Annotated in this window: 49 protein-coding genes and 2 pseudogenes (1 of these 51 running past the window's edge); 19 read left to right on the plus strand and 32 right to left on the minus strand. The window is 67.6% G+C overall.

The genetic code is table 11. The annotated features are described in order from the left end of the window. Positions 1-496: 496 nt before the first annotated feature. From U4Z64_RS29735 to phnS, 7 genes are read right to left on the minus strand one after another with little or no spacing between them, the layout of a single operon-like run. The gene (locus U4Z64_RS29735) at positions 497-1048 is read right to left on the minus strand and encodes a phosphonate degradation HD-domain oxygenase (protein WP_044845720.1); all 552 of its coding nucleotides are present in this window, start codon (positions 1046-1048) and stop codon (positions 497-499) included. A gap of 4 nt (positions 1049-1052) precedes the next feature. Further along, positions 1053-2507, minus strand: a complete 1455-nt coding sequence (gene phnY, locus U4Z64_RS29740; protein WP_321821836.1) for a phosphonoacetaldehyde dehydrogenase — start codon at positions 2505-2507, stop codon at positions 1053-1055. Next, a complete protein-coding gene (gene phnA, locus U4Z64_RS29745; RefSeq protein ID WP_321821837.1) occupies positions 2504-3814 on the minus strand; it encodes a phosphonoacetate hydrolase in 1311 nt (436 codons plus the stop codon). The genes phnY and phnA overlap by 4 nt, the downstream gene beginning before the upstream one ends. Further along, entirely contained in the window at positions 3811-4671 is an 861-nt protein-coding gene (phnV, locus tag U4Z64_RS29750; RefSeq protein ID WP_044845723.1) for a 2-aminoethylphosphonate ABC transport system, membrane component PhnV, read from the minus strand. Before phnV ends, phnA begins: the two co-directional genes overlap by 4 nt. Further along, entirely contained in the window at positions 4661-5581 is a 921-nt protein-coding gene (locus U4Z64_RS29755) for a 2-aminoethylphosphonate ABC transporter permease subunit (RefSeq protein WP_321821838.1), read from the minus strand. The genes phnV and U4Z64_RS29755 overlap by 11 nt, the downstream gene beginning before the upstream one ends. After that, the gene (phnT, locus tag U4Z64_RS29760; protein ID WP_044845725.1) at positions 5559-6662 is read right to left on the minus strand and encodes a 2-aminoethylphosphonate ABC transport system ATP-binding subunit PhnT; all 1104 of its coding nucleotides are present in this window, start codon (positions 6660-6662) and stop codon (positions 5559-5561) included. The genes U4Z64_RS29755 and phnT overlap by 23 nt, the downstream gene beginning before the upstream one ends. 34 nt (positions 6663-6696) lie before the next feature. Next, the gene (gene phnS / locus U4Z64_RS29765) at positions 6697-7788 is read right to left on the minus strand and encodes a 2-aminoethylphosphonate ABC transporter substrate-binding protein (RefSeq protein WP_321821839.1); all 1092 of its coding nucleotides are present in this window, start codon (positions 7786-7788) and stop codon (positions 6697-6699) included. A gap of 256 nt (positions 7789-8044) precedes the next feature. Between phnS and U4Z64_RS29770 the strand changes: the two genes are divergently transcribed. Then, entirely contained in the window at positions 8045-9154 is a 1110-nt protein-coding gene (locus tag U4Z64_RS29770; protein ID WP_321821840.1) for a 2-aminoethylphosphonate--pyruvate transaminase, read from the plus strand. 102 nt (positions 9155-9256) lie between these two features. Here the strand turns inward: U4Z64_RS29770 and U4Z64_RS29775 are convergent, their stop codons facing one another. From U4Z64_RS29775 to aroQ, 3 genes are read right to left on the minus strand one after another with little or no spacing between them, the layout of a single operon-like run. Beyond that, on the minus strand, positions 9257-10597 hold the full coding sequence (locus U4Z64_RS29775; protein ID WP_321821841.1) for an MFS transporter: 1341 nt from the start codon (positions 10595-10597) through the stop codon (positions 9257-9259). Between the two features lie 41 nt (positions 10598-10638). Further along, positions 10639-11493 (minus strand): shikimate dehydrogenase, encoded by an 855-nt coding sequence (locus tag U4Z64_RS29780; protein ID WP_044845729.1) that lies wholly within the window; start codon positions 11491-11493, stop codon positions 10639-10641. After that, a complete protein-coding gene (gene aroQ / locus U4Z64_RS29785) occupies positions 11490-11945 on the minus strand; it encodes a type II 3-dehydroquinate dehydratase (protein ID WP_321821842.1) in 456 nt (151 codons plus the stop codon). The genes U4Z64_RS29780 and aroQ overlap by 4 nt, the downstream gene beginning before the upstream one ends. 257 nt (positions 11946-12202) lie before the next feature. Between aroQ and U4Z64_RS29790 the strand changes: the two genes are divergently transcribed. Together U4Z64_RS29790 and U4Z64_RS29795 are read left to right on the plus strand one after the other, a co-directional pair. Further along, the gene (locus tag U4Z64_RS29790) at positions 12203-14095 is read left to right on the plus strand and encodes a bifunctional sugar phosphate isomerase/epimerase/4-hydroxyphenylpyruvate dioxygenase family protein (RefSeq protein ID WP_321821843.1); all 1893 of its coding nucleotides are present in this window, start codon (positions 12203-12205) and stop codon (positions 14093-14095) included. 286 nt (positions 14096-14381) lie between these two features. After that, positions 14382-14645: a hypothetical protein gene (locus U4Z64_RS29795; protein ID WP_044845732.1), complete on the plus strand. Its 264-nt coding sequence runs from the start codon at positions 14382-14384 to the stop codon at positions 14643-14645. A gap of 62 nt (positions 14646-14707) precedes the next feature. On the opposite strand, the gene U4Z64_RS29800 is transcribed toward U4Z64_RS29795, so the two are convergent. Further along, on the minus strand, positions 14708-15502 hold the full coding sequence (locus tag U4Z64_RS29800) for an AraC family transcriptional regulator (protein WP_321797673.1): 795 nt from the start codon (positions 15500-15502) through the stop codon (positions 14708-14710). Between the two features lie 662 nt (positions 15503-16164). On the opposite strand from U4Z64_RS29800, the gene U4Z64_RS29805 reads away from it, so the two are divergent. Together U4Z64_RS29805 and U4Z64_RS29810 are read left to right on the plus strand one after the other, a co-directional pair. Next, positions 16165-17301 carry a branched-chain amino acid ABC transporter substrate-binding protein gene (locus U4Z64_RS29805; protein WP_044845855.1) on the plus strand — a complete coding sequence of 379 codons (1137 nt, stop codon included), beginning with the start codon at positions 16165-16167 and terminating at the stop codon, positions 17299-17301. Positions 17302-17622: 321 nt separating this feature from the next. Next, a complete protein-coding gene (locus tag U4Z64_RS29810; RefSeq protein ID WP_044845735.1) occupies positions 17623-18933 on the plus strand; it encodes an MFS transporter in 1311 nt (436 codons plus the stop codon). A gap of 126 nt (positions 18934-19059) precedes the next feature. Here U4Z64_RS29810 and U4Z64_RS29815 read toward each other — a convergent pair whose 3' ends face one another. The 4 genes from U4Z64_RS29815 to garD all read right to left on the minus strand — a co-directional run bounded on the left by U4Z64_RS29815 (position 19060) and on the right by garD (position 22428). Further along, entirely contained in the window at positions 19060-19497 is a 438-nt protein-coding gene (locus U4Z64_RS29815) for a DoxX family protein (RefSeq protein WP_044845736.1), read from the minus strand. 225 nt (positions 19498-19722) lie between these two features. Next, the gene (locus tag U4Z64_RS29820; RefSeq protein ID WP_124524219.1) at positions 19723-20178 is read right to left on the minus strand and encodes an RbsD/FucU family protein; all 456 of its coding nucleotides are present in this window, start codon (positions 20176-20178) and stop codon (positions 19723-19725) included. Positions 20179-20257: 79 nt separating this feature from the next. Next, the gene (locus U4Z64_RS29825; protein ID WP_321821844.1) at positions 20258-20650 is read right to left on the minus strand and encodes a nuclear transport factor 2 family protein; all 393 of its coding nucleotides are present in this window, start codon (positions 20648-20650) and stop codon (positions 20258-20260) included. A gap of 224 nt (positions 20651-20874) precedes the next feature. Continuing rightward, a complete protein-coding gene (gene garD / locus U4Z64_RS29830) occupies positions 20875-22428 on the minus strand; it encodes a galactarate dehydratase (RefSeq protein WP_044845739.1) in 1554 nt (517 codons plus the stop codon). 233 nt (positions 22429-22661) lie between these two features. Between garD and kdgD the strand changes: the two genes are divergently transcribed. Next, positions 22662-23576 (plus strand): 5-dehydro-4-deoxyglucarate dehydratase, encoded by a 915-nt coding sequence (kdgD, locus tag U4Z64_RS29835; RefSeq protein ID WP_321821845.1) that lies wholly within the window; start codon positions 22662-22664, stop codon positions 23574-23576. Positions 23577-23695: 119 nt separating this feature from the next. On the opposite strand, the gene U4Z64_RS29840 is transcribed toward kdgD, so the two are convergent. Continuing rightward, positions 23696-24250, minus strand: coding sequence for a hypothetical protein (locus U4Z64_RS29840; protein ID WP_044845741.1), 555 nt, complete (start codon positions 24248-24250; stop codon positions 23696-23698). 289 nt (positions 24251-24539) lie between these two features. After that, the gene (locus U4Z64_RS29845) at positions 24540-26117 is read right to left on the minus strand and encodes an aldehyde dehydrogenase (NADP(+)) (RefSeq protein WP_321821846.1); all 1578 of its coding nucleotides are present in this window, start codon (positions 26115-26117) and stop codon (positions 24540-24542) included. 278 nt (positions 26118-26395) lie between these two features. Here U4Z64_RS29845 and U4Z64_RS29850 point away from each other — a divergent pair. Both U4Z64_RS29850 and U4Z64_RS29855 read left to right on the plus strand, forming a co-directional pair. Continuing rightward, positions 26396-26609, plus strand: a pseudogene (locus U4Z64_RS29850) (MFS transporter); the annotation flags it as partial. A 132-nt stretch (positions 26610-26741) separates the two neighbouring features. Next, positions 26742-27590 carry a helix-turn-helix transcriptional regulator gene (locus U4Z64_RS29855; RefSeq protein WP_321821847.1) on the plus strand — a complete coding sequence of 283 codons (849 nt, stop codon included), beginning with the start codon at positions 26742-26744 and terminating at the stop codon, positions 27588-27590. Positions 27591-27596: 6 nt separating this feature from the next. On the opposite strand, the gene U4Z64_RS29860 is transcribed toward U4Z64_RS29855, so the two are convergent. Further along, entirely contained in the window at positions 27597-28223 is a 627-nt protein-coding gene (locus tag U4Z64_RS29860) for a LysE family translocator (protein ID WP_321821848.1), read from the minus strand. Positions 28224-28397: 174 nt separating this feature from the next. Between U4Z64_RS29860 and U4Z64_RS29865 the strand changes: the two genes are divergently transcribed. After that, the gene (locus U4Z64_RS29865) at positions 28398-28862 is read left to right on the plus strand and encodes an Lrp/AsnC family transcriptional regulator (protein WP_044845745.1); all 465 of its coding nucleotides are present in this window, start codon (positions 28398-28400) and stop codon (positions 28860-28862) included. Positions 28863-29068: 206 nt separating this feature from the next. Continuing rightward, entirely contained in the window at positions 29069-30097 is a 1029-nt protein-coding gene (locus U4Z64_RS29870; protein WP_321821849.1) for a hypothetical protein, read from the plus strand. A 166-nt stretch (positions 30098-30263) separates the two neighbouring features. Here U4Z64_RS29870 and U4Z64_RS29875 read toward each other — a convergent pair whose 3' ends face one another. From U4Z64_RS29875 to U4Z64_RS29900, 6 genes are read right to left on the minus strand one after another with little or no spacing between them, the layout of a single operon-like run. Further along, positions 30264-31475 carry an acyl-CoA dehydrogenase family protein gene (locus U4Z64_RS29875; RefSeq protein WP_321821850.1) on the minus strand — a complete coding sequence of 404 codons (1212 nt, stop codon included), beginning with the start codon at positions 31473-31475 and terminating at the stop codon, positions 30264-30266. After that, complete coding sequence (locus U4Z64_RS29880; RefSeq protein ID WP_321821851.1) at positions 31472-32329, minus strand: hypothetical protein; 858 nt, start codon at positions 32327-32329, stop codon at positions 31472-31474. The genes U4Z64_RS29875 and U4Z64_RS29880 overlap by 4 nt, the downstream gene beginning before the upstream one ends. A gap of 54 nt (positions 32330-32383) precedes the next feature. Next, on the minus strand, positions 32384-33040 hold the full coding sequence (locus U4Z64_RS29885; RefSeq protein ID WP_044845749.1) for a methionine ABC transporter permease: 657 nt from the start codon (positions 33038-33040) through the stop codon (positions 32384-32386). Beyond that, positions 33033-34232, minus strand: a complete 1200-nt coding sequence (locus U4Z64_RS29890; protein ID WP_321821852.1) for a methionine ABC transporter ATP-binding protein — start codon at positions 34230-34232, stop codon at positions 33033-33035. The genes U4Z64_RS29885 and U4Z64_RS29890 overlap by 8 nt, the downstream gene beginning before the upstream one ends. Before the next feature lie 18 nt (positions 34233-34250). After that, complete coding sequence (locus tag U4Z64_RS29895) at positions 34251-35669, minus strand: LLM class flavin-dependent oxidoreductase (RefSeq protein WP_321821853.1); 1419 nt, start codon at positions 35667-35669, stop codon at positions 34251-34253. Between the two features lie 10 nt (positions 35670-35679). After that, positions 35680-36510, minus strand: coding sequence for a MetQ/NlpA family ABC transporter substrate-binding protein (locus U4Z64_RS29900; RefSeq protein WP_124489343.1), 831 nt, complete (start codon positions 36508-36510; stop codon positions 35680-35682). 434 nt (positions 36511-36944) lie between these two features. Here U4Z64_RS29900 and U4Z64_RS29905 point away from each other — a divergent pair, with 434 nt between their 5' ends. The 6 genes and pseudogenes from U4Z64_RS29905 to U4Z64_RS29930 all read left to right on the plus strand — a co-directional run. Further along, positions 36945-38309, plus strand: coding sequence for a 2-hydroxycarboxylate transporter family protein (locus tag U4Z64_RS29905; protein WP_321821854.1), 1365 nt, complete (start codon positions 36945-36947; stop codon positions 38307-38309). A 160-nt stretch (positions 38310-38469) separates the two neighbouring features. After that, positions 38470-40356: a sensor histidine kinase gene (locus tag U4Z64_RS29910; protein ID WP_321821855.1), complete on the plus strand. Its 1887-nt coding sequence runs from the start codon at positions 38470-38472 to the stop codon at positions 40354-40356. Continuing rightward, on the plus strand, positions 40346-41707 hold the full coding sequence (locus tag U4Z64_RS29915; RefSeq protein WP_321821856.1) for a sigma-54 dependent transcriptional regulator: 1362 nt from the start codon (positions 40346-40348) through the stop codon (positions 41705-41707). Before U4Z64_RS29910 ends, U4Z64_RS29915 begins: the two co-directional genes overlap by 11 nt. Positions 41708-41732: 25 nt before the next feature. Next, the gene (locus U4Z64_RS29920; RefSeq protein ID WP_321821857.1) at positions 41733-42062 is read left to right on the plus strand and encodes a DUF3579 domain-containing protein; all 330 of its coding nucleotides are present in this window, start codon (positions 41733-41735) and stop codon (positions 42060-42062) included. A gap of 259 nt (positions 42063-42321) precedes the next feature. Continuing rightward, positions 42322-43173 (plus strand): alpha/beta hydrolase, encoded by an 852-nt coding sequence (locus U4Z64_RS29925; RefSeq protein ID WP_321797709.1) that lies wholly within the window; start codon positions 42322-42324, stop codon positions 43171-43173. Positions 43174-43387: 214 nt separating this feature from the next. Then, a pseudogene (locus tag U4Z64_RS29930) lies at positions 43388-43534 on the plus strand (LysR family transcriptional regulator); the annotation flags it as partial. A 63-nt stretch (positions 43535-43597) separates the two neighbouring features. On the opposite strand, the gene U4Z64_RS29935 reads toward U4Z64_RS29930, so the two are convergent. Next, entirely contained in the window at positions 43598-44029 is a 432-nt protein-coding gene (locus tag U4Z64_RS29935; protein WP_044845758.1) for a hypothetical protein, read from the minus strand. A gap of 127 nt (positions 44030-44156) precedes the next feature. On the opposite strand from U4Z64_RS29935, the gene U4Z64_RS29940 reads away from it, so the two are divergent. Further along, a complete protein-coding gene (locus tag U4Z64_RS29940) occupies positions 44157-44753 on the plus strand; it encodes a TetR/AcrR family transcriptional regulator (RefSeq protein ID WP_044845759.1) in 597 nt (198 codons plus the stop codon). Between the two features lie 97 nt (positions 44754-44850). On the opposite strand, the gene opcM is transcribed toward U4Z64_RS29940, so the two are convergent. Genes opcM through U4Z64_RS29960 form a run of 4 tightly spaced genes read right to left on the minus strand, consistent with a single transcriptional unit; the run spans position 44851 to position 51754 of the window. Beyond that, positions 44851-46386: a multidrug efflux transporter outer membrane subunit OpcM gene (gene opcM, locus U4Z64_RS29945; RefSeq protein ID WP_044845760.1), complete on the minus strand. Its 1536-nt coding sequence runs from the start codon at positions 46384-46386 to the stop codon at positions 44851-44853. 10 nt (positions 46387-46396) lie between these two features. Beyond that, positions 46397-49597, minus strand: coding sequence for a multidrug efflux RND transporter permease subunit CeoB (ceoB, locus tag U4Z64_RS29950; RefSeq protein WP_321821858.1), 3201 nt, complete (start codon positions 49595-49597; stop codon positions 46397-46399). Positions 49598-49643: 46 nt separating this feature from the next. Continuing rightward, the gene (gene ceoA / locus U4Z64_RS29955) at positions 49644-50861 is read right to left on the minus strand and encodes a multidrug efflux RND transporter periplasmic adaptor subunit CeoA (protein WP_044845762.1); all 1218 of its coding nucleotides are present in this window, start codon (positions 50859-50861) and stop codon (positions 49644-49646) included. A gap of 32 nt (positions 50862-50893) precedes the next feature. Beyond that, a complete protein-coding gene (locus tag U4Z64_RS29960) occupies positions 50894-51754 on the minus strand; it encodes an alpha/beta hydrolase (protein WP_044845763.1) in 861 nt (286 codons plus the stop codon). Between the two features lie 173 nt (positions 51755-51927). On the opposite strand from U4Z64_RS29960, the gene ceoR reads away from it, so the two are divergent. Both ceoR and U4Z64_RS29970 read left to right on the plus strand, forming a co-directional pair. Next, the gene (gene ceoR / locus U4Z64_RS29965; RefSeq protein ID WP_044845764.1) at positions 51928-52932 is read left to right on the plus strand and encodes a putative multidrug efflux transcriptional regulator CeoR; all 1005 of its coding nucleotides are present in this window, start codon (positions 51928-51930) and stop codon (positions 52930-52932) included. Positions 52933-53350: 418 nt separating this feature from the next. Then, entirely contained in the window at positions 53351-53647 is a 297-nt protein-coding gene (locus U4Z64_RS29970) for a DUF4148 domain-containing protein (protein ID WP_044845765.1), read from the plus strand. Between the two features lie 227 nt (positions 53648-53874). On the opposite strand, the gene U4Z64_RS29975 is transcribed toward U4Z64_RS29970, so the two are convergent. The 3 genes from U4Z64_RS29975 to selD form a co-directional block, all read right to left on the minus strand. Then, positions 53875-54954: a purine nucleoside permease gene (locus U4Z64_RS29975; protein ID WP_321821859.1), complete on the minus strand. Its 1080-nt coding sequence runs from the start codon at positions 54952-54954 to the stop codon at positions 53875-53877. A gap of 246 nt (positions 54955-55200) precedes the next feature. Continuing rightward, positions 55201-55791: a LysE family translocator gene (locus U4Z64_RS29980; protein ID WP_321821860.1), complete on the minus strand. Its 591-nt coding sequence runs from the start codon at positions 55789-55791 to the stop codon at positions 55201-55203. A gap of 72 nt (positions 55792-55863) precedes the next feature. Continuing rightward, positions 55864-56411 carry the 3' portion of a selenide, water dikinase SelD gene (gene selD / locus U4Z64_RS29985; RefSeq protein ID WP_124520046.1) on the minus strand. It continues 517 nt past the right edge of the window, so 548 of the gene's 1065 nt are visible here — the last part of the coding sequence; the start codon falls outside the window, past its right edge — the gene reads right to left on this strand; it ends in the stop codon at positions 55864-55866.

Consider the following 56411-nt stretch of genomic DNA (forward strand, 5'->3'; position numbering starts at 1 on the left):
CTTTCGGTTCGGTTAAGAACCGGTCGCTCACTCAAAGCTGACAGGAATATGAATCACTTCATAAACCTGACTTACTTTAGTGTGAGACTCTTGATACTTTCGCTTTTCTGATCCGAAGATCAGCTCGCTACCATCAAGCGCCCACACTTATCGGCTGTTAATTTTTAAAGAGCATTTCTGCGAGGACCCGGAGGTTTTCTCAGCAGCGCTGCGTTTTCAGCAGCAGAGAAGCGAGATTATGAACCGTCTTTTTCAGTTCGTCAACAACTTTTTAACTGCTTCGTTGCGACGGCTGGGGTTCAACTTCCTGCACCGCCGAGGCCGCTACGACCCGCCCGACAGCACCGCTTCCCTTCTTCTCCCGCGCTGCGTTTCCGTTAGCGCGAAAGAGGCGTAATTCTAAGCACCTGCCGGCAATCGCGCAAGGGGTTTCGCGAAAAATATAAGCCCCCGCACGCTGCCGCGTGCGGGGGCTTATATGGATGCAGCCGAATCGTCAGCTCACACGCACCTGGCGCGCCACGATCTCCATATAGTGATCGAGGTCCGGCGTCGCCTTGCCCTCTTCCTTGGCCGTATCGTCCCAGCGGCGCAGGCGCAGCGCGTCTTCCGCGAACGGGCGCTGCAGGAATGCCGCCGTCTCCGCTTCACTGAAGATGCCGCCCTGCAGCGCGAGGCTGCGCACCGAATCCGGCGACAGGCTCTCGAAGTAGCCGGCGTCCGTGCGGCACAGGCAACGCTTCGCGTCGACGTGCAGCCGGATCGGCTCCAGAACCGCGTCCGAAAACAGCGGCCGCAGGAACGGCAGCACGTAATACTGATGCAGGTCGTCGATCCCGCGCGCGCTCGGCGTCTCGCCCTGCCGATTCAGCAAATGCCCCAGATCATGCAGGAACGCCGCCGCGACCAGCGCCTCGTCGGCGCCCGCCTCCTCCGCCAGCAAGCCGCTCTGCAACGCATGCTCCAGCTGCGTGACGGGTTCGCCGCTATAGGCAACGTGGCCGTGCTCGCGATACAGCCCGTGAATCTCGTCTACCGTCAATGCCATCCGCTCACTCCCAAGGCAGCGAAAACGTCTTCAGATTCGTGAAGCTCTTCATCGCTTCCTGAACGCCTTCCTTATAGCCGAGCCCCGAATCCTTGATCCCGCCGAACGGCGACAGCTCGATCCGGTAACCGGGCACCTCCCAGACATTCACCGTCCCGACGTTCAGCTCGTTCACGAACCGCACGACCGCGGCCGTACTGTCCGTACAGATGCCCGACGACAGCCCGAACGCCGTGCCGTTGCTGATCCGGATCGCGTCGTCGATCGTGTCGAACGCGATGACGGGTGAAACGGGGCCGAAGGTCTCCTCGCACACGAGCGTCATCGACGGATCAACGTTGTCGAGCACGGTCGGCGAATAGAGCGCACCGCGCCGCACGTTGCCGGTCAGCAGGCGCGCCCCCTGCGCGACCGCCTCGCCGACCCGGGCCTCGAACAGCCGCGCCGCGACGGCGTCGATCACCGTGCCCATTTCGTTTGCGGGATCGAACGGATCGCCGTACTTCCAGGCGCGCGTCTTCTCGACGAGCAGCTCGGTAAACGCCGGCGCGACCGAGCGCTGTACCAGGATCCGCTTGACGGCCGTGCAGCGCTGCCCCGAATTCCGGTACGAACCGAGCACGGCCAGCGATGCCGCACGTTCCAGATCGGCATCGCCGAGGACGATCAGCGGATCGTTGCCGCCCAGCTCCAGCACGATGCGCCGGTAGCCGGCCCGCGCGGCGATCGCCTTGCCGATCGACACGCCGCCCGTAAAGGTGATCAGCGATGCATGCGGATGCGTGACGAGTTCGTCCGCGATTTCGCGCGGGTCGCCGGTCAGCACCTGCAGCATCGGCTCCGGCAAACCGGCTTCATACAGCAGGTCCGCCAGATAAAACGCCGACAGCGGCACCTTCTCCGACGGCTTCACGATCACGCGGTTGTTGGTCGCAATCGCCGGCGCGATCTTGTGCGCGACCTGGTTCATCGGGTGATTGAACGGCGTGATCGCGACGATCACGCCGTCGAGCGGCTGGCGCTGCGAGAACACGCGGCGCGCCTTGCCGTGGGGCGTCAGGTCGCACGAGAAGCTCTGTGCGTCGTCGCGCAGCGCTTCGACCGAAGCAAACTTCAGCACGTCGGCAACGCGACCGATCTCGTAGCGCGAATCCTGTTTCGACAATCCCGACTCGAGCGTGATCAGGTCGGACGCCTCCTCGGCACGCTCGCGCAGCAGCGCGGCCGCGCGCTCGAGGATCTGCGAACGCTCGTAGCGCGTGAGCGCGGGCCGGTACGCCATCGCGTAGTCGAACGCGGCGCGCACATCGTCGACGCTCGCCAGCGGCGCCGTACCGACGCGCGTGCCGGTGTACGGATCGGCGACGTCGAGCACACGGTCGCGCGTCGCGCGCGTGCCGCACCAGCGCAGCGCCTCGGCGCGAAACGCGGGGTGATCCTGTCGAGGGTGAGCCATCATGTCGCGACCCGATTCAGCACGAAATCGAAGACGTCGAAGTTGCGCGGACGACGTGCAGGGTCGTCCCGCTCGATCCGACGGTTGAACAGCAACGGCACCTCCTGCTCGGACACGCCGCCGTGCGAACGCAGCGGCACGGTCAGGCCGGACAGGTCGTGTTCGCGCTCGCGCGTGCCGAGCGTCATGTCGCGCCGACCGATCACGACGAGATCCCCGATCCGGTCGGCCGGCAGTTCGAAGCGCGCGGCCGCTTCCGCGTTGTCGAGTACGAGCTCGACGCCGTCGAGCCCGCCGACGCGCCACATCGCTTCGATCCGGTCGACGCCGGGCGCCAGGTAGACGGTTGCGAACGAGCCGAGCGCGCCGTGGTGCACGACGTATGGATCCGTGATCGGCAAGATCACGCGTGCGGCCCGCGCACCGAACCAGCCGTCGAACGCATCCTGAAGATAGATCACGTTCGGGCGGCCCGTGGCCGGATCGTGCTTCGCGTTCATCCCGTGGTCGGCCGTGAGCCCGATCGCCCAGCCGAGCGCATCGAGCTGCGCGAGATAGCGGTCCATCATCGCGTAGAACGCGTTCGCGCCAGGACTGCCCGGCTCGCACTTGTGCTGCACGTAGTCGGTGGTCGACAGGTACATCAGGTCGACCTGGCGCGTCTGCGCGAGCCGCACGCCGGCCGCGAACACGAATTCGGACAATGCCGCGCTGTACACGTCCGGCGACGGCAGGCCGACCCAGTCGAGCACGTCGACGATCCCGTTTTCCGCGAGATTCGCCTGCGCGGCCTTCTCGGCGGAAAAACAGATGCCGTTCATCTGCCAGCCGAGCAGCCGGCGCAGCTTGTCCTTCGCCGTGACGACGGCCACCCGCGCGCCGGCGTCGGACGCCGCCGCGAGCAGCGTGCCGGCCCGCAGGTAGGCCGGGTCGTTCATCATCACTTCGGCGCCGCGACCGCCGTCGGCGGCCGGATCCCAGAAGTAGTTGCCGCAGATCCCATGAACCGACGGCGGCACGCCGCAGACGATCGACAGGTTGTTCGGGTTGGTGAAGGTCGGCACGACGCAGTCGGCGCGCCACGCGGTGCCTTGCGCGATCATCCGGCCGATGAACGGCGCGACGCCCGCTTCCACCGCACGCTCGAGATAGTCGTACTCGCAGCCGTCAACGCAGATGACGACGGTCGGTTCGACCGGTAGCCGGTAGCGTCGGCCGTTGACGTCGACGGAACGTCCCGCGAGATCCGCCGAACCGTTGCCCGCGGCCGATTGCTCGCCGGGCTGTCGCAATGCGAACGCGGCGTTCATGATGCCGCCCGCTTGCCGCGCGGCACGCGCGCGGCGATCAGCAGCAGCGCCGCGAGCGACGCGCCGAGCATCAGCAGCGACAGCGCCGAGGCGGGCAGGTAATAGCCGCGCTCAACCTGGCCGATCACGACGATCGGCACGGTCGCGAAACCGGGCGGATAGACGGTCAGCGTCGCGCCGAGTTCGCCGAGCGACAGCGCGAAGCCGAGCGCGAGGCTCGCGCGCAGCGCCGGCACGAGCTGCGGCAGCAGCACGCGGCGCAGCACCATCGCGGGCGGTGCACCGAGGCTCGCCGCCGCTTCGCGCAGCACGGTCAGCTCCGGGCGCAGCGCGGCGGCCGCGCAGCGATAGCAGAACGGCAGGATCAGCGCGAGCTGCACGAGCACGACGATCGCCGCGGAGCTCGACAGATCGAGCGGCTTCTGGTGATACGCGATCAGCACCGCGAGCCCGAGCACGACGCTCGGCACGCCGTTCGGCACCATCACGAGCGCGTCGACGACCGCGCCGAGACCGCGCCGGTCGCGCCCCTCGAGTGCAAGCGCAAGCCACAGCCCGAGGATCGTGCCGATCGCCGACACGCCGAAGCCGATTTCGAGGCTCGTCAGCAGCGCGTCGTACTCCGGCGACCCGAGCCGCTCGAACCAGCGCAGGCTGTAGCCGGCCGGCAGGATCGTGCCCGACCACTGCGTCGACACGCTCGACAGCGCGACGACGATGACCGGCAGCACGAACAGCCAGAAGCAGGCGAACGCGGCCAGCGCGAGCGCGGCGCGCGACGCATGCTTGAGCAGCGTGTCGCTCCAGCCGATCCGATGACGCGGCACGGCTTGCCCGATATGGAATTCAGCGGACATCGTTCCCTCCCGTAGCACGCCGGTTCACCCGGCGATAAACCGTATAGAGCGCCAGCGACAGCGCGAGCATCACAACCGCGCCGGCCGACGCGGTCGGCAGGTCGAGGTCGACGGTCGCGCTGCTGTAGATCGCGACCGGCAGCGTGACGAGCCGCGCGCTGCCGAGCACGAGCAGGATCCCGAACTCGTTCAGCGTCAGCAGGAAACACAGCACCGTGCCGGCGGCGATGCCCGGCCACGCGATCGGCAGCACGACGCGGCGCGCGAGCATCCAGCCGGACGCTCCGAGGCTGCGCGCCGCTTCGATCAGGCGTAGGTCGAGCGTCGCGAACGACGCGAGCGTCGGCCGCACGACGAACGGCGTATAGAACACGGTCTGCGCGAGGATCACGCCGCCGATGCCGAACAGGAAGTCGAGCGGCGGGTTCTCGAGATGGAACAGGTGCTGCAACGCGATGCTGATCGAGCCTTGCGAGCCGTACAGGAAGATCAAGGTGAACGCGACGAGGAACGACGGAAACGCGACGTACAGTTCCAGGAAGCGCGTGACGAGCGACGCGCCCGGGAACGGCCTGAAGAACAGCAGCGCGGCCAGCAGCACGCCGAGCACCGATGCGGTGCCGGCGCTCGCGAACAGCACGCCGACCGTCGTCAGCAGCACGTTGCGCGTATCGGGGTTGCCGAAGAAGGTCCGGTATGCGGCAAAGCTCAGCCCGTGATCGCCGGAGACGCTCAGCAGCACGAGCCGCACCAGCGGATAGACGACGAGCGGGCCGAGCACGACGATCGCGAGCGCGGCGAGGTGCAGGTCGCCGATGCGCTTGCGGCGCCGCGCGGCGGCGGCATGCGCGGCGGCCGACGCGAGCACGTGCGGCGGCAGGCCGGCTTCAGGGCTCGATAAGGACGACATCGTCTGCCTCGCAATGCAGGGACACGCGCGCACCGCGCTCGGGAGCCGCGCCGCGGCCGCGTTGCATCGTGACGCGCACGGGTTCGTCGGGCGCCGCGTCGATCATGACCGCGATCGACAGGTCCGCGCCCTGCCATTCGACCGACGACACCGTGCCGTGCAGGCCGCCCGCCGCGAGCGGCATCACGGTCAGCCGCTCGGGGCGCACGCACGCGACCTTGCCGCGCACGTCGTGACGCGGGTCGCCGAGCGGGAAGATCACGTGCGGCGGCAGCAGGTTGGCCGGGCCGAGATAGCGCGCGACGTAGCCGTCCCGCGGCGCGTCGTACAGCTGCTGCGGCGTGCCGAGCTGCGCGATGCGGCCGTCGCGCATCAGCAGCGCGCGGTCGGACAGCACGAGCGCGTCGTCGCGGTCGTGCGTCACGCAGACGACGGTCAGGTTCGGCAGGCGCTCGTGCAACGCCTTCAGTTCGCTGCGCACCGACGCGCGCAGGTTGGCGTCGAGCGCCGACAGCGGCTCGTCGAGCAGCAGCACGTCCGGCTCGATCACGAGCGCGCGCGCCAGCGCGACGCGCTGCTGCATCCCGCCGGACAGTTGCGCGGGCAGATGGTGGCCCGCGTCGCCGAGTTGCACGAGCTTCAGCGCGTCGGCGACGCGGCGCGTCACTTCCGGCGACGCCATGCCGCGTGCGCGCAGCCCGAAGGCGACGTTCTCGAACACCGACAGGTGCGGGAACAGCGCGTAATTCTGGAACAGCAGACCGAGATTGCGCTTGTGCGGCGGCGCATGGGTCAGGTCGCGTCCGGCCACGGTCAGCGTGCCGGTCAGGCCGTCGGCCTTCACGAACCCGGCGATGAAGCGCAGCAGCGTGGTCTTGCCGCAGCCGCTCTTGCCGAGCACGGTCAGAAATTCACCGGCGCCGATCGACAGCGACAGATCTTCCAGCACCGTGCGTGCGCCGTAGCGCACGCTCAGGTGCTCGATCTGCACGCCGCCCGGCGCGCCGGACCGCAGCGTTGCTTGCGGTTCGGCGGCGCCGAAAGCGCCGGGATGGGTCAGGGTGGTTTCCACCGGGTTCATCCTCTTGCTCACTAATACAGGCAGCGTGCGCCGATCACTTCGGCTTGACGACGTCGAGCTGCTTGCCCGAGCTGCCGATCACGTCCTTCTTCCAGCGCTCGATCCACACCGGCTTCTTCGCCATCACCTGGGTCCAGTCGACCGCGATCAGCTTCACGCCCGCGATCGCCTTCTTGACCGCCTCGCCGTTCTTGCCGGCCAGCGGCACGTCCGTGCGGCCCGGGATGCCGTACATGTCCGGCACCTTCGACTGCACGTCGGTCGACATCAGGTAGTCGATCAGCTTCTTGCCGGCGTCCTGGTTCGGGCCGCTCTTGATCAGGCCGATGCCGTACGGCAGCTGGAACGTGGTCGGCTGGTCGCCGTCCTTCGCTGCCAGGAAGATCGGCTTGACGGACAGCGCGCCGTGCTCGGCGTCGTCGAGATCCATCTGCAGGTCGCCGTTCGCGACGCTGATCTCGTTACGCGACAGCAGCACGTTCAGGTAGCCGGTGCCCTTCGTGTGGAACTTCACGCTCTGCGACAGCTTCGCGAGGTAGTCGAACGCCTTGTCCTCGCCCATCAGCGACGTCGTCAGGATCAGCACGGCCATCCCGTCGCCGGCGGTCGCCGGGTTCGAGTACGCGACCTTGCCCGCGTAGGCCGGCGACAGCAGGTCGGCGAACGTCTTCGGCTGGCTTTTCACGACGTCCGGGTTGATCGCGAACGAGAAGTAGTTGTTCACGAACGTCGCCCAGGTGCCGTCTTCCGCCTTCGCGATCGCCGGCACGTTCTTGTAGTTCACGCTCTGGTACGGCTGCAGCAGGCCCATCTGGCCGGCTTGCTGGATGAACGGCGGCAGCGTGACGATCACGTCCGCCTTCGGCGAATTCTTTTCGATGTTCGCGCGGTTGACGACCTCGCCGCTGCCCGCCGTCACAATGTTGACCTTGACGCCTTCCTTCTTCTCGAACGCCGGCAGCACATCGCGATAGAGGTTCTCGAGACCGTCCGCCGTATACAGCACGACCGCATTCGCCGCGTGCGCGGGCATCGCCACGCCTTGCAGCAAACCGGCGGCGCAGGCGGCCAGCGCGAGCTTGCGGAACGCGCCGGCAGCGGCGCGCGAGGAATTCTGCAGTGTCATCTCACTTCTCCGTAGGCGGAACACCCAAACGGCCGGGGCACGATCCGGCTCCTTTCAGTCGGACAGACCGACAACCGGCCCGTCTCGCTGCCGCGCTGCAGGTGGTTTCGCGCGGCAACCGAAGGATCACAGCGTTCGATGACAACGCCGTGACGTGTGCCACAATTTCCAAAAAATGACACATTTTGCCAATATCATGCAAGTCGTTCAGAAATGCCGCCCTGGCGTTTCATCCGATCTTTGCTGGAGAAAAATCATGTCGGACCCGATTCTGCTCACGCCCGGCCCGCTCACCACGTCCGCCACAACACGCCACGCAATGCAACACGACTGGGGCTCGTGGGACGCCTCTTTCAATCAACTGACGGCGAGCGTCTGCGCGGATCTCGTCGCGATCCCGCGCGGCGGCGACGCATACGTGTGTGTGCCGATGCAAGGCAGCGGCACGTTTTCGGTCGAAGCCGCGCTCGGCACGCTGGTGCCGCGCGACGGCGTCGTGCTGGTGCCGGACAACGGCGCGTATTGCGCGCGCATCCTGAAGATCCTCGGCCGGCTCGGCATCGAGTCGATCGCGCTGCCGTTCGGCGAGAACGCGGCGGTCGACCCTGGTGCGGTCGAAGCCGCGTTCGCGCGCGAGCCGCGCATCACGCACGTCGCGCTGGTGCACCTGGAAACAAGTGCCGGCATCCTGAATCCGCTCGACGCGATCGCGGCCGTGTGCCGGCGGCACGGCAAGCGGCTGATCGTCGATGCGATGAGTTCGTTCGGCGCGCTGCCGATCACGCTGGCGGACAGCGGGATCGACGCACTGATCTCGGCGAGCGGCAAATGCCTGGAAGGCGTGCCGGGGATGGGGTTCGCGATCGTGCGGCGTGCTGCGCTCGACGCGTGCGAAGGCAACTCGCGGTCGCTCGCGCTCGACCTCCACGATCAGTACGCGTACCTGCGCAAGACGGGCCAGTGGCGTTTCACACCACCGACCCACGTGATCGCCGCGCTGCGCGCCGCGCTCGACCAGTACCTGGCCGAAGGCGGCCAGCCCGCGCGCGGTGCGCGCTATGCGGAAAACTGCCGGACATTGATCGAATCGATGCGCGCGCTCGGCTTCACGCCGTTTCTCGACGCCAGCGTGCAGGCGCCGGTGATCGTCACGTTCCATGCGCCCGACCATCCGGCCTACGATTTCCGCCGCTTCTACGACGCGGTGCGCGACGCGGGCTTCATCCTGTATCCGGGCAAGCTGACGCAACTCGAGACGTTCCGCGTCGGCTGCATCGGCGCGATCGATGCCGGCGACATCCCGCGGGCGGTCGCGGCGATCGCGCAGGCGGTCGAATCGCTCGGGATCACGATACAGCACGCGTGAGCGCGGCGGCCTGAACCGCTTCGCAGTCGCGAGCGGATACAAAAAAGCCCGGCGACCCACAGGTCGCCGGGCGAACGCACCGAGAGTGCGTGGAGCCGGTGCTTACAGTTCGATCCGCTTGATGTCGCCGACGACGAAGATGTACGACAGCGCACCGATCAACGCGATCACGCCGATGAACACCAGCGCACCGACGAACGAGCCGGTCGACGCGACGATGAAGCCAACGACGAGCGGCGTGATGATGCCGGCCAGGTTCGCCGCGAAGTTGAAGATGCCGCCGGTCACGCCGAGCAGGCCGTCCGGCGCGATGTCGGACACGAGCGTCCAGCCGAGCGCAGCCATCCCCTGCGCGAAGAACGCGACCGACATGATCGCGATCACGGCTTCGTTGCTTTGCACGTAGTTCGCGAGAATGATCGTCGACGCGAGCAGCAGGCCGGCGATGATCGGCAGCTTGCGCGCGAGGTTCGCGGACTTGCCGCGGCGCAGCAACCAGTCGGAGAAGATCCCGCCGAACATCACGCCGACCGACGCGGCGATGAACGGCATGATCGCGAAGAAGCCGATCTTCAGCCAGCCCATGTGGCGCTCGGTCGCGAGATAGGTCGGGAACCAGGTCAGGAAGAACACGAGCGTCGAGTTGCCGGCGAACTGGCCGAGGCAGATACCCGCGAGCTGACGCTTCTTCAGCAGCCGGCCGGCCATCGCCCAGCTGAACTTGGCCTGGGCGGGCTTGCCGCCCTTGTCGCCGTCCTTGCGCGCGCCGTGCACGAGACCGCCGCCCGCTTCGATGTACGCGAGTTCTTCCGAATTCGCGGCCGGATGGTTGCGCGGCTCGTGATAGAACTTCCACCAGACCAGGCCGAACACGATGCCGACCCCACCGACGACCCAGAACAGCGAACGCCAGCCGAACGCCCCCATCAGCGCGAACAGCACGGGGCTGAAGAACGCGAGACCGATGTACTCGCCGACGGTGTAGGTGCCGGTCGCCATCGCACGTTCATTCTGCGGGAACCACGTCGCGACCACGCGGCTGTTGGTCGGGAAACACGGCGCTTCCGTCACGCCGAGGCCGAGCCGGCATGCGAACAGCGTCGCGACGCCGGGCACGAAGCCCTGCAGGAGCGTGCACAGCGACCACAGCGTCATCGACCAGTAATAGGTGATCTTGCTGCCGAAGCGGTCGAGGAACAGGCCGCCGGGCACCTGCATCGCGACGTACGTCCACGAGAACGCGGAGAACATGATGCCCATCACGGCCGCGTTGATGCCGAGCTCCTTGGTGAGCTGCGGCGCAGCCACCCCCAGCACGGTACGGTCGAGATAGTTGATCATCGTGCCGATCGCGAGCAGCGCGAGGATCTTGTAGCGCGCCGAGGTCCGCCGGACCGTACCGGCCGCCGCGGGCGCGGCGTTCGTGTGGGTGGTGTGCTGCATGGTTGTCTCCTGGTCTATTTTTCAGCTGGTCGCTAGAAGGGTCAGCGTGCGACGAGCGACTGAAAGTGTTCGAACATCCGTTCATCGTCCGGCGTTCGTCCGGTGAAGATCTCGAACGCATCGACGGCCTGGTACACGGCCATCCCGCCGCCCGGCAGCGTCGCGCAGCCGGCCGCGCGCGCGGCGCGGATCAGTTCGGTTTCGAGCGGGAAATACACGATGTCGGCGACCCACATGCCCGCGCGGAGCAGCTCGGCCGGCAACGGCAGGCCCGGATGCTTGGCCATGCCGGTCGGCGTGCAATGGATCAGGCCGGTCGCGGCCTGCATCGCGGCCGCGAGATCGCTGCCCGGCGTGACCCGGGCGGCCGGGAAGCGCTGCTGCAGTTCACCCGCGAGCGCGGTGGCGCGCGTGCCGTCGACGTCGAAGATCGTCAGTTCGGAAGCGCCCATCTGCAGCGCCGCATGCGCGACGGCCGCACCCGCGCCGCCCGCGCCGAGCTGCACGACACGTTCGAGCGACGCATCGGGCAGGCCGCGGCGGAACGACTTCGCGAAACCCGACCAGTCGGTGTTGTGGCCGATCCGCTTGCCGTCCTTGAACAGCACGGTGTTGACCGCGCCGAGTGCGCGCGCGTCGTCCGACAGTGCGTCGAGGTGCTCGATCACGCGCTGCTTGCAAGGATGCGTGATGTTGAGCCCGTTGTAGCCCATCCGCTGCGCGGCATCGAGCAGTTCCGGCAGCGCGTCGGCGGTCACGCCGAGCACGTCCAGATCGATGCGCCGGTACACGTAGCCGAATCCCTGGCGGAAGCCTTCTTCTTCGTGCATCGCGGGCGACAGCGAACCGCCGATGCCCTGGCCGATCAGGCCGATCAGAAAAGACGGGCGGCTCATCGTGCGGCTCCTTGGGAAAAAATGGTCGACAGGCGCTGCAGCGCGAATACGTAGCCTTCGGTGCCGCAGCCGCAGATCACGGCTTCGGCCACCGCCGACACATAAGAATGGTGACGGAATGCCTCGCGGCGATGCACGTTGGAGATGTGCACCTCGATCACGGGTTTCGCGATCGCGGACAGCGCGTCGGCCAGCGCGACCGACGTATGCGTGTAGGCGGCCGGATTGATCACGATGCCGTGCGTGTCGTGACGCGCGGCATGCAGCCAGTCGATCAGCTGGTGCTCGGCGTTCGACTGGCGGAAGTCGATCTCCAGCCCGAGCCCGTCGGCCGCCGTGCGGCAACGCTGCTCGAGGTCGGCGAGGGTCTCCGCGCCGTAGATATGGGGCTCGCGGGTCCCCAGCAGATTCAGGTTCGGGCCGTTCAGCACCAGCACCTTGTGCTTGCTCATGGTGTTTCTGCTCCTAAAACAGGGGCGAATCGCTAGTCGACTTCGCCCTCTGACGTCAAGATTTGGCGCTAGTGTGCGCTTGCGCAAGCGCAATGTCTTTTCGGGTTTTCGCTAATTTGTACCACCTAGTTAGTTTGTATAATTTCACTCACTCCCCTAGCAAATTCGGGATATGGCGCTCACCGGTAATTCAACGACTGGTTCATTCCGGCCCGATCCGGCCGACGCCACACCCCGCTCATCCGCAGGATTCGCCCATGCAGCGCTCGATCGCCACCGTGTCACTGTCCGGCACGCTCGCCGAGAAGCTCGCCGCCATCCAGGCCGCCGGCTTCGACGGTGTCGAAATCTTCGAGAACGACCTCGTCTACTTCGACGGATCGCCCGCCGACGTGCGGCGCATGGCCGCCGATCTCGGCCTCGACATCGTGCTGTTCCAGCCGTTTCGCGACTTCGAGGGCGTGAGCCCGGCCCAGCTCGCCCGCAATCTCGACCGCATCCGCCGCAAGTTCGACGTGATGCACGCGCTCGGCACCGACCGCATCCTGGTGTGCAGCAGCGTGTCGCCCGACACGATCGCGGACGACGCGCTGCTGGTCGACCAGCTCGGCGCGCTCGCCGAAGCCGCGCGGCAGGCGGGCGTGGTCGCCGCGTACGAGGCGCTCGCGTGGGGCCGCGTCGTGAACCGGTACGGCCATGCGTGGCGGCTCGTGAACGCGGTGAACAGCCCGCACCTCGGCCTCGCGCTCGACAGCTTCCATACGCTGTCGCTCGACGATTCGCCGGACGCAATCGCCGACATCCCGGGCGACCGGATCGCGTTCGTGCAGATCGCCGATGCGCCGAAGCTCGCGATGGACGTGCTCGAATGGAGCCGTCACTACCGCTCGTTCCCCGGCCAGGGCGACTTCGACCTCGCGCGCTTCACCGCCCGCGTGATCGAGTCCGGTTACAAGGGGCCGCTGTCGCTCGAGATCTTCAACGACGGCTTCCGCGCCGCGCCGACCGCGATCACGGCCGCCGACGGCCACCGCTCGCTGCTCTATCTGGAAGAACTGACGCGCGCGCGACTCGCGCAGGACGGCCGCGCGCCGGCCGCCGACCAGCCGCTGTTCGCGCCGCCGGCGCCGCCCGCGCACGTCGGGTTCCAGTTCATCGAATTCGCGGTCGACGCGCAGGCGGCGGCCACCGTCGGCGAATGGCTCGGCCGGATGCGGTTCCGGCTCGCAGGCCGCCATCGGTCGAAGGACGTGACGCTGTTCCAGCACGGTGCCGCGTCGATCGTGCTGAACGCCGAGCGCGACTCGTTCGCCGACGCGTTCTTCCAGCAGCACGGGTTGTCGCTGTGTGCGTCGGCGTTCCGCGTCGACGATGCGAAAGTGGCATTCGAGCGCGCGGCCGGCTTCGGCTACGCGCCGTTTTCCGGGCGCGTCGGCCCGAACGAGCGCGTGCTGCCGGGCGTGCAGGCGCCGGATGGCAGCCTCGAATACTTCGTCGACGAGACGCCGAACGCACCGACGCTGTATGAATCGGATTTCGTGCTGACCGACATCGACGGCCCGAGCGAGGTCGGCCCGCTGACGGGCATCGACCACGTCTGCCTCGCGCTGCCGGCCGACGCACTCGACACGTGGATCCTGTTCTTCAAGACCGCCTTCGGCTTCGAGGCCGAGCGCAGCTGGCTCGTGCCCGATCCGTACGGCCTGATGCGCAGCCGCGCGGTGCGCAGCACGGACGGTTCGGTGCGGATCGCGCTGAATGCGTCGGTCGACCGTCATACGGCCGTCGCCGAATCGCTCGACCGCTATCACGGCACGGGGCTGAACCACGTCGCGTTCCGGACCGACGACATCGTGAAGACGGTCGCCGCGTTCGCGGCCGACGGCGTGCCGTTCCTGCGGATCCCGCCGAACTACTACGACGATCTGGCCGCGCGCTACGCGTTGCCGGACGAGCTGATCGAAACGCTGAGCGCCCACCACCTGCTGTACGACCGCGACGAAAACGGCGGTGAATTCCTGCACGCGTATACCGAGCTGGTCGACAACCGCTTCTCGCTCGAAATCGTCGAGCGGCGCGGCGGCTACGACGGCTACGGCGCGGCCAACGCGGCCGTGCGGCTCGCCGCGCAGGCCCAGCGCAGGAAATAACGGAGCAAGGGAATTTCGTTCCGGGGTCGAATCGAATGAGAAAAACACGCCGACCCCGCGACGCGCGCCGCGCCGGCGCACCAACGTGGTGAATCCCGCTGCCGCGCCCCGCCCGGCAAGGCCGGCCGCCGGCGGCCGGAAACGGCCGCCCGGCGGGCGTTACATCCGGTAACGCACACCGCACCGCAGCATTCGCGCGGCCGCGGCCGTTTTAAGAATCGCTTAAGTCTCCGACGGCACCATCCGCAACCAGTACCCGATGGATACCCCGAAAAGGAGGACAGCGATGAGCGCCGTAGATACACCCGCGGGCCGCCCGGCCGCCCCCCCAGTGAAAAAGACGATGCTGCGCCGTTTGCTCAGCCATCATGAAATCGCGACGCTGCTCGTGCTGCTGCACGCGCCGATCGGCGCGAACGCCAAACCCGAATTGCCCGCGCTGCAGGAAGCCGGCCTCGTCGAGATGATCAAGCTCGACGCCGACACGGCGCCGAGCTTCCGGCTGACCGAAGACGGCACGGCCGTCCTGAAAGGGCTCGGCTACCGCTGAGCCGCCGCACGCCGAATCCCGTCTCGCCCCTTCAGATCCGCCGGCCCGGCCGGCGCGTCACTTCACCCTGCCCGGTCCTGCAGCATCAGCCGGTATTCCGTCGGCGTCACGCCGACCGTCGCCTTGAACTGGCGCGTGAACGCGCTGTGATCCGTATATCCGCATAGCGCCGCGACGTCGGTCACCTTGTCGTGCGTGACCAGCAGCGCCGTGGCCGCATCGAGCCGCGTCTTCAGCAGCACCTGGCGCGGCGTCAGGTGGAACACCTTGTGGAAGTAGCGCTCCAGCTGCGCGACCGACATCCCCGCCATCTGCGCGAGCTGCTTCAGGTTCAGCGGCTGCACGTAGTGATCCTGGATGTGCTGCACCACGTCGGCGAGCTTGCTGTAGGCCGGATGCGAGCCCTCGTGCGCCTTCAGGTCGCGCGAGATGCCCGCGAGGCCGACCACCTTGCCGGCCGCGTCGCGCAGCGGCTCCTTGCAGGTCAGGCACCAGCCCGGCTGACGGCCCGGATACAGATGCAGCTCGAGCTGGTCCATCAGCTGCTGACCCGCGGTGATCGTCGCCATGTCCTGCTCGAAATAGGTCTTGCCGAAGCGGCGCGGAAACACTTCGTCGGTCGTCTTGCCGAGCAGGTCGCGCTTGTCCTTGTAGCCGCAGCGCATCGCCAGCGTGCGGTTGACGAGCGCGTAGCGGCCGTTCGCGTCCTTCACGAAGAACGCGACGTCGGGCAGCGCATCGAACACCGGCTCGAGCAGGCGGAAGTGCGCGAGCATCGCGCCGAGATCGGCGTTGTCGGGCTGGTAGCGCAACGTATCGGACAGGCTCATGGGCGGTGCGGCAAGGAAGGTCGTCATCCCGGCATCTGCGAAGGGGGTGGCTGATGGCGTCGATTATAGGAGCGCCGTCTCGAACGCGTCGCGGCGATCGCGGGCCAGCGATCGGGCGGCCGGGCGAATGGCGGCAAGCGCAACGCGCGGCCGCTCGGCACCGATCGGGCGATTCGCATGGGCCGCAAGCACGTCACGCGCCGTGCGGTTGTGCGCGCAACCACTGCGCCGCACGCATGTCCGGCCGGCACGATTCCGGATCGGCACGTTGCCTGGCGTCGCGCACGGCCAGCGCTGCCGACGCGATCGGCTCACCCCGCCCGCACCGAGACTCCGCGCGCCCGAACCCGCCATCCTAAAAATGCCGGCGTGTCGCGTCTTGGCGCGTTTGCGCACTCGCCATGACGATTTCAGCATATATCAGGGTTATCGACGATATGCCGAAATCGTCGCCGGCCGCGCTCCGAACGCGCAAGACGCGCGCATTTTCGCTACCTAGACTTCGATCAACGGTTACGAGACGACATCCCGCCGCCGCCGCGCACGCCGATTCCGGCACAACCCGCGCAGCGCATGGCACACCCCGCACGGCTTTCGGAAAGGCCTGCAACCCGATACGTCTCGCCCGGTTTACCGCGCCGGCCGGCTGGCCGGCGGCGGCCCAACCATGCCATCAAGGGGAAGTGAAAGTGAAGCTGAAGGTATCGCACGTCGCGCTGGCTGCTGCCTGCGCACTGTCGGGCGCACACGCCATCGCCGCCGACGTCGTCAAGATCGGTTTCGCCGCACCGCTGACGGGGCCGCAGTCGAACTACGGCTCGGACATGCAGAAGGGCGTGCAACTCGCGATCGCCGATTTCAACGCGACGAATCCGACGATCGGCGGCAAGCCGGTCACGTTCCAGCTCGACTCGCAGGACGACCAGGCCGACCCGCGCACCGGCACGACGGTCGCGCAGCGGCTGATCGACGACAACGTCCGCGGGGTCATCGGCCACTTCAACTCGGGCACGAGCATTCCGGCATCCGACCTGTACGATCGCGCGGGGCTGCCGCAGATCTCGATGGCGACGTCGCCGCAATACACGGCGCGCGGCTACAAGACGACCTACCGGCTGCTGACGAGCGATGCACAGGCCGGCCGCATCGTCGGCACGTATGCGGTGAAGACGCTGCACTTCAAGCGCATCGCGATCATCGACGACCGCACGGCCTACGGCCAGGGCATCGCCGACGAATTCGCGAAGGCCGTGCAGGCCGCGGGCGGCACGATCGTCAAGCGCGACTTCACGAACGACAAGGCGCTCGACTTCTCCGCGATCCTGACCAACCTGAAGGGCATCAACCCGGACGCGATCTTCTACGGCGGCGGCGATGCGCAGTCGTCGCCGATGATCCGCAAGATGCGCCAGCTCGGGATGAAGTCCGCCTTCGTGACCGGCGAGATGTCGCGCTCGCCGACGTTCCTGAAGGTCGGCGGCGACGCGGCCGAAGGCGCGATCGTCTACATGGGCGGGCTGCCGAAGGAAAAGATGCCGGGCTTCGCCGGCTACGCATCGCGCTACAAGGCACGCTTCAATGAAGACGTGATCACCTATTCGCCCTACTCGTACGACGGCACGATCGCGCTGCTCACCGCGATGAAGGACGCGAACTCGACCGACCCGAAGGTCTACACGCCGTATCTCGGCAAGGTGTCGATCAAGGGCGTGTCGGCCCCGAGCATCGCGTACGACGCAAAGGGCGACCTGAAGGATGCGCCGGTGACGATCTACAAGGTCGAGCACGGCGCGTTCAAGCCGGTCGACACGATCGCCGGCAACTGATCGCGCAGACCCTGTCACGCGCGGCGCGGCAAGCGGTTCTCCCGCCTGCCGCGCCGCATGCGTTTCGGGCTCGACGAAGTTCGAAGCATGCCTCGGCGCGGCCCCGCGCGCGCGCATTTCGCGCTCCTGTAGAATCCCCCCACCCGCTTTGACGCTTCGTCTGCGTCGTGCCCCATCCCGGTGCGACGGTACGTGTCACATGCCCCATCCGGCACTCGACGCACGCTCGACGACGCAGGCCGCGCCTTGCCAGTCCATGCCGAAAGCGGGTTCTGGAGACGCAGCACCGACAACTACATTCGAAAACCGATCGTCCTGACCATGCAAGCTTCCGAATTGAGCGGCGTGCCTCGCGCCGCCGAACGCGCGCTCACGCGCAGCGACTACAAGACCCTTGGCCTTGCCGCACTCGGCGGCGCCCTCGAGTTCTACGACTTCATCATCTTCGTGTTCTTCGCACCCGCGATCGGGCAGCTGTTCTTCCCGCACGACATTCCCGACTGGCTGCGCCAGTTGCAGACGTTCGGCATCTTCGCGGCCGGCTATCTCGCGCGCCCGCTCGGCGGCGTGATCATGGCGCACTTCGGCGACCTGTTCGGCCGCAAGCGGATGTTTACGCTGAGCGTGCTGATGATGTCGGTGCCGACGCTGCTGATGGGCCTGCTGCCGACCTACGACTCGATCGGCATCCTCGCGCCGGTGTTGCTGCTGCTGTTCCGCGTGCTGCAGGGCGCGGCGGTCGGCGGCGAAGTGCCGGGCGCATGGGTGTTCGTGTCGGAACACGTGCCGTCGCGCCACATCGGCTATGCGTGCGGCACGCTGACCGCGGGCCTCACGGCCGGCATCCTGCTCGGCTCGCTGGTCGCCGCGGGCATCAACAGCCGTTACTCGGGCGCCGAAGTCACCGCGTTCGCGTGGCGCATTCCGTTCCTGCTCGGCGGCGTGTTCGGCCTGTTCTCCGTGTACCTGCGCCGCTGGCTGCACGAGACGCCGGTGTTCGCCGAAATGAAGGCGAAGAAGGCGCTCGCGGCCGAGATTCCGCTGAAGGCCGTGCTGCGCGACCACGGCCGCGCGGTGATCGTGTCGATGCTGCTCACGTGGATGCTGTCGGCGGCGATCGTCGTCGTGATCCTGATGACGCCCGCGCTGCTGCAGAAGCAGTTTCACCTGACGCCCGCGACCACGCTGTTCGCGAACAGCGTCGCGACGCTGTGCCTGACGGCCGGCTGCATCACCGCCGGCTCGCTCGCGGGCTGGATCGGCGCGAAGCGCGTGCTCGGCATCGGCGGCCTCGTGCTGGCCGCGTGCTATTACCTGCTGTTCGCGCAGGTCGCGGCCGACGCGTCGACGCTGCCGCTGTACTACGGGATCGCCGGCTTCATGGTCGGCACGATCGGCGCGGTGCCGTTCGTGATGGTCAAGAGCTTCCCGCCCGTCGTGCGCTTCTCGGGCATCTCGTTCTCGTACAACGTCGCGTATGCGATCTTCGGCGGCCTCACGCCGGTGATCGTGTCGCTGATGATGAAGTCGAATCCGCTCGCGCCGGTCGTGTACGTCGCGGCGATCTGCGTGCTCGGCGCGATCGCCGTGCAGTTCTCGAAGGATGCGAAGGACCCGAAGGACACGCGCTGAACGTCGGCGCGCACGCGCCGGCCGGATGAACAAAGGGCCGAATCCCGCGGCGTGCGGGATTCGGCCCTTTTGTTTGGGCTTCAGCGCGGCGACGTGCGCGCGTCGCGCCGTTCAACCGGGTTCAATTCAGCGCAGCGCGCCGTACGACGAACTCGGCCGGCGCAGCGCATCGATGCTTGCGCCGCCGGCACCGGTCACGAACAGCAGCAGGAAACCGCCGGCGATCGCGACGTTCTTCCAGAAGTGGATCACCATGTCGTGCTGGACCGCGGCGTCCGTCGCGTCCCAGAAATTGTGTCCGACCATCGCGGTCGCGATCGTATAGAACGCCATCAGCAACGCGAGCGGCTTCACCTTGTAGCCAACGATCAGCAGCAGGCCGCCGAGCGCCTCGATCGTGACGACGACCGGCCCCGTCACCTGTGGATAGGGCACGTTCAGCCCATGCAGATAGCCGATGAAATCGCTGTAGCCGAGCAGCTTCATCACGCCGCCCCACAAGAACAACGCCGCCAGCGCCAGGCGCGCGAAAAAAATGACGCCGGAATCGACGGAACGCGTCATGCCTCTCTCCTCGTATGCAATTCGGCCGTCCACACGAGGCGTGCCCGTGCGGTTCGGGGTCGCGCGGCCCTGCCGGGCCGGCGGCAAATGGGCCAGCATAGAGGGTCTTTTCGCGGTGTCCAAGAAAAAGGTTGTAGCAAATCTTTACACCGCGGCGGTCATGCCGGCGCGGCGGCACCGCGAAACACGGTGCTCGGCCCTGGCGGATAAATAACGGAACAGGCCCTAACCGGCGTCGCTCAACAGCACGCCTTTCTTGAAGATGAAACAGCCGTAGCCGCGCGACTCACCGGTGACGATCACCGCATACGCCTGCTGCGCGCGCTCGTAGAACGCGAAACGGTCGACGCCCGTGAGCGGCACCGCGCGCCCTTCCGCACGATCGATCTCGGCCTGCACTTCGCGCTGCACGGGCGGCACCGCGGCCGGATCGCCGACGACTTCCATCCGCCAAGCGGGTGTGTCGACGAACGTGTCGAGCGGCAGCACCGACAGCACCGCGCGCGCGACGCGCGCCGAGTCGGCGCCGTCGATGCGCAGCGCGCGGCCGACCACCGTATGCTCGGCGACGGATTCCGCCGGAAAATTCGCATCGCAGATCACCACTTCATCGCCGTGCCCCATCGCGCGCAGCGCGTGCAGGATGTCGGCGTGCAACAGCGGATCGAGATTCTTCAACATGTGGGAAAGGCTCCGGGATCGGGAACGAATTGCATAACGTTACCCGATCCCGGCCGCCGCCGGGCATGCGTCGCTCGTATCACGACGCCGCGGCCGGCATTTCGTCGATGAAACCCGTGACCGACTTCAGGCGGCCCGACGCATCGACGGTGCCGAAGTCCGAACCTTTCACGACCGCCGCGCCGTCGGGCGACACGAGCGCCCACGAGAAGCGCAGGTGCTCGCCGAATCCGTCGACGTCGGTCGTGCGGCGAAAGCGATACGCGGGGAAACGCTCCTGCACCGCGGCGATCATCGTGTCGATGCCCGCATGGCCGTCGCCGGCCATCAGCGGATCGCGATAGGCCGCGTCGCTCGCGTAGGTCGCATCGATCAGCGCGCGCCGGCGTGCGACGTCGGGCTCGTTCCAGGCATCGAAATAGCGGTCGATCAGGTCGGCGTGAGCCGACTGGGCGGTTTGGGCGGTGTTCATGGCGAGGCTCCTTGTGTCGATGGGGGGACGATGTCGCAAACGTTTCGTGTTCGCGTGCCACCATCGTCGCCGGCCTCGCGTGGGCGGTCGATTACGTGCGAGGTAAGGAATTCGTGCCGGCCGCGGAAAGCATGCATGCGCCGAACCGCAAACCCGCCGCCACCATCAAAAACGGGCGCCCGAAGGCGCCCGCATCGCATCGTCTGCCGCCGTCGCGGCGCGCGTCAGGTCACCGGCGCCGGATTGAACAGCGTCAGCGCATTCGCGAGCTTCCATTGCTCGGCCCACGTGCGGCGCTTGCCGCTCGCGACGTCGAGCATCAGCCGGAACAGTTCCCAGCCCACGTCCTCGATCGACGCCGCGCCGGTGGCGATCTGCCCCGCGTCGAGATCCATCAGGTCGTGCCAGCGGCGCGCGAGATCGCTGCGCGTCGCGACCTTGATCACCGGCACCTGCGCGAGGCCGTACGGCGTGCCGCGCCCCGTCGTGAAAACGTGCAGGTTCATCCCCGCCGCGAGCTGCAGCGTGCCGCAGATGAAATCGCTCGCCGGTGTCGCCGCGTACAGCAGCCCCTTCTGCCGCGCCCGGTCGCCGGGACGCACGACGCCGGCGATCGGCGCGCTGCCCGACTTCACGATCGAGCCCATCGCCTTCTCGACGATGTTCGACAGGCCGCCCTTCTTGTTGCCGGGCGTCGTGTTCGCGCTGCGGTCGACGCGGCCGCGCTGCAGATAGCGGTCGTACCAGTCCATCTCGCGGATGATCTCGCGGGCGACGTCCTCGTTCGCCGCGCGCGACGTGAGCTGCGCGACGCCGTCGCGCACTTCGGTCACCTCCGAGAACATGATCGTGGCGCCCGCCCGCACGAGCAGGTCGGCCGCGAAACCGACCGCCGGGTTCGCGGTGAGCCCCGAGAACGCGTCGCTGCCGCCGCACTGCACGCCGACGACGAGATCCGACGCCGGGCAGGTTTCGCGACGGCGGCGGTTCAGCCGTTCGAGATGCGATTCGGCCATCTTCATGATCGAGTCGATCATCGAGTTGAAGCCGACGTGCGCGGCGTCCTGCAGGCACACGACGCCGCCGTTGTCCGGCGCGCCGTCGGCCGCCACCGGAATCGAGCCCGGCGGCAGCAGGCGCTCGGGCTGCAGCTTCTCGCAGCCGAGGCTCACCGTCATCACCTCGCCGCCGAAGTTCGGATTCAGGCTGATGTTGCGCAGCGTGCGGATCGGAATGTCGGCATCGGGCGCATCGATCGCGACGCCGCAGCCGTATGTGTGCTCGAGCCCGACCACGTCGTCGACGTTCGGGTAACGCGGCAGCAGTTCGTCCTTGATCCGCTTCACCGCATGCTCGACGACGCCCGACACGCATTGCACGGTCGTCGTGATCGCGAGGATGTTGCGCGTGCCGACCGAGCCGTCGGCATTGCGGAAGCCCTCGAACGTATAGCCTTCGAGCGGCGCCAGCGGCGGCGCGGCACGCGTGGCGAGCGGCAGGTCGTCGAGCCCCGGCGGCTCGGGCATGCGCATCGTGCGCTCGTTGACCCAGCTGCCGCGGCGCAGCTCGGCGAGCGCGTAGCCGATCACCACGTTGTAGCGGACGATCGGATCGCCGGCCGCGAGGTCGACCAGCGCGACCTTGTGCCCTTGCGGCACGCCTTCGCGCAGCGTCAGGCCGTCGGCGAACGTCGCGCCCTCGGGCAGGCCGCCGTCGTTGACGACGATCGCGACGTTGTCGTCCGGGTGCACGCGGATATAAAGCGGGGAAGCAGTCATCGGAATTCCTGGGAGGCTACCGGTCAAATCGTTAGTCATCATATGACATTCAACACCAAGCCGCGATGCTGCGTAAACCCTTATCCGGAAAGACCCTATCTCTCGCCGGCCGGCAAACCGCTTGCGCCGCGCTTTTCCGCGTTGTACGATGACATACAACGACATCGCCAATATGGCCCGGATGCCGTACCCGACGAACCCATCAGCACTCGCGCTGGACGGACGACCCAACCATGACTTCACCGCAAGAACTCAAACAGATCATTTCCCACGGCCTGCTGTCGTTTCCGCTGACGGATTTCGACGTGGACGGCAGCTTCCGCCCGGCCACCTATGCCGAGCGTCTGGAATGGCTGGCACCGTATGGCGCGACCGCGCTGTTCGCGGCCGGCGGCACCGGTGAATTCTTCTCGCTCACGCAGCGCGAGTATTCGGACGTGATCCGCGTCGCGACGGAAACCTGCAAGGGCAAGGTGCCGATCCTGGCCGGCGCCGGCGGCGCGACGCGCGTCGCGATCGAATACGCGCAGGAAGCCGAGCGCCTCGGCGCGAGCGGCGTGCTGCTGATGCCGCACTACCTGACCGAAGCCAGCCAGGAAGGCATCGCCGAGCACGTCGAGCAGGTGTGCAGCGCGCTGAAGATCGGCGTCGTGGTGTACAACCGCGCGAATTCGAAGCTGAATGCCGACATGCTCGAGCGCCTCGCCGATCGTTGCCCGAACCTGATCGGCTTCAAGGACGGCGTCGGCGAAATCGAGAGCATGGTCACGATCCGCCGCCGCCTCGGCGACCGCTTCGCGTACCTCGGCGGCCTGCCGACGGCCGAAGTCTACGCGGCCGCGTACAAGGCGCTCGGCGTGCCGGTGTACTCGTCGGCCGTGTTCAACTTCATCCCGAAGACGGCGATGGCATTCTACGAAGCGATCGCGAAGGACGACCACGCAACGGTCGGCCGCCTGCTCGACGAGTTCTTCCTGCCGTACCTGAAGATCCGCAACCGTCGCGCGGGCTACGCGGTCAGCATCGTGAAGGCGGGCGCGAAGCTCGTCGGCCACGACGCCGGCCCGGTGCGCGCGCCGCTCGTCGACCTCACCGACGCCGAAATGGCCGAACTCGACGTGCTGATCAAGAAGATGGGCCCGCAGTAAGCGGCGGGCTGACCAACGGCACGCGATCCAGTGCGTGCCGGCCCGCGCGGGACCGGCGGTTCCGCCCGGCGCTCCCCCTTTCGACGGCCGCCCCGTGCTTCGCGGGCCGGCCGTTTTCATTACATCTGTGCGATGGTCCCGACGATCCGGTAGCGCAGGCTGCCGAGCCTGAGACGGGTCGCGGCGATATCGGTGCCGGCCGCCGATCGCCGGAAGCGCGTGTTCGGATCGTCGGCAAGAATCTGATCCAGCACGTCAGGATCCACGACCGCATCGAAAAATCGGCCGAGCGTGAGCGTCGCATACTGTTTCGCGGTCGCGAGCTGGCTGTTGGCCTGCATCAGCGCCTCGGTGCGCAGGCCCGGATCGCGCTCGTCGATGCTGCGGCGATGCTTCAGCGCAAACACCAGCGCCTCCATGTCCAGCCGGAACCGCTTGACGGCCTGGCCGAACCCGAGCGAATGCGGATCGGCGCCGGTGACGGGCCGCCCCTGATTGATCGTCACGTCGAATTCACTGCCGCCCAGGTCGCGCTGCAATTCGAACAGCGCATTGGCCAGTACGCGCCCTTCGCTGGTCTCGCCGATCTGGGTGCGCACCGATTTCGCGACGTCGCCGATCGCTTTCCACAATCCGGCCGCGAACAGGTGGTCGCCACGCTTGCTGATATTCATCGGAGGGCTCCTTGTTGGTTTTTGTCGGTCTCTCAGGCTCGCCTGCGGACCGGCGGGTCCGAGGCCTCGCTAATGTAGGAGAAATTCCGGCGGCGTGGAAGCCGCCATCCATCTCGTCAAGGCGGCGCATCATGAGAAGCATCATTCGATGCCCCCCGCTCTCTAATCGAGCAAAACCGGCCCTCCATCAAAAAGGCGGCGGGGTACCCGTGGGCACCGTGCGCCGCCTTGTTTCAACCTTGCCGGAACGCGCCCCTCCCGGGACGCGGCCTTCAGTCGTCCTGCGCCATCACTCCGCCTTCCCGTCCCGCAGCCGCGGAATGTCGAGCGGATTGCGTTCCTGCAGCCCTTCGGGCAGCAGGTCGTCCGGGAAGTCCTGATAGCACACGGGCCGCAGGAAACGGTCGATCGCGGTCGCGCCGACCGACGTGACGGCCGGGTTCGACGTCGCCGGGAACGGCCCGCCGTGGACCATCGCATCGCACACCTCGACGCCGGTCGGGTAGCCGTTGACGAGCAGGCGCCCGGCCTTGCGCTCGAGGATCGGCAGCAGGCGGCGCGCGAGCGGCTTGTCGTCGGCGTCCAGTTGCAGCGTGGCCGTCAGCTGGCCCTCGAGTGCGTCGAGCACGCGCGCGACTTCGTCTAGATCGCGGCAGCGCACGATCAGCGACGCCGGCCCGAACACCTCGTGGCCGAACGCCGGCTCGGCCAGGAACGCCTGCGCGGCGACTTCGTACAGCGCGCCGCCTGCCTGGCATTCGGTCTGCGCCGCCTCGCCCGCGCCGATTTCGCGCACGCCCGGCAGTTCGGCCAGCTTGCCGCGGCCGTTGCGATACGCGTCGGCGATGCCGCGCGTCAGCATCACGCCGGCCGGCTTCTTCGCGAGCGCCTGTGCGGCGACGGACTCGAAGCGATCGAGATAGGGGCCGTCGACCGCCAGCACGAGACCCGGGTTCGTACAGAACTGGCCGGTGCCGAGCGTCAGCGAATCGACGAAGCCGATCGCGATCGCGTCGCCGCGCGCGGCCAGCGCGGCCGGAAACAGCACGACCGGGTTGATGCTGCTCATTTCCGCATAGACGGGAATCGGTTGCGGGCGCGCGTTCGCGAGCTGCACGAGCGCCATGCCGCCCTGCCGCGACCCGGTGAAGCCGACGGCCTGGATCGCCGGATGGCTGACGAGCGCCGCGCCGATCACGCGGCCGGGGCCGATCAGCAGCGAGAACACGCCGGCCGGCATCCCGCATTTCGCCACCGCCGCGCGGATCGCGCGGCCGACCAGCTCGGACGTGCCGAGGTGCGCCTCATGGGCCTTCACGATCACCGGGCAGCCGGCCGCGAGTGCCGACGCGGTATCGCCGCCGGCCACCGAGAACGCGAGCGGGAAGTTGCTCGCGCCGAACACGGCGACGGGCCCGAGCCCGACCTTCTGCAGCCGCAGGTCCGAGCGCGGCAGCGGCGTGCGCGCGGGCTGCGCGGGGTCGATCGACGCGGCGAGGAAGCGCCCGTCGCGCACGACGCGCGCGAACAGCCGGAGCTGGCCGACGGTGCGGCCGCGCTCGCCCTGCAGCCGCGCGACGGGCAGGCCCGTTTCGGCGTGCGCGCGTTCGATCAGCGCGTCGCCGAGCGCGACGATTTCGTCGGCGATCGCCTCGAGAAACGCCGCGCGGGCCGCGAGCGGCTGCGTGCGATACGCGTCGAAGGCGTCGCGCGCGAGTTCGCACGCGCGCTCGACATCGGCCTGCGTCGCGACGCCGAAGGCCGGCGCATCGATCGGCGCGCCCTTCGTCGGGTCGAACGCGCGCAGGGTACCGGCCGAGCCGGCCACCGCGTCGGCGCCGATCAGCATCTCTCCAGTCAGTTGCATGGGTGTGCTCCGTGGTTCGGGAATGGTTCGCTCATTGTAGCCCAACAGATATGATGTCTGCTGACGACATGGCGATATTCCCGTCGCTCCACAGTTACTCGACCGCAGGCCACAAACCCCTATCCATTCGGCACAAGCAGGAAATTCTTGCCTCTCCCGCGGCCGTCCGAAGGGAAAACCCAAGGTGTCCGCACGCCCTCGTTGCAGGTAAGTTTTGGCCCATGTCATACGACGACATATATTAAGCACGCAATCGGCGCACCTCTAGAGATCTTCCGATCAAACTCGCCGGCATCGCGCGCGCCGCACCGCCGTGCGCTACTGGATCCGGGCGCCGCTGTCCGTCGTCACGACGCTCAACGATGCGGACCGCGCGACGCCGTCGGTCACCGGCATGCCGATCCGCAAGGCGTTCGGCATGATCCGGTGACGACGGGCCGGATCTTCCCGGCGCTCAGCCGGGCGTACGTGCTCGCGCAACTGCCGAGCGGCCGGTTCCCCGATTCGTCGATCGAGTTGCCCATCGGGCGCAGGCAGCGGGCAGCATCGGCGCTGCACACCGATCCGGAATGCTTACCTCGCAGGTAATGCCCGGCGCGCGCGGGATTGCCTATCATCTTCGTCATGAACTCGACCGCCACCCTCCAATCGCTGCCCCCGTCCGCCGGCCGCGCGTCCGGTATCGGCTCGCTGCTGCGCACCTGGCGTCAACGCCGCCGCCTGAGCCAGATGGCGCTCGCGCTGGAGGCCGAGGTGTCCGCGCGGCACCTGAGCTTCGTCGAATCGGGGCGTGCGCAGCCGAGCCGGGAGATGGTGCTGCATCTCGCCGAGCGCCTCGACGTGCCGCTGCGCGAGCGCAATGCGCTGCTCGTCGCGGCCGGCTATGCGCCGCTGTTTCGCGAGCGGCCGTTCTCCGATCCGCAGCTCGATGCGGCGCGCCAGGCGGTCGAAGCCGTGCTGCGCGGCCACGAGCCCTACCCGGCGCTCGCCGTGGATCGCCACTGGACGCTGCTCGCCGCGAACCGGATGCTCGGCGCGCTGGTCGCGCAGGCCGATCCGGCGCTCCTGCGGCCGCCCGTCAACGTGCTGCGGCTGAGCCTGCATCCGGACGGCCTCGCGCCGCAGATCGTCAACTGGCACGAATGGCGCGCGCATATCCTGCACCGGCTGCAACGGCAGATCGACGCGAGCGGCGATCGCACGCTGCATGCGCTGCGCGACGAACTCGCGAACTATCCGGCACCGGCCGGCCAGCCCGCCGACACGCAGGCACGCGCCGACTACGCGGACATCGCGGTGCCGCTGCGGCTGCGCACGGCAGCCGGCGAACTGACGTTCTTCAGCACGACGACGGTGTTCGGCACGCCGGTCGACGTCACGCTGTCGGAGCTCGCGATCGAGGCGTTTTTCCCGGCGAATCCGGAGACGGCGGACGCGATGCGCGCGCTGGCTGACGCGTTGCCGGCGCAGTGAGCATCGTCAACGACGCTCGAACGCCAGCTTCACGCCCAGCCCGAGGAGGACCGCGCCGCTCACCCGGTGCATGCGGCTCAGGATGCGCGGATTGCGCCGGATCGACGTCGACAGCAGGCCGGCGAACAGCGCGACCGGCCCCTTGACGAGAAACGTCAGGCCGGCAAACGTCGTGCCGAGCACGAACAGCGACAGCATCGGATGCGCGGCGCCCGCGGGGACGAACTGCGGCAGGAATGCGAGATAGAACAGCGCGACCTTCGGATTCGACACGTTGGACAGCGCGCCTTGCGCGAACGTGCGCAACCCGGACGCCGGCGCGTCGCGACCGCTCGCGAGCGTCAGCTCGCCCGACGACCGCAGCAGCGTGATGCCGAGGTACAGCAGATACAGCGCGCCGATCATCTTCAACGCAGTGAACAGCCATTCGGATGCCTGAAGAAGCGCACCCAGCCCGAGCGTCGCGAGCATCGTATGCACGAGCAGCCCGACGCTGACGCCCGCCGCGGTCACGAGGCCCGCCCGCGTGCCGCCGGATAGCGTGCGCGACATCACGAGCACCATGTCCTGGCCCGGCGTCAGAATGATCAGAAGGGAAGTGGCCATGAACGGCAACCAGGCTACGTGCGGCATCGGAACTCTCCTGAAAGCGGCGCCAGGCGGGACGGGCGGGAATCGCGCGCGTCCGATGAGCCGGGCAGTCATCGGATTATCGGCAACTTGCCGTGGAGAATGGCTGCGAAGTCGGCTACTTTCGAGGCACGATTTGGCGTTATTCTCCAATATCGACTTCATCGGTAGTCAAAAATGCCAATCAAGCTGGATGCCATCGATCGGCGCATTCTGCGTGCGCTGCAACGGAACTCGAACCAGACGAACGCCGAACTCGCGCAGCAGGCCGGCCTCTCGCCCACGCCCTGCCTGCGCCGCGTTCACCTGCTGGAGGAACAGGGCGTGATCGACGCGTACGTCGCCCTGCTGAACCCGGCGGCCGTCGAGCTGCGGTTCACGGCCTTCGTGCGCGTCACGCTGGAACGCCAGGACAAGACGACCGTCGAGCGCTTCGCGCGCGAGATGGAGCAGGCGCCGGAAGTGCTCGAATGCCATCTGATGGCCGGCAGCTACGACTATCTGCTGCGCGTCATCGCGAAGGATCTCGACGACTATCAGCGCTTTCAGATGGAGACGCTCACGCAGATCGAAGGCGTACGCAACGTCGAAACCGAGATTCCGCTGAAGCGCATCAAGCAGACGGTGCGTCTGCCGATCTAGGCAGGCGAAAAGACAACGGTGTGCGCACCGCTGTCTTCGGATCAGGCGCCAGAACACTACAATGACGTCCGTTCGTACAAGATCCTGAAATGTCGTTCGCCACCCGGGCCACGCCGGCGGCGGCACCCTTCACTTGACGATGCCGGCACGCCCCGGTCTACCGCGGCCATTCCAACAATGATTCCGCTCGGTCGTTCGCCTGTCTCATGATTCCCGCTCCGATTTTCTCCGGCACCTTCTTCATCGTTCTCGGCATTTCGTTTCTGGCGGCCGTCTCAGTCGTGCTCTGGATCGTTGCGCTGGCGCTGTTTCCGCCTGTACGACGATCGTTTCGTGTATATCGGCGACGCTCCACCGCCATCTTCGCCGCCCTGTGCGTGACGAGCAGCTTCGTCGTCTCGATGGTGGCGATCGGGCTGCAGGCCGAGGCGAACATCAGAAAGGAAGAGGCCGCGAAGCATCCCGCGCTCGTGAAGAGCGAGCGTCTGCTGGGCATCGACATGCCGCCCGGCACGCGGCTGTCGCTCTCGACTGCCGGCGACATGAACTCGATCGAGAAAGCCGAGTTTCCGCATGCGGTCGATGTCTACGGCATTGCGGCCGTCGCGCTGACGGTCGGGACGGAATTCGACGATGAAGCGCCGCGCAACGACCGGGACCTCGCCACCCTCACCGCACTGACGCTCACCACCACCAGGCCCCGGACGATCGATGGTTGGACCTGCGGTTCGAAAGCGCCGCTGAAGATCGTGCTGCGCAACGATGCGCGGACCAGGACGCTCTGGTCATGCCACCTGGCTGACGGCAATCGCGTGGCCGGCGGTGTCGTACCCGCCGGGTCGCGCGTCATGAGAAGCACCACCACCTATGGGGACGGCATGCGCGACAACGACTATTGGGAGATCAGGGTCGCGGAAGGCGACGTGTTCGAATTGTCATCGCTACCGCTGCGTCACCCCGAACTGCGACTCGATCGGGAACGCACCGTTCTCGCGTTCGACTACGCGACGCTGGCGCGTGCGGCGAGCGTCGGTAACATCGCCTACCCGGCCGGCACCGAAGTCACGTTCGGGGTGCGCGGGCTGCGCGAAGACTACCCCGGTGCGTGGCGCTTCAGGACACCCGGGCGCCAGCACGCGGTCGACAAAAACACGGGACCGATCGCCGATGGTGCGTCGGTCGTACAGGCGCCTTCGGGGAAGGTTTACGCGATCTTCCCGGGTCGTACCGACTGAATGCGCTGCGCCATCATCGGCTGGCGGCCGGGTGCGAGCGCAGCGGAATGGTGATTGCACGGTTCGCGCAGAAATGCCGAAGTCCCGCAAGGACGCGGGCGCGGGCGTCGGCTATCGCCGGCAAGCCGCACCGAGCGGCATGGCGACGCCGGACGGTTTGCCGACGCTACGTATAAAGCGACGCCTGCGGCAATTCCCCCGTCAGCGCGAACCGGCCGACGTCGCGCAGCCGATAGTCGAGCGGATCGTGCAGCGTATGCGTACGCGCGTTGCGCCAGAAGCGGTCGAGGCCGAGCGATGCGGCCGTCGCACGTGCGCCGCACGTGTCGAACAGCGCCTCGCCGTTCTCGAGCGCCGCGCGCTGCGCGACGATCTTCGCGTCCGACACGGCGAGTGCCACCTCGGCCCGTTCGTCGGCCGTCAGCGCGTCATGCCGCGACCATGCGCGCTGCAACGCGACGGCCGCGCGGTCGGCGAGCGCCGCCGCCGCGACCGCCTGCACGCGCATGTCGCCGAAGCGCTGCAGCGTATAGGGATCGTCGCTCGCCTGCGCGACACCCGCGTTGATCCACGGCCGGCCGTGCTTCAGCACGTAGTCGCGCGCCTCGGCCAGCGCGCCTTCCGCGAGCCCGACGAACAGGTTCGTCAGCACGAGCTGCGACACCAGCGTGCGCAGCGTCGCGCGCGGCGTCGGCGGCGTCTCGGAGCGGTGCAGCACCTCGTCCGGCGCGAGCGTCACGCCGTCGAAGCGCACGCTGCCGCTGTCGGTCTGGCGCTGGCCGATCGGATCCCAGTCCTCGTTGACCGTGATCCCGTCACGATCGGTCGGCACCACGCCGAACACGGCGCGGCCCGTTTCCGGATCGTGCGCGGACACGGTCATCCGCTGCGAGCCGCGCGTGCCCGAACAGAAGCCCTTCACGCCGTCGAGCCGGTAGCCGCCGTCCGGCGTCGCGGTCGCCGCGAGCCGCGTGTCGAGCGGGTTGACCGCATTGCCCCACCACCAGCGATGCTCGACCGTGCCGCGCAGATAGCGTTCGCGCTGCGCCGCGCTGCCCCACACGTCGACGCTCACCACCTGCAGGATCTGGAACCCGACCAGATGCGCGAGCGCGCTGTCGACGCGCGCGATCCGCCGGATCGTGTCGTAGATCGCCGGCCACTCGGCTTCCTGTCCGCCGAATTCGCGCGGCACCGCGAGCGTCAGCAGGCCCGCGTCGGCGAGCCGCTGCTTTTCGTCGGCCGCGTGACCGCCCGCGCGGTCGCGCTCGGCAGCCGTCGCACGCAGCGCGTCGATCGCACGCGCCAGCGCATCGGCGTCGAGCGCGCGTGCGTCGATTTCCGGCGCCAGCGTCGCCGGGCCGCGGGGATCGTTCATGCGACGGCTTCCTGTGCAACGGTTTCGTGCGCAACGATTTCGCCCGACAACGGCACCAGCGCGCCGAGCCGGCGGCCGGTCAGCCGCGACAGGATCTCGCGCCGCCAGTCGTCGTAGATCGCGCGGTATTCGGCGATATCCGCACCGAACACGTGCGCGGTGTGCGCGTATTCGTCATGCAGATAACCGTCGAGCCGCGCCTGGGTTTCCTCGTCGGCCGCGATCACGCGGTCGACCAGCGCGTCGCGCTCGGCGGGCGGCAGCGCGTTCAACGTGTCGAACCACCACTGGACGATCTGCACGCGATGCCACTCCTCGTCCGGACGGATCCGGTTCTCGCCGTGCTCGCGCATCGCGCCGTCGGCGATGCGGCCGGTCTTGCGCTGGATCCACAGCTTCGCGAGGATGTGCAGCTCGTAATGCCATTCGAACGCGAGAAAGCCCGCGACGTCGCGCACCGCGATGTCGCCGATGCGTTCCCAGTGCGCGGCGACGAGCCGCTCGACCTTCGGCAGCGGATCGCGGCCCGTCAGTTCGGTCACGCGCTCGCGCCCGATCACCGCGTGCGCGCCGTCGTCGCCGAGCTGGCGCGACAGGATCAGCTGGAAATGCGGGTCATCGCGAAACAGCGTGTCGATCGCCTTCGCGACGACCTGCACGATGAACAGGTCGTGCGACGCCATCTTCGTGTAGTAGTCGGCGACGGCGGCGAGCTCGTCCGCGCCGTGCGGCTCGCGCGGCGGCGTCGCCAGTTTGTCAGGGAAGCCGGGGCGATGGCGTCGTGCGACGTCCAGAAACAGGGCTTCCTCGAATTGTCCGTTCCATTCGCGCGGCGCGCCGATGGGCAAGGTCATGGGTATCGTTCTCTCAGGGTCTTCAATGAAAAGAGCCGGCGCTCGTGGCGCCGCTCAGGTACGCCGGGTCACGCGTCGGACCAGGCGGTCGCCCGTGATTTGCACGGCCGAAACGAGTGCGATCAGGATTACGATCACGGTCACCATGACGGTGGTGTCGAAACGCTGATAGCCATAGCGGATCGCGAGATCGCCGAGCCCGCCCGCGCCGACTGCGCCCGCCATCGCGGTCGAGCCGATCAGCGCGACGACGGTGATCGTGAAACCGCCGAGCATGCCGGGCAACGCCTCCGGCAACAGCACGTGCCACACGATGTGGCGGCGTTTCGCGCCCATCGCGAGCGCCGCCTCGATCAGCCCGCGATCCACTTCGCGCAGGCTCACTTCCGCAATCCGCGCGAAGAATGGAATCGCCGCGATCGACAGCGGCACGACGGCCGCCCACACGCCGATCGTCGTGCCGATCAGCACGCGCGTGAACGGCAGCAGCGCGACGAGCAGGATGATGAACGGTGTCGAGCGGAACACGTTGACGAGCGCGCCGAGCACCGCGTTCAGGCCACGCCGCGCGTAAATGCCGCCGGGCGCGGTCGTCACCAGGATCACCGCGAGCGGGATGCCGATCAGCGCGGCGATCGCGGCCGACGCGGCGACCATCGACAGCGTGTCGCGGATCGCGTCGAGCAGTTCGGGCCACCAGAGTTCAAACATAGCCGAGCACCTCCGCATGATTCGCGTGGCGGCGCGCGCGCTCGAGCAACGCGGCGACCGCGCCGCCGCGTGCCGGCGGGTGGCCGGCGTCGTCCGCGCGCGGCGACGCCGCGATCACGAGGCGCCCTTGCGCATGCCCCTGAATGCGCTCGATCCCGCCGTGCAGGAAGCGCACCGAGCCGCCGAGCGCCGCCGCGAGCGCGCCGACGTCCGGCTCGCCGCCGCTTTCGCCCGTATAACGGACGTCCAGCACGACTTGCGCGCCGTCGGGCAGCGCGGCCAGCTCGGGCAACGGCTGCACGCGCGCGGCGAGTTCGGCCGGCAGGTCGTGCACGAGCGTGCTGAGCAGGGCGCGCGTCGCGCCGTGGCGCGGATCGCCGAACACGCGCCACACCGGGCCCGTTTCGACGACCTCGCCCTGCTCGATCACCGCGACCGTGTCGCACACCGCGCGGATCACTTCCATCTCGTGCGTGATCAGCACGATCGTCAGTCCGAGGCGGCGGTTGATGTCGGCGAGCAGCGCGAGGATCGATTGCGTCGTCTCGGGGTCGAGCGCCGACGTCGCCTCATCGCACAGCAGCACCTCCGGGTCGTGCACCAGCGCCCGCGCGATGCCGACGCGCTGCTTCTGGCCGCCCGACAGGCTCGCCGGATACGCGTCGCGTTTCGCGGTCAGCCCGACGAGATCGAGCAGCGCCTCGGCCTTGCGCGTGCGCTCGGCCTTCGGCACGCCGGCGATCTTCAGCGGCAGCGCGACGTTCTCGAACACCGTCTTCGCCGACAGCAGGTTGAAATGCTGGAACACCATGCCGGTGCGACGCCGCAGCGCGACGAGCCCGTCCTCGTCGAGCGCGCCGACGTCGACGCCCTGCACGCGCACGCTGCCCGAACTCGGACGTTCGAGGCCGTTGACGAGCCGCAGCAGCGTCGACTTGCCGGCACCGCTGCGGCCGATGATGCCGAACACCTCGCCGCGCCGCACGTCGAGCGTCACGTCGCGCAACGCGGCGGCCTGGCCGCGCGACGTCGCGAACACCTTGCCGACGTGTGCGAACGACACGGCGGCGGCGCCGTCGGCCCGCGCGGCCGCTGCGTTACGCGAATCATGCGCGTCATGCACGTCCGCACCCGCACCGGCCCGCACGGCCGATGCCTCGATGAAACCCAGCGTATCGAACAATTGCGTCATCGCTTCGCTCCGTCACGTTCACGCATGCGCGGGATGCCTGGGTTCGGGCGCCGGCACGGCGGCCGGCCGGTGCTGTGCGCCCGTGTGCCACGCGGGCAGCCGCGCGCCGGCGCCGAACAGCTTCTCGCGCAGCGTCGGCGCGGGATCGTAGTCTTCCTTGTAGATGCCGCGGTTCTGCAGCTCGGGCACGACCCAGTCGACGAAATCCTCGAACGATTCGGGCATCACGGTGCGCGTCAGGTTGAAACCGTCGATGCCCGTCTCGTCGATCCACGACTGCAGTTCGTCCGCGACCTGCGACGGCGAGCCGACGATCGGCGCATAGCGGCCGCCGAGCGACATCTGTTCGAGCATCCGGCGCACGGTCCACATGCCGGTCGTGCTCTTGCGCGAGATCGCGTCGACGGCCGACTGGATCGAGTCGGTCTTCACGTACGAAATCGGCTCGTCGAGGCCGTACTTCGCGAAATCGATGCCGGTCGAGCTCGCGAAATGCGCGAGGCCGGCTTCCGGGCTCGCATAGCGCCGGTATTCGTCGAACTTCTCGCGCGCGAGCCGCTCGGTTTCGGCGGTCACGACGCTCACGCCCGCGAAAATCTTGATCGATGCGGGATCGCGGCCCTGCCGCGCGGCGGCTGCGCGAATATCCAGCGCCGCCGCGCGCGCCGCGGCCTTGCTCTGCCCGTTCACGAACACGCACTCCGCATGCCGCCCCGCGAACTCGACGCCGCGCGCGGACGAGCCGGCCTGGTACAGCACCGGCGTGCGCTGCAGCGACGGCTCGCTCAGGTGGATCGCGTCGACCGAATAGAACGGCCCGTCGTGCTTCACGCGCCGCACCTTGCCCGGCTGCGCGAACACGCGCGCCTGCGCGTCGCGGATCACCGCGTCGTCGTCCCAGCTCTGTTCCCACAGCTTGTAGACGACGTCCATGTAGTCGTCCGCGCGTTCGTAGCGATCGTCGTGGCCGATCTGCTGTGCGAGGCCCATCCCGCGCGCGGCGCTGTCGAGATAGCCGGTCACGATGTTCCAGCCGATGCGCCCCTTCGTCAGGTGATCGAGCGTCGACATGCGGCGCGCGAACAGGTAAGGCGGCTCGTAGGTCAGGTTCGCGGTCACGCCGAAGCCGAGATGTTGCGTGACCTGCGCCATCGCGGGCACGAGCAGCAGCGGATCGTTGACGGGCACCTGCACCGATTCGCGCAGTGCGGCGTCCGGGCCGCCGCCGAACACGTCGTACACGCCGACGATGTCCGCGAGAAAGATCCCGTCGAACTTGCCGCGTTCGAGCGTCCTCGCGAGATCGGCCCAGTAGTCCAGATCGGTGTAGTGCGCGGAGCGGTCGCGCGGATGCGTCCACAACCCGTGGTTGATGTGCCCGACGCAGTTCATGTTGAACGCGTTGAGCAGGATCTTCTTGCGGTTCGCCGTCGTCATGTCGCCTCCGTCACCACGCGATCGCGTACAGCGAGCCGAACGCGTTGTCGAGCGCACGGCGCACCGCCGGCGAATGCTGGTAGATCGCGATGAACTTGCGGATGCGCGCGTCGTTCACGCTCTCGGGCCGCACGACCCACTGGATCGCGAAGTTCTTGTTCTCGGTGCCGTCGAACAGCAGCGCGCTGTTCGGGTCGGTCGTGCCGGCGAGCTTGATGAAGCTCGGATAGCCCTGTGCGAGGTCGACGTCGTCGAGCGAGCGCGCGAGCTGCGACGCTTCGAGCGGGATGATCTTCAGGTGTTTCGGGTTGGACACGATGTCGTGCGTCGTCGCGCGGTAGTCGGCGCCCGGCTTCAGCGTGATGAGGCCCGCGCGCTGCAGCAGCAGCAGCCCGCGCCCGCCGTTCACCGGGTCGTTCGCGATCGCGACACGCGCGCCGTCCTTCAGCTCGTCGAAGCGCTTCACCTTCTTCGAGTAGAGGCCGATCTTCATGATCGTGCCCGGCGCGATCGACACGAAGTTGTAACCGCCCTGCTTCTTCGCGTTCTCGAGAAACGGGATGTGCTGGAAATAGTTGACGTCGATGTCCTTGTTCGCGAGCGCCGCGTTCGGCGTATTCCAGTCGGTGAACTCGACGATCTTCACGTCGAGGCCCTGCTCCTTCGCCTCCTTCGCGGCAATCTTCAGCGCGTCGATCTGCGGGCTCGTCGAGATGCCGACCTTCAGCGGCGCGGTGTCGGCACGGGCGCCGTTCAGCATCAGGACGCCGAGCAGCGCGGCTGCCAGCAGGCGGGCCACGCGGCCGGAGGAAAAGCGGGCGGAAAAAACGGCATGCAGCATGGGAACCACTCTCCTGTCCAAAGACGGTATCGACGGATGAGCGGCGCCGCGGCGAACGCGCGGGCGTTCTCCGGACAGTCGTCGTCACATCGGAAAAAGATCAGCCGATGATAGAGAGCGGCAGGAAGGCGGTCTACGAAGCGATTGTGCGAAGAAAATCGCGTGCGGCGATATGGCGCCAGGGCGCGCGTCCGATGCGCGGGCGGGCGCCCCGCCGGCCATCGGGCCGAAATCTCGGCCTGCCCGCCGGGCGAATTCCGAAATCTCGGCCAGCCGAGTGCTGCCATCCTTTCCACAGACGAAACAAAATCCTTATAAATCAATGCCCTAAAAATATTCCGGCAGGCCGGGATGCTTGGCACGGGGGTTGCATTAATAGACGCCACACGATGCCGCGTAGCAATGCGGGCATTCCAAACATCAGGAGACACGTCTTGCAGACCTCAATCCCCACCCAATCCCGTCCGGAGGCACTTGCCGAAGCCGGTCCCGCCACGCGCACACGCTTCTGGCCGGAAGGCTGGTGGAAGCTGATGGAAATCCGCATCGGCATCATCCCGCTGCCGGTCTACGTGATCCTGTTCGGGCTGATCGTCGGCTTCGCGGTGACGGGCAAGGTGCCCGGCGAGATCTCGATGGCGATCGCCGTGCTCGCGTTCTTCGGCTTCACCTGCGCGGAACTCGGCAAGCGCCTGCCGCTCTTGCGCAACATCGGCGCGGCCGCGATCTTCGCGACCTTCGTGCCGTCGGCGCTCACCTACTACCACGTGCTGCCGAAGCCGGTGCTGAACCTCACCGTCGAGTTCACGAAGTCGACCAACTTCCTGTACCTGTTCATCGCGTCGATCATCGTCGGCAGCATCCTGAGCATGGACCGCCGCGTGCTGATCCAGGGCTTCGTGAAGATCTTCATTCCGCTCGCCGCCGGTTCGGTCGCGGCCGCGATCGTCGGCACGGCGGTCGGCACCGTGCTCGGCCTCGGCGCGCGCCACACGCTGCTGTACATCGTCGTGCCGATCATGGCGGGCGGCGTCGGCGAAGGTGCGATTCCGCTGTCGATCGGCTATTCGGAACTGATGCACCTGCCGCAGGGCGAGATGTTCGCGATGGTGCTGCCGCCGGTGATGCTCGGCAGCCTGACCGCGATCATCCTGTCGGGCGCGCTCGACATGCTCGGCAAGCGCCTGCCGCACCTGACCGGCAACGGTCGCCTGCAGGTCGGCGAAAGCGGCGACATGACGCCGGAAAGCGAGGAGATCCGCGGCCACGTCGACGTCACGCACATCGCGGGCGCCGGCATCACGGCGATCACGCTGTACCTCGTCGGCCTGATGGCGCACAAGCTGTTCGGCCTGCCCGCGCCGGTCGCGATGCTGTTCCTCGCGGTGCTGGTGAAGCTCGCGCGCGCGGTGTCGCCGCCGCTGCAGGAAGGCGCGTTCGTCGTCTACAAGTTCTTCTCGACCGCCGTCACGTATCCGCTGCTGTTCGCGATCGGCGTCGCGATGACGCCGTGGGACAAGCTGACCGCCGCCTTCACGATCGTCAACGTCGTCACGATCGTGTCGACCGTCGCGACGCTGATGGGCACCGGTTTCGTGGTCGGCCGCCTGCTGAAGATGTACCCTATCGACACCGCAATCGTGAACGCCTGCCACAGCGGGCAAGGCGGCACCGGCGACGTCGCGATCCTGACCGCTGCGAACCGGATGCAGCTGATGCCGTTCGCGCAGATCGCCACGCGCATCGGCGGCGCGATCGTCGTCACCGTGACGCTGATCCTGGTCGCGCACTTCGGATGACGCGCCGCTGCGCGCACCGTCGCGCAGGCTGCTTCGCACGCGCCGCCGCCGGCCTTGCCGGCGCGCGGCGCGCGTCGTTGTGGCGGGGCGTTTGGGACGGCCGGAGTTGCGGACGGCCGGTCTCGGACGGACCGTCTCGGACGGCCGGTTGCGGGCATCGATGAGGGCGAACGTGCAGAAGAGCTTCAAGGGAATCCCGTGGTGGGGCTGGGCGTCGGCCGCCGTGCTGTATGTCGGCGTGGCGGGCGCGGCGGTCGATTTCGCGTGGGAACGCGCGATCGACGCGCTCGAGGAAACCGGCGCGCACCGGCTCGACCTGTACGCGTCGAGCCTGAAGAGCGAACTCGGCCGCTTCGAGATCCTGCCCGGCCTGGTCGCCCGGCAAGACGGCGTGCGCGCGCTGCTGCGGGCCGCGCCACAGGACCGGCCCGCGCTCGCGCACACGGTGGACACGTATCTCGAAGCCGTGAACCGCGACGCGGGCAGCGGCGCCGTCGACGTGATCGACCTGCAGGGCGAAGTGATCGCCGCCAGCAACTGGAACGAGACGATCAGCTTCGTCGGCACCAACGTGTCGTACCGGCCGTACTTCAAGGATGCCCTGGCGCACGGCAGCGGCCGCTTCTTCGGGATCGGCACCAACACCGGCGTGCCGGGCGTCTATTTCGCGAGCGCGGTGCGCGACGGTGGCGTGCCGATCGGCGCGGCGGCCGTGAAGATCAGCGTCGACCCGCTCGAATCCGCGTGGCGCGCGCCGGGCGTCGCCGCGATGGTGGTCGACGGCAACGGCGTGGTCGTGATCTCGACCGAGCCGGCGTGGAAGTTCACCGCGCTGCGCCCGATCACCGCGCAGCAGCAGCGCGACATCCAGGCGTCGCGGCAATACGCGGGCCGCACGGTCGACATGCTGCCCTACCGCCACCTCGGCGACCGCAGCGCCGCCGCATGGTTCGGCACGTTCCCCGATCCGCGTCACGCCGGCCGCAGCACGCGCTATCTCGTGATGTCGCGGCCCGCGCCGCAGGCCGGTGATTCGCTGATGGTGCTGCTCGACATCGCCGGCGCGCGGCGCCAGCAGCAGACCGCGTTCGCGTTCGTCACCGGCGCGTTCCTGATCGCCGCGCTGCTGGCCGGCTACGCGATCCAGCGGCGCCGGGCGATCGTCGCGCGGCTGAACGCGCAGGATGCGCTGCGCCGCGCGAACGACCGGCTCGAACTGACCGTCGCGCAACGCACGGCCGCGCTGACGGCGGCGAACGAGCGGATGCAGCGCGAGATCGTCGAGCGCGAGCGCACCGAGCAGCGGCTGCGCGCGTCGCAACAGGAAGTCGTGCACGCGGGCAAGCTCGCGGTGCTCGGGCAGATGGCCGCGGGCCTCACGCACGAGCTGAACCAGCCGCTCGTCGCGATCCGCACGCTGTGCGACAACGCGCGCACGTTCTTCGAGCGCGGCCAGCCGGCGCCGGCGTATGCGAATCTCGAACGGATCGGCAAGCTCGTCGACGGCATGGCCGTGCTCACCGGCGAGCTGAAGACCTTCGCGCGCAAGCCCGACGTCGAGCGCGTCGCCGTGTCGCTGAACGAGGCCGTCGCGCATGCGCGCCTCATCTACGATGCGCGGATCCGCGACGAAGGCGTGCAGCTCGACGTGAACATCGCGCCCGGCACGACGGTGTCCGCGGAATCGAGCCAGTTGCAGCAGGTGATCGTGAACCTGCTCGGCAACGCGCTCGACGCGGTGCACGACGCGCCGGTGCGGCGCATTGTGATCGAAGCCGCCGGGCCGGACGACGCCGGCCGCGTGCGTTTCTCGGTGGCCGACAGCGGCGCGGGCATCGCGCCCGACGTGCTGCCGCACCTGTTCGAGCCGTTCGTCACGACCAAGCCGCGCGGCCAGGGCCTCGGGCTCGGCCTCGCGATCACGTCGCGCATCGTCGAGGCGTTCGGCGCGAAGATCGCCGCGACGAACCGCGACGAAGGCGGCGCGCAGTTCAGTATCGAATTCGCGGCGGCGACGCCGCAACAGAGGATAGAGCATGGAAGATGAGATTCGCGTGCTGGTCGTCGAGGACGATGAAAACGTCCGGATCGGCGTCGAGCAGGCCGTCGCGCTCGCCGGGTTCCCGGTCGACGCATTCGCTTCGGCCGCCGACGCGCTCGCGCACGTCGCGCCCGGCGCGCCGCTGGTGATCGTGTCGGACGTGCGGATGCCCGGCATCGACGGGCTGCAGTTGCTCGACCGCGTGATGGCCATCGATGCGCAGATCCCGGTCGTGCTGATCAGCGGCCACGCGGACATCTCGACGGCCGTCGGCGCGATGCAGGACGGCGCGTACGACTTCATCGAGAAGCCGTTCTCGTCGGACGTGATCGCGGGGCGCGTCGCGCGCGCGGTCGAGAAGCGCCGCCTGACGCTCGAGGTGCAGGGGCTGCGCGCGGCGCTGAACAACTGGCAGGGCATCGAGGCGTTCGTGCTCGGCAAGTCGCCCGCGATGGCCGACGTGCGCAAGAAGATCCTGCGCCTCGCCGATACGTCGGTGTCGGTGCTGATCACCGGCGAGACGGGCACCGGCAAGGAACTGATCGCACGCAGCCTGCACGACTTCGGCGGACGGCGCGATGCGCATTTCGTTGCGCTGAATTGCGGCGGCCTGCCCGAGCAGGTATTCGAGAGCGAGCTGTTCGGCCATGAGGCCGGCGCATTCACCGGCGCGATCAAGAAGCGCATCGGCAAGATCGAATGGGCGCACGGCGGCACGCTGTTCCTCGACGAGATCGAGACGATGCCGATTCCGCTGCAGATCAAGATGTTGCGCGTGCTGCAGGAGCGCGTGGTCGAGCGGCTCGGCGCGAACGAGCTGATTCCGGTCGACTGCCGCGTGGTGGCCGCATCGAAGGCCGATCTCGCCGAACTCGCGGCCGACGGGCGCTTCCGCGCGGACTTGCTGTATCGGCTCAACGTCGCGCAGATCGAGCTGCCGCCGTTGCGCGAGCGGCGCGAGGACGTGCCGCTGCTGTTCGAGCATTTCGTGCTCGCGGCCGCACGGCGCTTCGGGCAACCGGCGCCGGTCGTCACGGCTGCGCAGGTGTCCGAACTGATGACGCATGCATGGCCCGGCAACGTGCGTGAATTGCAGAACGTGGCCGATCGCTTCGTGCTCGGGTTGACCGGCGACAGCCTGCTGTCGTCCGGCGGCGCGCCGGCGGCCGGCGGCACGCTTGCCGAGCAGATGGCGTATTTCGAGCGGATGCTGATCGAAGACATGCTGCGGCGTCACAACGGCAACGTGGCGGACGCGAGCGTCGCGCTCGGCATGCCGAAGAAGACGCTTTATCACAAGCTGCGCAACCTGCGGATTCCCGCGCGCGGCGACGCGGCGGCCGACGGTGGCGAATGACGCGAACGAGGATACGCAGAACAGCATGGATCGCATCGACATCACCGAACGCGGCCGCATCACCGGCCACCTGATCCGCGGCGTCACCCGCGCGCGGAAAACCTTCCGACCGAGCGACTGGCCTGAGCGCCTCGCGGGTGTCATCACGCTGTTCGTCGGCGAGCGGCGGCCCGGCTATCCGTGCGCGCTGTCGCGGCTCGCGATGCCGGTCGTCGATGGCGGCGCCAAATGCCTGTTCGTGTCGGACGAATTGCGCGACGTATGCGCCGACGCGTTCGACTTCGCGATGCAGTTCGCCGCCGACAACGACCTTCCCGTCGAGCTTCAGACCGCGCCCGCGCTGGCGGTGCGGTGATGCGCGGGTCGCGTTCGGCGGCCCTTTCTCCCGTTTTCGCCCGCCCGGATGCGCGCTTGCGCAGGCGTTCACACGCGCTTTCAGCCGTCAAATAAATCATCAGACGATTTGAGCCTTCGGCACTTCCCCACGCTGCGACAAGGGTTTTCAGCCGAGCCATCAATAAAATTGATCGTCACGATGAAAATTATGCGTTTTCCTTGCAGCTTGCCGTGAGGCATAGTTGCGACGTGATGACGCACCCATTGAGTTTTCAGTCATGAACATGCGAATCGAGCCTTCGGTGCTCGCGAACCCCGACCTGCAATTTGCGACGCTTTCGTCAGGCATCAGCCTGCCGTATGTCGAGCGGGGCAGCGGCGCACCGATGGTGTTCGTGCACGGATCGTTGTGCGACTACCGTTACTGGGATCCGCAACTCGCGTCGCTGTCGGCCCACTACCGCTGCATCGCGCCGAGCCTGAGCCATTACTGGCCGGCCGTCGAGGCGGGCATCCAGGACGAGTTCAGCTGGCAGAACCACGTCGACGAGCTCGCCGAATTCATCGACGCGCTCGATCTCGGCCCCGTGCATCTCGTCGGCCACTCGCGTGGCGGCAGCGTCGCGTTCAACGTCGCGCGCCAGCATCCGCAGCTCGTCGACACGCTGACGCTCGCCGATCCGGGCGGCCCGCTGCAACAGCCGGGCGTGCGCGAAGCCGCGCTGCCGGCCGCCGCGATCGCGCTGCGCACGCAGGCCGTGAACCTGATCGGTCAAGGCGAAGTGGAAGCCGGCCTCGAGATGTTCGTCGACTCGGTGAGCCTGCCCGGCGCATGGAAGAAGAGCACGTCGCGCTTTCGCACGATGGCGATCGACAATGCGAGCACGCTGCCGAAGCAGCTGCAGGATCCGCTGCCCGCGTATTCGCAGCACACGGCCGGCGATATCGCATGCCGCACGCTGCTGATCGACGGCCAGCGCAGCCCGAAGATGTTCCGCCACAACGTCGACACGCTGTCGCAGTGGATCGGCGATGCGCAACGGCAGACCGTCGCCGGTGCGTCGCATGGGATGAACGCGGCGAGCCCCGCCGTGTTCAACCGCTACGTGCACGAGTTCGTCGCCGCGTAACGCTCGCGGGCGGCATTCGGTCCGCCCGTCACTTCCCGTCACTTCCCGCCCCTTTCCTGAACGAAGCGATACGGGCTGCCCCGCATCGCTTCGCCCGCCTCCGCGTCAAACGATCGGTTCGGGCTTGCGCGTCACCGCATCCGGCAACCCGAACACGCTGTCGAACGACCAGTTGTACGCGAACGTGAAGATCGGGAAGAACACTATCAGCACGGACGGCGAACTCGCGCCGCTCGTGTTCGCGAACATCCGCAACGGGCTGCCGCTGCCCGAATATCTGCGGCGGCCGAAACACACGGGGCTCGGCAAGGCGGCCAGCGAACTGATGCGGGCACTGCGGAATGAAGGCAATCACGGCTGACCGGTGCGGCGAATCATCGCCGCACCGTCGGTCAACGCTGGATGGTTTGACCGTTAGTTGCGGTTAATGCGAACCAGCCGCCGCACCCTGGATCGAATCGACGAGCGCAGCGTTGTCGTACCGTCGCCCGGCAATGCCCCATCCGCCGTCGACCGCATGCACGACATTCACCCAGATCTGCGCCGGCGTCAGCCGCCCGCCTGCGCGATGCAGCACGATCGCGGTCGCCCGTTCGACGAATTGCCGCTGCTTGTCGGGCGCCGCGAGCGCCACGGCCGGCAGCTTCAGCTCGACGAATGCCGCGGGCTCCGCGCGACCATGCACGAAGGTCCGGTGACGCGGCAGCACATTGAGCGAGCCGATCACGTTCGGCGCCAGGAACGCATTCCCGGTCAGCCCTTCGACCTCCAGCAGCGCATCGGTCAGTTCGGCAAATACCGGCCCTTCGTCTTCCTGCGAGAAAACCCCTTCAGATACTGTCAGCGTAATCGGCATCGCACGTTCTCCAGGTCAGGTCATCGGAATCGTGACGTGATATAAATATCAGTCACTCTCTATACATTAGACACTGATCGCTCTCTATTCAAGCGATAAAGAGCGATCGCTCTGAAGCGAGCCTGTCATGCGTTATTCCGTCGAGCACAAGCACGAAACCCGCGCGCGCATTCTCGAGGCGGCGAGCCGCCTGTTCCGCCAGGAGGGCTATGGCGGCTCCGGCATCGGTCCGCTGACGAAGGCGGCGGGCGTCACCAACGGCGCGTTCTACGGGCATTTCAAATCGAAAGGCGAAGCGTTCCGCAGCGTGGTCCTCGCCGGTCTCGACCAGCTCCGGCAAGGCGTCGCGATCTTCAAGGCCGAGCATGGCGCGCGCTGGCGGCGTCCGTTCGTGTCGTTCTATCTCGGGCCGCGGCGCACCTGCGCGCTCGGCGAAAGCTGTGCGCTGCCGAGCCTGTCGCCCGAAGTGATGCGCGCCGACGACGACACGCGCGACGCCTATGAACAGGCGTTGCGGCAGATCGTCGACGAAGTGTCGTCCGGGCTCGGCGACGCCCCCGACGACGATCGCGCGATCGCGTTCCTCGCGCTGCTGACGGGTGGCGTCACGCTCGCGCGTGCAGTGCGCGATCCCGAACTGGCGCAGCGCATCGCCGATGCGGTCGGCCGCTACGCGGTGGTGATCGCCGAACGCACGGATGTGAAGCCCGAACAGCAGGCATAACGCACGGCCAATAAAAAACCCCGATCCGCGTTGCCACGGAATCGGGGTTCTTCTTCGATCAGCCACCTGCTCGAACGGCCCCTGGCGGGCCGCTGCTTCAACGCGCGGCGACTTCCGCCTTGACGGACGCCGCATCGCCGACCGCCGTCGGCACCGCACCCCACCCGCCGCCCAGCGCACGGATCAGGTTCACGGTCGACACGGCCTGCGCCCCGGTCAGCTGGTTCGCCTGCAACTGCGACTGCAGCACCGACCGCTCGCTGTCGATCACGTCGAGATAGGCCACTTCGCCTTCCTGATACTGCGTCCGCGACAGCGTCGCCGCACGGCGCGACGCATTGACGGCCGCATCCTGCGCGCGAATCTGGTCGTCGAGCAGACGCAGATCGGCGAGATTGTCCTCGACCTCGCGGAACGCGACGAGCACCTGCTGCCGGTAGTTCGCGACCTGCTCGTCGTACTGCGCGCGCGCCTGCTGCACGCCGGCCGCCCGTCGCCCGCCGTCGAACAGCGGCAGCGTCAGCGCGGTGCCGGCGAACGGCCCGAGCAGGAACGTGCGGCTCGACCACATGAACAGGTTGCCGAGCGTCGACGCCTCATAGCCGAACGCGCCCGTGATATCGAGCTTCGGGAAGTACGCCGACTTCGCGAGACCGATCCGCGCGTTCGCGGCCGCCATCGCGCGCTCGGCCGCCGACACGTCCGGGCGGCGTTCGAGCAATGCCGACGGCAGACCCGGCGGGACCTTCACCGCGACCGGCACGATCGGCGTTTCCTTGAACGCGAAGTCCGCGGGCGCCTTGCCGAGCAGGATCGCGAGCGCATGCTCGGACGCCGCGCGCCGGCGCGCGACGCCGACCGCATCGGCCTGCGCGGTCGCCAGCTCGTTCTTCGCGCGCGACACGTCGAGTTCGCTGATGTCGCCTTCGTTGAAGCGGCGCTGTACGAGCTTCAGCGCCTGGTCACGCAGTTCGACCGTGCGGCGGTACAGGTCCTGGTCCGAGTCGAGCTGGCGCAGTTCGAAGTAGTTCTGCGCGACGTCCGCCTGCAGCGCGAGCTGCACCGAGCGGAACAGCGCCTCGCTCTGCGCCTGGTCGGCACGCGACGCCTCGACGTTGCGGCTCACGCGGCCGAACAGGTCGGCCTCGTACGACACCGTGCCCTGCGCGCGCCACAGCGTCGCGGTGGTCGGGCCCGTGCCCTGCGGCTGGAACTGCGACGCCGACGACAGCCCTTCGCGCGTCGGCCCGAACCCGGCGCCGACTTGCGGGAACCACTGCGAGCGCGCGGTGCGGGTCGCCGCACGCGCTTCCTCGACGCGCGCCGCCGCGGCCTTCAGGTTCTGGTTCGCGGCGAGCGCCTGCGACTCGAGCGAGTCGAGCACCGGATCGCCGAACACCTTCCACCATTCGCCGCGATGCTCGCCGTCCGCCGGTTCCGCGGTCTTCCACGTGCCGGCCTGTTCGCCGGCCGCGAGCGTCGGCGCTTCCTTGAACGCCGCGGGCGTCGACACGTCCGGGCGCTTGTAGTCGGGCCCCACCGCGCACGCGGCGAGCAGCGTCGCGAGCAGGGTGCTCGCGGCCGCCACCTTCGCGAAGCGCATCAGGCCATTCGTGTTGTGCATGTTGTCCATCTTGTTGTCCTCAAGCATCCGTAGCCGGCGCACCGGAAGGCGACACGCCATAACCGGCCGAGTCCTTGCCCGCGACGTGGATCTTGCCGCCCGCCAGCGTGCGCAGCACGACGTAGAACACCGGCGTCAGCATCAGCCCGAACAGCGTCACGCCGAGCATCCCGAAGAACACCGCGACACCCATCGCATGGCGCATTTCCGAACCCGCCCCCGTCGACGTGACGAGCGGCACGACGCCCATGATGAACGCGATCGACGTCATCAGGATCGGGCGCAGCCGCAGCCGGCTCGCCTCGATCGCGGCCTCGAGCGGCGTCCTGCCGTCGTGCTCCAGTTCGCGTGCGAATTCGACGATCAGGATCGCGTTCTTCGCGGACAGCCCCACCAGCACCATCAAGCCGATCTGCGTGAAGATGTTGTTGTCGCCCTGCGTGAGCCACACACCCGTCAGCGCCGACAGAATGCTCATCGGCACGATCAGGATCACCGCGAGCGGCAGCGTCAGGCTTTCATACAGCGCGGCGAGCACGAGGAACACGAGCAGCACGCTGATCGGGAACACGTACATCGCCGAATCGCCTGCCAGGATCTGCTGGTACGTGAGGTCGGTCCATTCGAACCGCACGCCGCGCGGCAGCGTTTCATGCGCGATACGCTCGATCGCGGCCTGCGCCTGACCCGACGAGAAGCCCGGCGCCGGGCCGCCGTTGATGTCGGCTGCGGTGTAGCCGTTGTAGCGCACGACCATTTCCGGGCCGAACGTCGGCGTCACCGTGACGAGCGACGACAGCGGCACCATTTCGCCACGGTCGTTGCGCGTCTTCAGCTGCAGGATGTCGTCCGCGCGCTGACGGAACGGTGCATCGGCCTGCACGCGCACCTGGTACACACGTCCGAAGCGGTTGAAGTCGTTCACGTACAGCGAGCCGAGATACACCTGCATCGTGTTGAACACGTCGGTGACCGGCACGCCGAGCTGCTTCGCCTTCACGCGGTCGAGATCGACGTTGAGCTGCGGCACGTTGATCTGGTAGCTCGTGAACAGCGGGCCGAGTTCCGGCGCCTGCTGCGCGCGCTTGATGAAGTCGTTGGTCGCATCCGACAGCTTCGCGTAGCCGACCGCGCCGCGATCCTCGATCTGCATCTTGAACCCGCCGAGCGTGCCGAGGCCGAGCACCGGCGGCGGCGGGAACACCGCGACGAACGAATCCTTGATCGCACCGTACTGCTGGTTCAGCGCACCGGCGATCGCACCGGCCGACAGCGCCTTGCCGTGCCGTTCCGAGAACGGCTTCAGCGTGACGAACACGATGCCCGCGCTCGAGCTGTTGGTGAAGCCGTTCACCGACAGCCCCGGGAACGCGACCGCGCTCTCGACGCCCGGCTGCTTCAGCGCGATCGAACCCATGTCGCGGATCACCTTCTCGGTGCGGTCGAGCGACGCGCCGTTCGGCAGCTGCGCGAACGCGATCAGGTATTCCTTGTCCTGCGCGGGCACGAAGCCGCCCGGCACGACCTTCGACACGAGCACGGTCGCAGCCACCAGCACGAGGTACACGCCGAGCATCAGCGTCTTGCGCGACAGCACGCCGCGCACGCCGCGGCCGTAGTTCTCCGCGCCGCGATGGAACACCTTGTTGAAGCCGCGGAAAAAGCCGCCGAGCACGCGGTTCATCACGCGCGTGAGCCAGTCTTCCTTGTCGCCGTGGCCCTTCAGCAGGATCGCGGACAGCGCCGGCGACAGCGTCAGCGAGTTGAACGCCGAGATCACCGTCGAGATCGCGATGGTCATCGCGAACTGCTTGTAGAACTGGCCGGTCAGGCCCGACATGAACGCGAGCGGCACGAACACGGCGACGAGCGTCAGCGCGATCGCGATGATCGGCCCGCTCACTTCCTGCATCGCCTTGTAGGTCGCCGCCCGCGCGTTCATCCCGCTCTCGATGTTGCGCTCGACGTTCTCGACGACGACGATCGCATCGTCGACCACGATCCCGATCGCGAGCACCATCCCGAACAGCGACAGCGCGTTGATCGAATACCCGAACGCCAGCAGCAGCGAGAACGTGCCGATGATCGACACCGGCACCGCGATCAGCGGAATCAGCGACGCGCGCCAGGTCTGCAGGAACACGATCACGACGATCACGACCAGCGCGATCGCTTCGAGCAGCGTGTGCACCACGGCCTTGATCGACGAGCGCACGAACTGCGTCGGGTCATAGACGATCTTGTAGTCGACGCCGGCCGGCATGTCCTGCTTCAGCTCGGCCATCGTCTTGCGCACTTCGTCGGAGATCTGCAGCGAGTTCGCGCCCGGCGACTGGTTGATCGCCATCGCGACGGCCGGCTTGTTGTCGAGCAGCGAGCGCAGCCCGTACTCGGACGCGTCCAGCTCGATGCGCGCGATGTCGCGCAGATGCGTGACGCCGCCGTCCGGCGTCGTCTTCACGACGATGTCGCCGAACTCGTCTTCCGTCTGCAGACGGCCGCGCGCGTTCACCGACAGCTGCAGCGGCGTGCCGGGCAGCGACGGCGACGCGCCGATCACGCCGGCCGCGACCTGCACGTTCTGCTCGCGGATCGCCTGCACGACGTCCTCGGCCGACAGTCCGCGCTGCGCGACCTTCTGCGGATCGAGCCACACGCGCATCGCGTAGTCGCCCGAACCCCACAACTGCACCTGGCCGACGCCCTGGATCCGCGACAGGCGATCCTTCACGTTGATCAGCGCGTAGTTGCGCAGGTAGGTCATGTCGTAGCGGTTGTCCGGCGAGATCAGGTGGACCACCATCGTCAGCGTCGGCGAGCTCTTCACCGTGGTGATGCCGAGCCGCTGGACGTCTTCCGGCAGGCGCGGCAGCGCCTGGTTCACGCGGTTCTGCACGAGCTGCGTGGCCTTGTCCGGATCGGTGCCGAGCTTGAACGTGACGGTGATCGTCATGTTGCCGTCGCTGTTCGCCTGAGACTGCATGTAGAGCATGTCCTCGACGCCGTTGATCTGCTCTTCCAGCGGCGACGCGACCGTCTCGGCGATCACTTTCGGGTTCGCGCCCGGGTACTGCGCCTTCACGATCACGGAAGGCGGCACGACTTCCGGATACTCCGAAATCGGCAGCAGGAACATCGCGATCACCCCGCCGAGCAGGACGATCACCGATAGGACTCCTGCAAAGATCGGCCGGTCGATAAAGAATTTGGAAATGTTCATGGGTTGCTCTGTCTGGTTGAACGCGGAAATCGAAGCGGCGGGCCGCTTACGATTCCGCCTTCGCCGGTGCGGCCGGCTTCGCGTTGTCCGCGAGCGGCGCGGACGGCGCATCGCCGCCCGTCATCGGGACCATGTGCGGCTTCACCTGCTCGCCCGGCCGCACGCGCTGCGTGCCGTTCACGATCACGCGATCGCCGGCGGCGAGGCCACTCACGATCACGCGCCGGTTGCCGTGCTGCATGCCCTGCTGCACTTCGCGATACGACACGCGGCCCTGCTGGTCGACGACGAACACGAACTTCTTGTCCTGGTCGGTGTTGATCGCCGCATCGTCGACGAGCAGCGCCTCGTGCGGTGCGCTGCCGCCCACCTTCACGCGCGCGTAGAGCCCGGGGACGAGCGTGCCGTCCGCGTTGTCGAAGCGCGCGCGCACGCGGATCGTCCCGGACGACGTGTCGAGCCGGTTGTCGACCGAGTCGATCTCGCCGCTGCGCGAGTAGCCGGTTTCGTTCGCGAGGCCGAGCTCGACCGGAACCTTGCGGCCGTTGCGCGCGCCGTTGATGTATTGCAGGTAGGTCTGCTCGTCCGCGTCGAACGACGCGTAGATCGGCGACACCGACACCAGCGTCGTCAGCGGTGCGGCGGACGCACCGGCCGACACGACGTTGCCGAGCGTGATTTCCGCGCGCGACACGCGGCCCGACACGGGTGCGGTGATGCGCGTATAGCCGAGGTTGATGCGCGCCGTTTCCAGCGCGGCTTCGGCGGCCTTCAGGTTCGCCGTCGCTTCGCGCGCCGCGTTCTGCTTCTCGTCGTAGTCGCGCTTCGCGATCGCGTTGTCGCCGATCAGCCGCTGCGCGCGCTGCCAGTCGCTCTGCGCGTAGCCGTTGCGGGCCTGCGCGGCGGCGAGCTGCGCGGCCGCGCGGTCGGTTTCCGCCTGGTACGGGCGCGGATCGATCACGAACAGCACGTCGCCCTTCTTCACGAGCGCGCCGTCCTTGAAGTTCACCGCGACGATCGTGCCCGACACCTGCGGGCGCACGTCGACTTTCTCGACCGCCTCGAGGCGGCCCGAATAGCCTTGCCAGTCGGTGACGGTCTGCGGCACGACGGTCGCGACGTCGACTTCGGGCAGCGGCGCTGCGGCCTTTTCGGGCGCGTTCGCGTTCACGCGCATCGCGCCGAACGTGCCGAGGCCGACGACGGCGAGCGTCGCGATCGCCGCGGTCGCAATTCGGGAGCGGGAGGTGCGTAGGATGGCCATGTGGATCTCCAATAAGCGTGGATTGGTTCTGGTTATTCGGAACGGTTCGGCTGGCGCGCCTGGAAGCGGCACTGGAAGAAGCGCACGGCCTCCTCGAGCGCGGCTTCGTGCGTCGCGAGCGCCGCGTGCGTGACGTCCGGGTAGCGGATCACCTGCGTGAGCACGCCCGATGAAATCAGGCAGCCCGCATATTTCTCCGCTTCGACGTGCAGCACGTCGTTCTGCGCGGTGACGACGAGCGTCGGCGGCAGGCCCGCTAGGCGCACCGATTCGAGCGGCGCCGCATACGGGTGCATGCGCTGCGCCGCCTGCGGCAGATAGGCGCGATAACAGGCCGCGCATTCGCGCGCGGTGATGTCCGATGCAAGGCGTTCGGCGTCGCCGATGCGCGTCATGCTCGGGTCGAGCATCGGCCCGAACAGGGCCTGCGCGGCAATCGACACTTCGCCGCGATCGCGCGCGATGAACGCGAGACAGTTCGCGAGCTGGCCGCCCGCATCATGCCCCGCGACGCCGATCTTCTTCGGATTGCCGCCGAACGCGCGGGCGCGCGTCGCGGCCCACACGGCCGCGCGATACGCATCCTCCGGCGCGGCCGGAAAAGGAAAGGCCGGCGCGAGCGAATAATCGACCGACACTACGAGAGCCGGTAAGCGTTCTGCTAAAAAGCGCGCGGCGAAATCGGCGTCATCCAGCGTGCCGCGCACGAAACCGCCGCCGTGGAAGTAAAGCACTACCGGCAATCCGGTCTTGTCCGCGCGCCGATAGAGGCGCAGCACGATGTCCTGCGCGTAGCCGGGGATTTCCACCTCCGCGACCGTCAGTGCCGCGCCGGCTCTGGCTTCGGCGGGCAACGCGGCTTTCAGGAATTTGCTGAATTCAGAAGCGTCCATGACGATGCAGCATCCATTTCGAGATGGAACGAATTCTGGGTCCGGCAGACATCCGGATAAATGCCTATAATCCGGCAACACAATTCAACGCCCCCGAACAATCCAGGCTGCGCTTACCCATGAGGTAGCGCAGCCTTGTCGTTCGGGCGGCAAATTAGATTGCGGAGGTTGTGATGGACCGGCTTCAGGCCATGCAGGTGTTTACTCGCGTCGTCGATACAAGCAGCTTCACCAAGGCAGCAGAGTCGCTCAGCCTGCCGCGGGCGTCCGTCACGACGATCATCCAGAATCTCGAAGCCTTCCTCGGCGTGCGGCTGATGCACCGGACCACGCGCCGGCTGTCGCTCACGCCGGACGGGGCCGCGTACTACGAACGCTGCGTGCGGATCCTCGCCGATGTCGAGGAAACCGAAGCAAGCTTCCAGAACAACAACCGCAAGCCGCACGGAAAGTTGCGTATCGACATGCCGGGCTCGATCGGGCGGCTGCTCGTGATTCCGTCGCTGTGCGAATTCCACACGCGCTATCCGGACATCGACCTGCAGCTCGGCCTGTCCGACCGGCCGGTCGACCTGCTGCAGGAAGGCGTCGACTGCGTGATCCGCGTCGGTGCGCTGCAGGATTCGTCGCTGGTTGCGCGCCGGGTCGGATTGTTCGAGTGCGTGTCGGTCGCTGCGCCCGCGTATCTCGAGAAGTTCGGCGAGCCGCGGACAATCGAGGATCTGAACGACCACAAGGCCGTCAACTACTTCTCGAGCCGCACGGGCCGCACGATCGACTGGACGTTCCTGACCGACGGCAAGGAAGTCGAGGTCAAGATGAACGCCATCGTATCGGTCAACGATGCCGATGCGTACGTGACGTGCGGGCTCGAAGGCTTCGGCCTGATCCAGCCGCCGCTGTTCATGGTGCTGCCGCACCTGCGCGACGGCCGGCTCAAGGAAGTGCTGCCCGGCCTCAAGCCGCTGCCGATGCCGATCTCGGTCGTGTATCCGCACAGCCGGCACCTGTCGCCGAAGGTACGCGTGTTCGTCGACTGGATCGCCGAAGTGTTCGACCGCTGCCCGCTGCTGAGCGGCAAGGGCAGCCTCGACGCGACGTGCAGCAAGCGCACGTTCGAGGAAGCCGAGCGCGCACCGGCGCTCGACACGCCGGTCATCAACGAGTGGGTCGCGTAATCGTCTGAACCGCGGTGCGCGGGCTGTGCGGCCCGCGCGCCGTCCTGCCTTCGCGCCGCCGCGGCGTCACGTTCGTGCCGCCTTCCCCGCCCCGCACAGCGCCTTTCCTGAATCCGCATCACACCTTTGCGCCGTGCACGGCAATCGGCCGCGTGCGTGACGGCGCGCGCCGCGCGACATCGCCGGGAGCCCCGCTGCAGGCGGCTGTGCGCGATTTTCGAGTAACCCTGCCGACAGTACGGATCGCGATTGTTCCACCATCACGACAATTCAATTCGCGTCAGCCGCATTTATCGCGCCGGAACGGCCCCCTAGAGTAAACCCTGTCGCGCACCTCGTTGCGCATCGAACAGATCCCGCTTGACGGGACCGGAGCAAGCGCCGACGCGCCGACTCCGACCAACACAGGAGTTACGTCATGAACCGCCGCCATCTTCTCTCCGCCGTCGCCCTCGCACTTGCCGTGTCCGCACCGGCCTTCGCCGATACGACCACCCCGCACGCCGGCGACTACGCGAACACGTCGTGGTACACGCAGCACAACAACGGCCCGCGCACGCGCGCCGAAGTCAGCGCGGAAGTCGAGCAGGCCCGCCGCGACGGCACGCTGGCCTGGCTGCGCAAGGCGAATTCGTATCCGCAAGGGCTCGAACTCGCGCAAGGCCCGTATCGCCCGACACCGGAAGGCAACCAGCTCGCCGGCGCAGGCCGTTGAGCATCGGTCAACGCGCAACGCCGCGCAGCGGATGATCCGCGGCGCGGCGTCGAGACACCGCCATCGAACACCCGATTAGCCAGTTAGTTGCAGGAGCCTGTGATGAACGATCAACTTCCTTCGCCGCTCGATCATTGGGACGACACGACGCCCGTCTGGACGCCGTTCCGTTCCGCGCCGCACGCGCATTGAACTTCGCGTCGATCTCTCGCTGAAGACGCTGGCCGTCAACGGCGCGGCACGCCGTCGCGCCATTCGCCCCAGTGCGTGACGATGTCCTGAACGAGCGGATTGCCCGCGCGGTACAGGTTTTCGGTCGCCGGGGCGAAACCACCCTGGTCCGCATAGTTCAGCAGATTGTCCGCGCTCGTCTGCCCTGCATACGGCCGGTCGAAATCGGAACCCGTGCGCAGCACCGCGACGCGCGACAGGTCGACCCGCTTCACGCTCGCCGCGCGCTTGAGCGCTTCATAGGTCGCGTTGTCTTCCTGTGCGGTCATGCAGTAGGTGCCCTTGCCGTCGGTGAGGATCTTGGTCCACTGGCGCGCGCGCTCGCCGATCAGCGTGCCCGAGAACCACGTATTGCCCGATGACGTGTCGCACTGGATCACCGTCGGCGGCCGGTTCGCCGGCGCATACGTGAACTTCGCGCGCGCGGCCTGGGCCTGCGCGCTGTCGGCGAGCGCGACGTTGCGCGACAGCGCATACGCGGCATCGGTCAGCTGCGGGTTGAGCTGGAATACTTCGGTGCGGTAGTCGAGCGGCGGCTTGTCGTTCGGGCTCTTCGTATTGATGCCGAGAAAGCCGGTATTCCAGCCTGCCGGAATCTCGCGCGCATCGAGTTCCCACTGCAGGCTGAAGTCGACCAGGTATTTCGACCAGGCGGCAGACCCGACCGTGCCTTGCGCGGGGTCGACGCCCGCGATGCCCGACACGAGGAAGTACGTGCGGCGCAGGTCGAAACGCTGCGAGAACGTGAGCGCCATGATCGTCGCGGACGCGTTCGCATAGCCCATGCCGGTCGTCACCACGCACACGTCCTGCTTGTTGCAGTGAACGGCCGGATAGTCGGGCGACAGGCCGGGCACGGTGATGTCGCGCCACGGGCCGAGCCGGTCGAGCCATGCCTGGCCTTCCGGACCGAACATCGTGATGATCATGACCTTGACCGGGCGGCCCTGTGCACCGGTCTCGGCGAATGCAGCGTTGCCCGCATCGTTGCCCTGGTTGTTCTGCGCAATCGACGGCGCGGTCGCACAGGCGGCAAGCGAGAATGCAGCTGCGGAAAGGATGGAGCGAGTCAGCATCGGCGTTCCTTGTTTCGGTGATGTTGGGTGAGAACGGCTCTCGGAGACTGCGCGAGGGAGTATAGAACGCGCGTGTGCGATGCGGAACCCGACTACGAAACGGCGGGCGGTGTTTCGTCTCGCGATTGTTGTACGCCCGGTTCGCATGCCGCCTGACAAAAAAAATCAGGAATGCTACTCGGTTGTTCGATATGAAATCGCCACATCTTCCGCCAATGATCGTGACCGACGACTGCGCTCGAGCCGCTAGACGCGAAGCATCCCCGCAACGCCATAACCGAGCACGACCAGTGCGGCCACCACATGACTCGCGGCGAGCCATCGCGGTGACTTCACGATGCGCCCGATTGCGCTGCCGCCGAACGCGAACACGAGTTGCCCGGCGAGACTGCCGGCAAACACGCACGCGGCACCGAGCAGCCAGTGCCGATGCGCACCGGCCGCTGCGGTGGCATAGCCATAGAACAGCAGGATGGTCAGCGGATTCGCGAGTGTGACGAAGAACATCGACGTGAACGGGCGCGCGCCCGGCGGCGGCGCGGCGCCGTTCAGCGTGCGGCGCCGATCCTGCAACGCGCGCCCCAGCATGCGTGCGCCCATTGCAAGCAACACGAGCGCGCCGACGAAGCGGAACAGCGGCAGGTGCGACGCGAGCGTGCTCGCGAGCATCGCGCCAATGGTGAACGCGACGAGCGCATAGCAGCCGTCGGCCGACGCCACGCCCATTGCCGCGCGCACGCCGCTCGCGGTGCCGGCGCGCATCCCGTAGTTCGCAATCATCAGCGCGACGGGCCCGACCGACAGCGCGATCATCAGCCCGAACAGGAAATCGTTCATCGGTCGTCGACGCCTTCGAGGGAAGGCATCGATTCTAGCGACCGACAGCGATCCAGCGTGAAAAAAACCGCGTCAGGCGACGTCGACGCGCGCGGGCCCGTCCACCATCTCGCCGATCACGGCCGCACGGTCGAAGCCGTCGGCGCGGAAGCACGCGAGCACGTCGTCGACCGCATCCGGCGCGCACGCGACCAGCAGGCCGCCGGACGTCTGCGGATCGGTCAGCAGCGCCTGCGCGACGGGCGGCAGCCCGTCGGCGAGCCGCACGTCGGCGCCATATGCGGCCCAGTTGCGGCCCGATGCGCCGGTGAACACGCCGTCGGCGACGAACGCCTCGACGCCCGCCAGCCACGGCAGCGATGCGTAATGCACGCGTGCGGTCAGCTTCGCGCCGCGCGCCAGTTCGAGCGTATGGCCGAGCAGCCCGAAGCCCGTGACGTCGGTCAGCGCATGCACGCCCGGCAGCGCGGCGAGTTCGGCGCCCGGCCGGTTCAGCTTGGTGGTCGTCGCCACCATCTGCGCGTAGCCCGCGTCGTCGAGCTGGTTCTTCTTCAGCGCGGCCGACAGCACGCCGACGCCGAGCGGCTTGCCGAGCACGAGCACGTCACCCGCGCGCGCGG

Source organism: Burkholderia sp. BCC1996 (genome assembly GCF_905339955.1).
Lineage (GTDB): Bacteria > Pseudomonadota > Gammaproteobacteria > Burkholderiales > Burkholderiaceae > Burkholderia.

Bases quoted from the DNA above. Each gene is read 5' to 3' on its own strand.
- U4Z64_RS29735 (WP_044845720.1), bottom strand. From the start codon at position 1,048: ATGGCATTGACGGTAGACGAGATTCACGGGCTGTATCGCGAGCACGGC.
- phnY (WP_321821836.1), bottom strand. From the start codon at position 2,507: ATGATGGCTCACCCTCGACAGGATCACCCCGCGTTTCGCGCCGAGGCG.
- phnA (WP_321821837.1), bottom strand. From the start codon at position 3,814: ATGAACGCCGCGTTCGCATTGCGACAGCCCGGCGAGCAATCGGCCGCG.
- phnV (WP_044845723.1), bottom strand. From the start codon at position 4,671: ATGTCCGCTGAATTCCATATCGGGCAAGCCGTGCCGCGTCATCGGATC.
- U4Z64_RS29755 (WP_321821838.1), bottom strand. From the start codon at position 5,581: ATGTCGTCCTTATCGAGCCCTGAAGCCGGCCTGCCGCCGCACGTGCTC.
- phnT (WP_044845725.1), bottom strand. From the start codon at position 6,662: ATGAACCCGGTGGAAACCACCCTGACCCATCCCGGCGCTTTCGGCGCC.
- phnS (WP_321821839.1), bottom strand. From the start codon at position 7,788: ATGACACTGCAGAATTCCTCGCGCGCCGCTGCCGGCGCGTTCCGCAAG.
- U4Z64_RS29770 (WP_321821840.1), top strand. From the start codon at position 8,045: ATGTCGGACCCGATTCTGCTCACGCCCGGCCCGCTCACCACGTCCGCC.
- U4Z64_RS29775 (WP_321821841.1), bottom strand. From the start codon at position 10,597: ATGCAGCACACCACCCACACGAACGCCGCGCCCGCGGCGGCCGGTACG.
- U4Z64_RS29780 (WP_044845729.1), bottom strand. From the start codon at position 11,493: ATGAGCCGCCCGTCTTTTCTGATCGGCCTGATCGGCCAGGGCATCGGC.
- aroQ (WP_321821842.1), bottom strand. From the start codon at position 11,945: ATGAGCAAGCACAAGGTGCTGGTGCTGAACGGCCCGAACCTGAATCTG.
- U4Z64_RS29790 (WP_321821843.1), top strand. From the start codon at position 12,203: ATGCAGCGCTCGATCGCCACCGTGTCACTGTCCGGCACGCTCGCCGAG.
- U4Z64_RS29795 (WP_044845732.1), top strand. From the start codon at position 14,382: ATGAGCGCCGTAGATACACCCGCGGGCCGCCCGGCCGCCCCCCCAGTG.
- U4Z64_RS29800 (WP_321797673.1), bottom strand. From the start codon at position 15,502: ATGACGACCTTCCTTGCCGCACCGCCCATGAGCCTGTCCGATACGTTG.
- U4Z64_RS29810 (WP_044845735.1), top strand. From the start codon at position 17,623: ATGCAAGCTTCCGAATTGAGCGGCGTGCCTCGCGCCGCCGAACGCGCG.
- U4Z64_RS29815 (WP_044845736.1), bottom strand. From the start codon at position 19,497: ATGACGCGTTCCGTCGATTCCGGCGTCATTTTTTTCGCGCGCCTGGCG.
- U4Z64_RS29820 (WP_124524219.1), bottom strand. From the start codon at position 20,178: ATGTTGAAGAATCTCGATCCGCTGTTGCACGCCGACATCCTGCACGCG.
- U4Z64_RS29825 (WP_321821844.1), bottom strand. From the start codon at position 20,650: ATGAACACCGCCCAAACCGCCCAGTCGGCTCACGCCGACCTGATCGAC.
- garD (WP_044845739.1), bottom strand. From the start codon at position 22,428: ATGACTGCTTCCCCGCTTTATATCCGCGTGCACCCGGACGACAACGTC.
- kdgD (WP_321821845.1), top strand. From the start codon at position 22,662: ATGACTTCACCGCAAGAACTCAAACAGATCATTTCCCACGGCCTGCTG.
- U4Z64_RS29840 (WP_044845741.1), bottom strand. From the start codon at position 24,250: ATGAATATCAGCAAGCGTGGCGACCACCTGTTCGCGGCCGGATTGTGG.
- U4Z64_RS29845 (WP_321821846.1), bottom strand. From the start codon at position 26,117: ATGCAACTGACTGGAGAGATGCTGATCGGCGCCGACGCGGTGGCCGGC.
- U4Z64_RS29855 (WP_321821847.1), top strand. From the start codon at position 26,742: ATGAACTCGACCGCCACCCTCCAATCGCTGCCCCCGTCCGCCGGCCGC.
- U4Z64_RS29860 (WP_321821848.1), bottom strand. From the start codon at position 28,223: ATGCCGCACGTAGCCTGGTTGCCGTTCATGGCCACTTCCCTTCTGATC.
- U4Z64_RS29865 (WP_044845745.1), top strand. From the start codon at position 28,398: ATGCCAATCAAGCTGGATGCCATCGATCGGCGCATTCTGCGTGCGCTG.
- U4Z64_RS29870 (WP_321821849.1), top strand. From the start codon at position 29,069: ATGATTCCCGCTCCGATTTTCTCCGGCACCTTCTTCATCGTTCTCGGC.
- U4Z64_RS29875 (WP_321821850.1), bottom strand. From the start codon at position 31,475: ATGAACGATCCCCGCGGCCCGGCGACGCTGGCGCCGGAAATCGACGCA.
- U4Z64_RS29880 (WP_321821851.1), bottom strand. From the start codon at position 32,329: ATGACCTTGCCCATCGGCGCGCCGCGCGAATGGAACGGACAATTCGAG.
- U4Z64_RS29885 (WP_044845749.1), bottom strand. From the start codon at position 33,040: ATGTTTGAACTCTGGTGGCCCGAACTGCTCGACGCGATCCGCGACACG.
- U4Z64_RS29890 (WP_321821852.1), bottom strand. From the start codon at position 34,232: ATGACGCAATTGTTCGATACGCTGGGTTTCATCGAGGCATCGGCCGTG.
- U4Z64_RS29895 (WP_321821853.1), bottom strand. From the start codon at position 35,669: ATGACGACGGCGAACCGCAAGAAGATCCTGCTCAACGCGTTCAACATG.
- U4Z64_RS29900 (WP_124489343.1), bottom strand. From the start codon at position 36,510: ATGCTGCATGCCGTTTTTTCCGCCCGCTTTTCCTCCGGCCGCGTGGCC.
- U4Z64_RS29910 (WP_321821855.1), top strand. From the start codon at position 38,470: ATGAGGGCGAACGTGCAGAAGAGCTTCAAGGGAATCCCGTGGTGGGGC.
- U4Z64_RS29915 (WP_321821856.1), top strand. From the start codon at position 40,346: ATGGAAGATGAGATTCGCGTGCTGGTCGTCGAGGACGATGAAAACGTC.
- U4Z64_RS29920 (WP_321821857.1), top strand. From the start codon at position 41,733: ATGGATCGCATCGACATCACCGAACGCGGCCGCATCACCGGCCACCTG.
- U4Z64_RS29925 (WP_321797709.1), top strand. From the start codon at position 42,322: ATGAACATGCGAATCGAGCCTTCGGTGCTCGCGAACCCCGACCTGCAA.
- U4Z64_RS29935 (WP_044845758.1), bottom strand. From the start codon at position 44,029: ATGCCGATTACGCTGACAGTATCTGAAGGGGTTTTCTCGCAGGAAGAC.
- U4Z64_RS29940 (WP_044845759.1), top strand. From the start codon at position 44,157: ATGCGTTATTCCGTCGAGCACAAGCACGAAACCCGCGCGCGCATTCTC.
- opcM (WP_044845760.1), bottom strand. From the start codon at position 46,386: ATGGACAACATGCACAACACGAATGGCCTGATGCGCTTCGCGAAGGTG.
- ceoB (WP_321821858.1), bottom strand. From the start codon at position 49,597: ATGAACATTTCCAAATTCTTTATCGACCGGCCGATCTTTGCAGGAGTC.
- ceoA (WP_044845762.1), bottom strand. From the start codon at position 50,861: ATGGCCATCCTACGCACCTCCCGCTCCCGAATTGCGACCGCGGCGATC.
- U4Z64_RS29960 (WP_044845763.1), bottom strand. From the start codon at position 51,754: ATGGACGCTTCTGAATTCAGCAAATTCCTGAAAGCCGCGTTGCCCGCC.
- ceoR (WP_044845764.1), top strand. From the start codon at position 51,928: ATGGACCGGCTTCAGGCCATGCAGGTGTTTACTCGCGTCGTCGATACA.
- U4Z64_RS29970 (WP_044845765.1), top strand. From the start codon at position 53,351: ATGAACCGCCGCCATCTTCTCTCCGCCGTCGCCCTCGCACTTGCCGTG.
- U4Z64_RS29975 (WP_321821859.1), bottom strand. From the start codon at position 54,954: ATGCTGACTCGCTCCATCCTTTCCGCAGCTGCATTCTCGCTTGCCGCC.
- U4Z64_RS29980 (WP_321821860.1), bottom strand. From the start codon at position 55,791: ATGAACGATTTCCTGTTCGGGCTGATGATCGCGCTGTCGGTCGGGCCC.